The following is a 57,671-nucleotide window of genomic DNA, read 5'->3' on the forward strand; positions in this document are numbered from 1 at the left end:
CGTTCTCTGGTGGAGGCGGCCCTCCCCGGCTACCAGGTCGAAGGCGACCTCGGTAAGGGCGGATACGGCCTCGTGCTCGCCGGCCAACACCGGCTCATCGGCCGCAAGGTCGCCATCAAGATCCTGCTGGACACCTCGGACGACCCCGAGCTGCGCGCCCGCTTCCTCGCGGAGGCACGGGTGCTCGCCGAGCTGGACCACCCGCACATCGTGCGGGTCCACGACTACGTCGAGCACGAGGGCACCTGCCTGCTGGTGATGGAGCTGCTGCCCGGCGGCACCCTCAAGCAGCGCATCCAGGCCGGCAAGATCAATCAGGAGACCGTGTGCGCGGTCGGCATCGCGGCGGCCGCGGCGCTCACCACGGCGCACGCCGCCGACGTCCTGCACCGCGACGTCAAGCCGGACAACATCATGTTCGACGGCGCCGGCCTGCTCAAGGTGACCGACTTCGGCATCGCCAAGATCTTCGACGGCGCGGAGACGACCGCCAGCGCGATCCTCGGCACGCCGCGTTACATGGCGCCCGAGCAGATCCTCGGCGGCCGGCTGTTCCCCTCGACCGACCTGTACGCGCTGGCCGGCGTCCTCTACGAGATGCTCGCCGAGCGGCCGCTGTTCGGCCGCCCCATGGGCGTGCAGCCGCTGACCCACCACCATCTCAATGTCATGCCGGACCCGCTGACGATGGCGCCCCCGCAGGTCGCCGGGGTCATCATGCGCACCCTCGCCAAGGACCCGGCGGCCCGGCTCGGCGACGCCACCGAGTTCGCCCTGGAGCTCGCGAGGGCCAGCGTCGCCGCGTTCGGCCCGGCCTGGCTGACCCGGTCGGACGTCAAGATCCGCGTCGACGACGAGATCCGTGAGGCCGCGCTCGGTACCACCTCGACGCCCAGCTCGCGGTTCTCCGGGCCACCCGTCGGGCCGCCCCGCCCGGCCGGGCCGCAGACCCCGCTGCCGGGCACGCCGGGCTTCCCCGGCTACGGCCCGACCGGCCCGCCACGTCCCAACCAGCAGTTCCCCCCGCGGCCGGGCATGCCGACCGGTCCCGGCTACCAGCCGGGACCTGGCCGGCCCGTGCCGACGACCGGCCGGCCGTTCACCGGCACCGCGCCGGTGGGCACTCCCGGTGGCTGGTCTGCGCCGCCCGCCACACCGCAGCCGACGCCTCCGGGTCCGACCCCGCCCGCCGCCCCGCTACCGACCCCCGGGTACCGCCCGCCGGCCGCTGGCGGTTGGCCGCCCGGCGGGGCACCGCCGGTCCAGCCCCGGCCGCCCCAGCCCATGCCGCCGCGGCCGCCGCTGGTCCCGCAGCCGGTCCGGACGCCGCTTCCCACCCCGCACCGCGGCCAGCCCAGGAAGGGCCTGTTCGGGCTCTCGCTGCGGACCACCCTGATCACCGCGACGTTGCTCTTCGTGCTGATCGCCGGCCTGACGACCGCGATCGCCCTGGCCTTCAGCCGCGGTGGCGGAGGCGGTGGTAGTGGCGGCGACGGGGTGAACACGGCGCAGGAGCCGTACCCGGACCGGACCCGCGGGCTGCCGGCGACCGCCATCGCGTACTCGGGCCCGACGCTCACGGTCCCGAACCTCGCGCCGCTGCACCTGTTCATGGGGACAGACGGCTCGGTGTACGTCTCCAGCCTGGACACCAACATCGTCCACCGGATCAGCAAGGACGGCACCGTCACGCCGATCGCCGGCAACGGCACCGCGGGATTCAGCGGCGACGGCGGCCCGGCGACCTCGGCCGAGCTGAACGGACCCGGCACCGCCGTCGTCGACAAGAACGGCAACATCTACGTCCCGGACACCGCGAACAACCGGATCCGCAAGATCACCCCCGATGGCAAGATCACCACGGTGGTGGGCAACGGCACGGCCGGTTTCAGCGGTGACGGCGGTCCGGCCACCCAGGCCGAGATCAACAGCGTCGAGGGCATCGCCGTCGGCCCGGACGGCTCGCTCTACCTCGCGGACTACTCGAACGAGCGCATCCGCAAGGTGACGCCGGACGGCATCATCAGCACGATCGCGGGCACCGGCACGAAGGGCTACACCAGCACCCCGACCCCCGCCCTGTCGGCTCAGATCAGCGACCCGAACAGCGTCGTGATCGCGGACGACGGCACGATCTACATCGGCAACCTCGGCAGTGACTCCGTCCAGAAGATCGGCAAGGACGGCATCCTGAGCCCGTTCGCGGGCAACGGCAAGACCGGCCGTACCGGCGACGGCGGGGACGCCGCCAACGCCACCCTGTCGATTCCCGACCTGGCACTTGGCCCGGACGGCACGGTCTACATCTCCAACTACGGCAGCGACACCGTCCGCAAGGTCACCCCCGACGGAGTCATCACCACGATCGCCGGGACCGGCGCCGAGGGGAACACGGGCGACGGCGGTCCGGCGACGGCCGCGCAGCTGAAGAGCCCCAGCTCGGTGGTCGTCGACGCGAGCGGCGCGGTCTACATCGCCGACAACGGCAACAAGGAGATCCGCCGGGTCGACCCGAACGGCACGATCAGCCTGATCGCTCGCCAGGCGAGCTAGGCCCACGTCCCCCATCCGGCGCTAGGAGAGGCTCCCTGACCACGCCGACACCCGCGCCGGACCTGATCGCCGGCGCGCTTCCCGGGTACGAGATCGGTGCCGAGTTGGGCCGTGGCGGATTCGGGGCCGTCTACGCCGCCCGGCATCGGCTGATGGGCCGGGCCGTGGCCATCAAGGTGCTGCTCGACCCCGGCGCCGCGGCTGGCCCCGACCCCTTCGACGGGTCGGGCGGCTCTGGTGGCGACCTGCGGACCCGCTTCCTCGCGGAGGCGCGGGTCCTGGCCGAGCTCGACCACCCGCACATCGTGCGCGTCTACGACTACGTCGAGCACGCCGGCCTGTGCCTGCTCGTCATGGAGCAGCTCACGGGCGGCACCCTGCGGACCCGGATCGCGTCCACGCCACCGTCGCGCGCCGGCTCGGCGTGGACACCGTCCGACCAGCTGGCCCGGCCAGGGAACCTCGACCCGCGATCCTCCTGCGCGATCGGTCTGACGGCGGCGACCGCGCTGGCGGCGGCGCACCGGATCGGCGTGCTGCACCGGGACATCAAGCCCGACAACCTGCTGTTCGGCGCGGACGGGATGCCCCGGGTCGCCGACTTCGGCATCGCCAAGATCGTCGAATCGTCCACGGTGACCACGACCGGCCTGCTCGGCACGCCGCGTTACATGGCGCCCGAGCAGATCGAGGGCACCCGGCTCGGCCCTGGCACCGACCTCTACGCCCTCGGCGTCGTGCTCTACGAGTTGCTCTGCGGCCGGCCCGTGTTCGGCCGCGGGCTGACGGTGCCCGCGTTGCTGCACCACCACCTGTCCATCCCGCCGGACCCGATGCCCGAGGTCCCGGCACCGCTGGCGGCCGTGGTGCTGGCCGCGCTGGCCAAGAACCCGGCCGACCGGCCGGCAAGCGCCCACGACCTGGCCCTGATGCTGGCCGCTGGGGCGACGGCGGTGTTCGGCCCCGGCTGGCTCGCCGCCGCCGGCATCCCGGCCCGGCTGCCGGACGACGTGCTCACCGCCGCCGGCCACCGGCTTGGCGACCTGCTGCCAGGCATGACGCCCGGCTGGGCGCCGCCCGGGGTGTCCCCGACGCTCGCCGGACCGACGACGACCCCGCCGTACCCGATGCACACGCCGCGCCCGGGTGGCCCGTCGCCGACCGACCCGCCGCCGGGGCCGCCACTCACCCCGACCAGGGTCGCGCCGACGCCGCACGGCCGTCGCCGGCGACGCCCGCGACGACGGGGCCTCCTGATCGGCGCGGGCGTCACGCTGGTGGTGGTCCTGCTCGCCGTCGGCCTGGTGGTGGGCCTGACGGCCGGTGGCGGGGGCGACGCCAAGCCCGGCTACGCCGGCCAGCAGCTCACCCTCGACCGAGGCACGTTCTTCGACGCGCTGGCGCTTCGCCGGGACGGCACGGTCTACGTCGCCGTCTCCGACAGCGGTGTGGGCACCGGCGCCGTCTACGAGGTCACGGCCAGCGGAACGGTACGCGCGGTGGCCGGGGTCGGACCGGCGCCGGCGAGCTCGCCGACGACGACTCGGACGACGACGGCCACGACGCCACCCGCGACGACCAGCCCACCCCCTGTCCCCGCCGCCGGCGTGCCGGCCGCCCAGCTCGTGCTGAACGAGGTGCACGGGCTGGCGGTCGCCCCGGACGGCACCGTCTATGCCGCCGACCACGCGGCGGACCAGGTCTACCGGATCGCCCCGGACGGCAGGGCCTTCGTCTTCGCCGGGACGGCCCGCGGCGGCGGGGGCTTCACCGCCGACGCCGGGCTCGCGACGAGGGCGGCGCTGGACGGCCCGGCCGCGGCGGCGCTCGGGCCGGACGGCTCGGTCTACGTCGCCGAGGGCAGCCGGATCCGCAAGATCACCAAGGACGGCCTGATCTCCACCGTCGCCGGAGCGTACGGCCGCAGCAGCACGACGGTCATCGGGGACGGCGGACCGGCGACGAAGGCGTCGTTGCCGTCTCCGTCCGGCCTCGCCGTCACCGCGGACGGCTCGATCTACGTGGCCGACGACTACCTGGACACCATCCGCGAGATCACCCCTGACGGGACCATCCGGACCGTCGCGGGCACCTCAGGCAAGGACGGTGAGACCGGCGACGGCGGCCCGGCGGCGCGGGCGCTGCTGAGCGGGCCGACCGGTCTGGCCCTCGGCCCGGACGGCTCCCTCTACATCACCGACACGCACAACGCGAAGATCCGGCGCATCGACCCGAAGGGCGTCATGACGACGTTCGCCGGAACGGACTCCGGCGTGTCGACCGGCCTGGACGGCACCTCGGCCGGCGAGGCCGCCCTGACCGGTCTGTACGGGGTGGTCGTCGACCCGTCCGGCGCCGTGTACGCCACGCTCAACCAGGTCGGCACCCTGCTCCGGATCGACCCGGCGAACCACATCGTGCGCACGCTGCTGGCGCCCCCGGAGAAGTAGCAGCTCACGGCGTGGGTGTCCGCCGGCCGACAGCCCGGCGGCCGGGCGGTCACCGTGAACGGTCCTGACCTGGGACTTCACCCGCGTAGGGTCCGGACATGGGCGTCGTGACGGACCGTCGGACAGTGTTACGGGCCGGGCTGGCCATGCTCGGCGGCGCGGTCGGAACGGTCGCGGCCGGCTGCTCGCCGGGCCGGTCCCACGCGCCGACCGGCCCGGCGGCCTCCGGCTCGATCGCCTCCGCCAGCGGGACCCCGCTCGGCCCGGCCCAGAGCTGGGACGCGTTCGCCGGGCGGCTGGCCGGCCAGCTGGTCCGCCCCACGGATTCCGACTACGACCGGGCCAGGGCCCTGTTCGACCCGGCCTTCGACACCGTCCGCCCGCAGGGCATCGCGTACGCGGCGAACCCCGCGGACGTGGCCGAGGCGGTCCGGTTCGCGCGGGCGACCGGGGTGGGCCTGGCCGCCCGCTGCGGGGGCCACAGCTATGCCGGCTACTCGACGTCGGACGGTCTGGTCGTCGACGTCACTCGGATGAACCAGGTGAGCGTCGCCAGCAACGGCGTCGCGACCGTCGGCGGTGGCACCCGACTGATCAAGCTCTACACCGACCTGGCCGGCGCCGGCCGGTCGATGGCGGGAGGTTCCTGCCCCACGGTCGGCATCGCGGGGCTGACACTCGGCGGTGGGATCGGGGTGCTCGGCCGGCTCTACGGCCTGACCTGCGACCAGCTGACCGGCGCCGACGTCGTGCTGGCCTCCGGTGAGCGGCTCAGCGTCGACGAGAACCACGACGCGGACCTGTTCTGGGCGCTGCGCGGTGGTGGCGGCGGCAACGTCGGGATCGTCACGGCGTTCCGGTTCGCGACCCGCCCCGCCCGGTCACTCACGCTGTTCTCGGTGCGGTGGCCCTGGTCCGCCGCGGCCGACGTGATCACCGCGTGGCAGCAGTGGATCACCGGCAGGCTGGGGGTCATGCCGGACACGCTGTGGTCGACGGTCGTCGCCGGATCGGTGCCCGGCGGGTCGGCGCCGACGCTGCGGGTCAGCGGGGTGTTCGCCGGTGACCGGACCGGCCTCAACGGCCCCCTGGCCGACCTGCGCGCGGCACTGCGCTCGGTCGCGCCGGTCAGCACCACGATCGTGGACCACGACTACCTGACCGCGATGCGGCTCGAAGGCGGCTGCTCGGCGAGCGGCGACACCTGCGGCAGCACCGCGGGCATCAGCGCCGGCGCGCGCCGGCCCGGTCAGAAGGCCGCGTCGGCGATCCTGCTCAGCCCGATCGCCCCGGCCGGCGTCGACGTCCTGTCCCGTCAGGTCGAAGCGCGCCAGCGCGACCCGCTGGCCAAGGCGAGCGGCGGGATCATCCTGGACTCCTGGGGCGGCGCGATCAGCAAGGTCAGCCCGTCGGAGACGGCGTTCGTGCACCGGGACGCGATCGCCAGCGTCCAGTACTTCGCCAGCTACCCGGCGGGCGCGACGGCCGAGAACGTCCGGGCGGCCCACGGCTGGGTGCGGGACACCGCGGCCGCGGTCGCGCCCTACGTCTCCGACCAGGCCTACCAGAACTACATCGACCCGGATCTGGCGAACTGGGCGCAGGCCTACTACGGAGCGAACCTTCCGCGGTTGACGGCCATCAAGCGCCACTACGACCCGGACAACCTGTTCCGCTTCGCGCAGAGCATCCCCAGCTGACCTCACGGAGAGCGGGAAGCGCCCCGAGCAGGGAGTCGACGTCAACCGGCTCGAGGCGCCTGCCGTCAGTACAACGCGGAACGGTCCGAGATCGCTACCGTCGGCACCCGGTCGATCCGTGCCTGTGGGTTGTCCCACTCCCTCGGCCCGCGACACGCCGACGCGACTCGCACCATATGCGTTCAGTCGATCACACTAAGCGGCGAGTCAGCTTGCGGTGTGCACTGAGCGTAAGTACAAACTCGATGCTGGTGATGCAGCAAGGCCGGTCGAGGAGGCGGATGGCCGCCACCGCGCTGCCCGGGGGTGCCCCGGACGGCGCGGTGGCGGCCCGGACCGTCCGAACCGTTCGGCTTCGGGGGGCGTCGCCGGCTCCTCGTCGTCAGCCGACCGGTCGCCGGTCGCCAGGTCATTGAGAGGTCGGGCGTGAAGAAGATTCTGTGGCCATGGGGTTTCTGGATCTTCGTGACCTTCTACGTGGTGACCGCGCCCAGCGACGCGGCCAACTTCGTCCACACCGCGTTCGGCTGGCTCGGCAGCATGGCCGACGGTTTCTCCAGCTTCGTCAGCGACGCAACGGCTTGACGGCCGGAACGGGCGCGGAGCGCCCGGCCGGCCGTCAAGCCAGCTCGGGCGCTGAGCGCCCTCGCTTAGGTGAATCTGGGTTGGTGAGGATGACCGAGGTGGACACCTGTCCAGGGTCGGGATCTTGGTCGAGTTTCGCTTGGTCGGGATCTTGGCTTGGTTTCGCTTGAGCAGGAGACGGCTCGTAGCGGCTCGACCGGTCCGGCTGGTCAAGGTTTGATCGGGTTCGGATGGTCCAGGTTCGGACCGGTCCGGCCGGGCTAGGTCTTGGCGGCCAGAGGTCTGGTCACGGCCACGACGGTGGTCCAGGCTGAGATGTCGGACACGACCACGCCCCAGCGGGCGCCCTTCGCGTCGATCACCTGGCCGTCGCCGACGTACATGCCCACGTGGCCCGGCGCGGCGACCGTGCCGTCGCTGCCCGGGGTGAACAGCAGGTCTCCAGGCTGGATGTCGGCGCCGGAGACCTGCGGGCCGGCGGCCAACTGCTCGGTCGTCACCCGCGGCAGTTGTACGCCGATCGCCCGATAGGCGGCCTGCACCAGCGACGAGCAGTCCCACGTGTCCGGGCCGACCGAACCCCAGACGTAAGCCTTGCCGACCTGGGAGCGCATGAACGCGACCACCGGCCCGACCGCCTCGGCCGACACGACCGCCCCCGCCGCGAGGTCGTCACCGTACTCGCGGGCCTTCGCCAGGATCGTGCGGACGTAGTTGCGGGTCTCCGGGAACGGCGGGAGGCCGGAGAACGCCAGCACGGCGCCTGGGCCCGCGTTGTAGGCGGCCAGCATCTTCTCCTGGCCGGAGCCGGGCACCGCCGCCACCGAGGCCGCGACCGCGCAGTCGTACCGGGCCGCGGCCGGGATCGCGTCGGCCGGGTTCCACACGTCGCCGCCCCCGCCGTGGGTGGCCCAGGTGCCCGGCATGAACTGGGCGATGCCCATGGCCCCGACCGGCGACGAGGCCCGCGGGTTGAAGCCGGACTCCTGGTAGAGCTGCGCGGCCAGCAGCGCCGGGGTCACTTCGGGGCAGCCCGCGTTGTTCGCCGCCGAGACGATCAGGTCCAGGTACTCGGCCGGAATGCCCTTGGAGTTGACGATCGTGTGCGGCCCGTTGTTGTCGCTGCCGCCCAGGAACGGCCCGGCGATGAGCAGCACGACCAGGCAGATGAACAGCATCATGCCGCCGACCGCCACGAAGGTGCCGCCGCCGAGCCACATCATCCAGCGGCGCCCGCCCAGCCGCCCCCGTGCCACGTTCCGTTCGCCTCCTCTAGCGCCCGGGCGCGTCGCCGGCGCTGGCGGACAGGTCGGCGCCGGCGATCCGCCAGCGGCCTGTGGTGTCGCGCAACAGCGTCACCGTCGGAGTAGAGACGGTTTGGGTCGCCGTGGCGTTGTCGGTCGTGTACGCGCTGCGGGCGTTGAGCAGGTACACGACCCGGCCGGTTGCGGCGGTGTCGCCGAGCGGGGTCGCGGCGAGCACCGTCACCGTGGAGCGGGCGCCATGGGCGCGCAGGTCATCCCAGGCCGGACCGGCGCCCGCGTCCGGGGTCGGGGCGCCGGTTCCGGTGCCACTGGTCAGCTGGCCGAGGAAGTCGGGGGTGAAGCACTGGTCGGCCGCGGCACGCTGGACGCCGGCGCCGAGGCTGGCGTCGGTGCGCGCGTCGAAGGACTGCCACCGGGCGAAGCAGTAGGTGGCGACGGCGGCCGGGGCGGAGCCGTCCGGCGGCGTGGCCGCGTCCGGCGCGGCCGAAGCGGTGGCCAGCGGCGGGCCCGGTGCCTGACTCGCGCCGGGCGGCGGCCCCGTCGTGGCCGGAGACGCCGAGGGCGTCGGCTTCGACGTCGAGCCGCCAGGCAACGAGCAGCCAGCCCCCACCAGCGCCACCGCGGCGGCCGCGACCAGGATCTTCGGGGCCGGCCCGGTTCCCCGGCTCCACAGGCGCGCCAGGCACGCCGTCCGGACGGCGCCGGGCGCCGATTCCGTCGGCGGCGACGCCCCGACCCGAGCCGGCCCCGGGGTCACTCGCGGCCGTCCAGCCAGTCCCGGACCCGGCCACGGCGGACCCGCCACTGATGCCCGACCTTGCGGGCCGGAATGGCGCGCTCGGACAAGAGCCGCAGCACGGTGCTCTCGGACAGCCGCAGCCAGACGACCAGCTCGTCGACGGTCAGGACGTCGTCATCGTCCTGACGCTGGGGCGGCTCATGACGACCGGACGGGTCGAGCCGCCGTTTGGGCTCCAGGCGGTGGGGAGGCGGGACGGCCGATACGCCCTCGTGCGCCGTCGGGACACCCTCCTGCATAGCGGCTGCCCCTTTCGCGCGGGTCAGTCGGTCGCGGATTCCGCTTGCATGGTCGCGCGTCCCCTCATGAGCCCGGCAACGCCCCCGGTATCGGGGCGGCAACGACGTGGTCGACGCCCATCGATGGTGACGGACGGTGTACCACCCCAGGTAACCATGGTTAGGCTCTGTGGGAGCTTGTCATACTTCTACGTCCCGGGTTATCCGAATCTGGTGGCGGCCCGCCGCAAGTGACGGTAAGTAATCCCAACTGGGGCCAACCGGCCTGAACCAGCCAGGAGGGCGACGGCACGTGAGCAATGTGCCACCGACACCGTACGGCGACGAGGGCGACGCGCGGCCGGTATCCCTTATCGGCGCGCAGTTCTCCACGACTGGGCCGCTGGCCGACGAGGACGACGCTGACCCGCGCCTCGACCGGGACGACGACTCGCGCGCCAGCCGCAGCCGGCGCCACCGGCGGCGGCGCGCCGAGGATGCGGCCGCGCCCGAGGGCGACGAGGCGTTCCACCTCGACGACCGACCGACCGTCCCGCTGCCGCCTGCCCGCGACCCAAGACCGCACGTCGTCGCAGGCCGGCCCGCGGACACTGTCAGCGACCGTGCTCCCCGCCGTCCGGACCGGCTGACGGACAAGCAAGGGCCAGCAGGCCCGGACGCACCGGCCGGGCCTAGCCCGTCGCTTCAGGTCGATGGGCCCACCCAGCCCCTGCCACCCGCCAGCCACCCCGCGTCGCCTCACCCCGCGTCGCCTCACCCTGCGTCGCCTCACCCCGTGTCGCCACCGCCGGCCCAGCCGCCCGGCGCCGCCAGGCCGGCCCCCCAGCGCCCGGCGCCCGGCCCGTCCTCAGCCCGCCAGCCCCGCACCGGCTGGCTGCCGGCCACGCCGCACGCCGCCGCGCCGGGCGACCCAGCCGATCAGGACGACGAGCCCGCCACGCCGCCGATCGGCCGACGGATGCCCCCCAGGCCCCCGGCCGCACCGCCGCCGGTGCAGGCGCCGCCCAGCCGGTTCGGCGATCGGCCGCCGTCGGGCGCCGCCGCGGCGGCCCACCCGTCGCAGGTACCCGAGCCGCCAAAGCCGGCGGCACGCAGCCAGCCCGGCCGTCCGGCCGAGCCGCCGCCGCCCGCTCCGGGCCCGTGGACCATCCCGCCGCCTGTTCGGGCACGCCCGGCGGCCCAGCCGCCACAGCCCACAGAGCCGCCTGGGATCGCCGAGCCAGGCGCACCCGATCAGGCCGGCGCCTGGGCGTCGGCTCCGGCGCCCTCGACCGAGCCGGAGCGCTCGGACGAGCCGGCGCGCCCGACACCGCCGGTTACCCCGACCGGCACGGCCGTCGCCCGGCGGTTCGCACTGCCTGCCGTCACGGACGACGAGTGGGACTGGGACGACGGGGACGGCCTCGCGGACTGGGACGAGATCCCGCTGCGGGAGTCGTTGCCCGACCGGGCCGCGGTCGACCTCCCCGGCTCGTGGCGGATCGGGATCACCTCCGCCTTCCCTTACTCGGGGACGACGACCCTCGTCGGCATCCTCGGGCTCGTGCTGGCCGGCGCCCGCGGCGAATCGGTGCTCGCCATCGACCTGTGCCCAGCCGTCTGGCCCGACGAGGAGCCGGAGGAACCACGCGGAGATCCGCTGTGCCCGCGGGTCGGGTTGGCCGGCGATGTCACGGTCGCCGACGTGGCCCGCAGACGCGACAGCCCGGCCGCCGGTCTGCGCGCGCTCCTGCACGCCTCCGGCGACACCGCCCCGGCGCTGGAGGTCGTGCCGTTGAGCCGGAGCCAGGCGCCAGCCGCCGGTGGGGCCGCGGTGGTCCCGGCGGACGACACCGTGACGCCAGGGATGCTGCGCACCGCGCTTGGTCAGCTGACCCGCGCCTACCCATTGGTGTTGGTTGACGCTCCGGTCGCCGCGCCGCTGTCGCCGACCGCGCTGCGGGCCGCCGACCTCATCGTGGTCGTCAGCCTCGCCGCTCCGGCCGACCTGGACCGCACCGCCGCCGCGCTGCGCGATCCGGCCGCCCCGCTGCTTCCCGTCGACAAGGACGGCCGGCGACCTCCGGTGATCGTCGCGGTCGTCTCGCCGCGACGAGGCCGCTGGTCACCGCGCACTCGAGCGGCCGCCGGCCGGCTGGCCAGGCACGTGGACACCATCGTGCGGATTCCGTACGAAAGCCGACTGGACCCGAGCAAGCGTGCGCCAATACGCATCCCGAGACTGCGCGGGAGTACCCGTCGGTCGTATCTACGGCTCGGCGTGGCGGTGGTCGAGTCCTTGCTTCGACTGGCCGCCGAAGAAACGGTCAAGACACACGCAACGGCAGCCGACGCGACTCGGGGGAGCACTCCGGAAACGCTCCGGACGCCCGTCGTATGATTTGCCAGACCTGCGGTCCCCGGGCCGTAGTAGGGCGAAGTGCCCGCGGGAAGGGACTACGATGATCGTCGACGCCGCGTCCGCGCGGGCGACAGGACTGCTGCTCGCGTCGGTTCAGGTCAAGCCAGATGAGACGAAGGCACCAGGAATCAATGCGCTGAAGGACCTGGTCAACGGCCTGGCGGCCTATGCCATCATCGCCGCGGTGGCTGCCGTACTGCTCGGCGGCATCGCCTGGGCGCTCGGCGAACGGATGGGGCTCGACCGAGCCTCGTCCATGGGCAAGAGCGGGGTGCTCGCCGGGTTCGGCCTGGCATTCCTGGTCGGCGCGGCCGCCGCGTTCGTCAACTTCTTCCTCGCGACCGGCAGCACCGCCTCCTCGGGGACCAAGGCTGACAGCACCAACGGCATGCGCCCGCCGGCCATCGTCCGGACCGTGGACGATCCCGCCGTGGTCCATGACGAACCTTCCGCATCCTCCTGAGATGTTCTCCGGGTACCGGCGGGCCGGTATTGGGATGATGTCCCTGCCGTCAGGGAGGGGGAGTGCGTGTCGGACAGCCTCACAAGGTGGGCTACCAGGCGCCTTGCTCTGATATTCACGTTGACGATCGGCGTGTCGTTGACCCTGGGTATCCTCATCGGCCGCGAGGCCCTCGGCAAGTCGTCCGGCAGCCAGAACCGGGAGCGCAGCGCCCTGCCAACCGCCACCTCCCAGCCGACGCCACCGGCAACCGCCGTGACCGTGGTACCCTCGGCGACTTCTGACGGCGCCGACAATACCGCCGAACCCGCCGGCGCTCTGCCAGGCGCGCCGAGCCACGTCAACGAGTTCGGCATCCCCGTCGGCTACCCCCACACCGAACCCGGCGCCATCAGCGCCTGCGGCAACTACGTCTCGGCCTACAGCGACGTCCGCAACCGCGAACCAAGTCGCATCAGAGCCGTACTCGGTTCCATTGCGACCAGTAGCGCCAGCAAAACTATTAGCGATCAGATTATTAAAGCCGACGATGCCAACGCCAAAGCGGCGGGCGCAAATTCCATCTCCGACCCGGGATTGAATTTTAACCTAAGAGTGGTCGGATTCAGCGCGAAGGACTCCACAGCTAATTCGGCAACCGTATCGATCTGGTCTGTCGGCGGAATTGGAATGTATAGCAACACCGACATAACGGCGGCGCCACGTGAAGTGTGGGGCTCCGACGACTGCACAGTAACCTGGACGAATGGGGATTGGAAGCTTTCCGCGGCAACCGACGGCCCTGATGGTCCCGCGATCACCCAACGGCCAGGGGAAGATTTTCGTCGGTTTTTCTACATCGGGGGTCCCTCCGCATGACCATGATCCCGTCGCAATCACAGCCCCTCGCTATCGGGTTTGATCCGGTCGCGCCGCTGAAAAACGCCATCACCGGTACCGCGGATTCTTTTCTGAGTTCTATTGGGACTGCGTTCTGTAACATGGCGGCGGATCTTTCGTCGTCGGTGTTCAGCTTCGCGGCGCAGAAGACGGCCGTTGACCTGCGGGCCGACTACGTGGTGAAGAACTACAACATCGTCTTCGGCGTCTCGGTGCTGGTCGTCACCGGTCTGTTCCTGTGCGCCTGCATCATGGGCGCGGTGCGCGGCGACCCGCATATCTTCGCCAGGGCGGCCGCGGCTACCGGGACGGCGATTCTGGGCTCGTTCGTCGCGCTGACCCTGCTGCAGATGGTGCTCACCGCGTCCGACGGCCTGGCCGACGCATTCGGGGACGGGCAACCGCTTGGCGCGAGCTTGGTCGGACAGTTGAGGTCTCTGCCAGAACAGGGCAACTTCGCGCTGGACATGGTGCTGTCACTGCTGGTCGCGTTGTTCTCATTCGCCCTGTTCGTCGTGCTTTACATCCGTAAGGTCGCGATCATCGCCATGGCGGTGTTCATCCCGCTCTACCTGGCGGGCCAGCCGTCCATGTCGACCAGCGCCTGGATGAAGCGCGCCACCGAGTTCCTGATCGCGCTGATCTTCGCCAAGCCGGTGATCTACGCGATCTTCACACTGGGCGCGGGAATGGCCAGCGACAGCACCGGCTCGGCCGCCGACCAGACGCTGACGATTCTCGGCGGCGTGGTCGTGATGATCGCGGCCGTCTTCTCGCCGTTCCTTCTGGTGCAGTTGTTCGGCTTCGCCGACGTGCACCTGATGCGCGCGGTCGGCAGCGCGGGCCGGCGCGGCGCCGCCTCGTTCGGCCAGGGCGCCGGAGCCCTGCTCGGCTCCACCTCCCGCGACACGTTCCGCGGCATCGGTGCCCGGCTGCAGACCCGCAACCGCGGCGTCCTCGGGGACGCCATGCCGGCCGGCGTGTCGGCCGGCGGCGGCTCGGCCCGGCCGGCGGTCCGCGCCGGGCGGCCCGGGGCCGTCCGGACCGGCGGCAGCGTGCGTCCGGGGGTCGGCGGCCGTCCGCGCGTCGGCCGTCCCGCGATCGCGGCCAGCACGGGGGGTGGATCGGTCGGCGCGGGCACCAGCGCCGTGCGCGGCCGCACCGCGCTTCCCGCGCGGGCCGCGACGGCGCGGGTTCCGGCGCGCGTCAGCGCGCCGCGCGCAACGACCCAGGCCGCTGCCACGTCCCACAGTGCGGCACCCGCGGCCCGTGCGACCCCGGCCGCGCGCCCGCCGGTGGCACCGCCGACCCGGCCACGGGTACCCGGCGGAACCAGCCATGGCGGCGGCTGACCGTCACGCGCCCGCCGGGCACCGGCCGACGAGCGCGACAGTGCGCGTCCGGTCGGCCAGCCTCGCGGCAGCGGGGACGTCCCCGCGCCGCCCGGCGACCGGTCGCTCGCGCGCAGCGTTGGGCTGCCGGCGTTGCTCTTCTAGGACTGCGTTGGAATAGGGGTCATGGTCGCGGAACGCAGTTATCGGTTCGGCCCGCTGGAACGCGGCGGGATCCTGCTCGGCCTGCGCTGGCCACAGCTCGGCCTGCTGGTCGGGGTGATGGTCTGCGTCATCGGCGCGCTGCGGTCGCCGATATTGCTGGCGCCGGCCTGGCTGCTGGTCGCGGTGGCACTGGGTTTCGTGGCGTTCGTCCGGGTCGAGGACCGTAATCTCGACCAGTGGGTGCCGATTCTGTTCGGCTACACGATGCAGAAGGTGACGGGCGAGACAGTGTTCCGCGGCGGCGTGTTCCGGCTTGGGCCGGACGAGGACCAGATCACGAGGACGGTGCTGCCTGGACCCCTGGCCAGCCTCGTCATGCTGTCGGTGCCGGTCGGGAACGGCCGCTACGTGGCCGTCGTGAAGGACACCGGCAAGCAGACCTACACCGCGGTCCTGCAGGTGCAGGGCAGCCAGTTCGCCCTGTTGGAGTCCGGCGACCAGCAGGCCCGGGTGGATGCCTGGGGCGAGCTGCTCGCCGGCCTGACCTCCGGCGGCGGGCGACTGGCCCGGATCCAGTGGCTGGAGCGGACGCTGCCCGACTCGGGCGACCAGTTGCAGCGGCACTGGCGGGTCCGCGGGCACCACGACGACTCGTGGGCGGCGCAGGCCTACCAGGAAGTGATCGACGCGGCCGGGCCGGTGGCGCAGCGGCACGAGACCTTCCTGTCGTTCCAGCTGCGGGCCAGGGACGCCAGAAGGGCGATCCAACGGGCCGGTGGCGGGGACAGGGCCGCCTGCGCGGTGCTGCTCGGTGAGCTGCGCACGATGGAGGCCGCGCTCGCCAGGGCGTCCATCAGCACGGTGGGCTGGCTGCCGCCGCGAGCTCTCGCGGCCGTCATCCGCACCACCTATGACCCGTACTCGGTCGACATGATCGATGCCCGCGGTGGCGCGTCCACCGACCTGGCCGGCGGTCTGAAGGGCCTGCCGTCCGGGATCGACCCGGCCGTCGCCGGCCCGGTCCGCGCGGTCGCGGCCTGGGACCACTACCGCACCGACTCGGGCTTCCACACCACCTACTGGATCAACGGCTGGCCGCGGGTGCCGTCCCCGGCCGCCTTCCTCGCCCCGCTGCTGATGGAGACGACCTGCCGGCGCACGGTCTCGCTGGTGGTCGAGCCGCTGCCGGGCCGCAAGGCCGAGAAGGCGGTCAACCGCCGCCGGATGGCACACCTCGGCGAACAGCAGATGCGAGACAAGATCGGCAAGGTGACGACGCAGCGCGACGCCACCGAGGCGGACGAGGTGGAGCGGCGCGAGCAGGAGCTGGTCGCCGGCTTCGGCGCGTTCCGGTTCCACGGCTTCGTGACGGTCTCCGCGGACGACCTGGACAGTCTCGCGGACGCCTGCGGCGAGGCCGAGACGCTGGCCTCGCGCAGCCGTCTGGAGATGGTGCGCCTGGTGGGCGAGCAGGACCAGGGCTTCAACGTCGGTGCCCTCCCGCTCGCCGTGGGCGTCTCATGACCACGCAGGACCCGGCTGGCCGGGCGGCCGCCGGCAGCCCCGGCCGACACCTGGCGGTCAACGAGACCGAGACATGGCTGGCCGGCGACCCGGTCGGCGACGACAGTTACGACGGCTACGACGGCGGCGACTACGACGAGTACGCCGCCGACCCGGACGGTCAGGGCGGTCACGGCGTCGTCGCCCGCCAGGACGAACCGGTGGTCGACGGTTGGCCCGTGCCGGCCCCGCCCGCGCAGGTGCCGGTCCGCCCGCCGGACTACGACCCGGGCCGGGACGCCGGCGAGTACGTCGACGATCTCGGCGGCGGCCGCGGCCGGCGCGCCGGCCAGGCCGCCCGGGGTTCGGCCCGGTCCGGCCGCCGGGCGCAGAAGTCGGCCGCCGCGGCCGAACGGGCCGCGACGCGCCGCGCCGAGTCGTCACGGCGCCGGGGCGCCCAGCCGCCCCAGTTGCACGGCCCGTTCCACGGCCAGACGTTCCACAAGCTGCGCCTGCCCGCGCACATGGAGACGACGGCGCAGATCGCCGGGATCTACCCGTTCGTCGTCGACTCGGGCCTGGACGCACCGGGCATGTTCATCGGCCGGCACGTCTGGTCCGGTAACTCGTTCGTGTTCGACGTTTTCGAGCTCTACCGCCAGCAGGTCATCGAGAACCCGAACTTCGCGGTCTTCGGCGCGGTCGGCTCACGCAAGTCGTCGTTGCTGAAGACGTTGATGTCACGCGGCGCCGCGTTCGGCTACCAGGCCGCGGTCCCGTGCGACCCGAAGGGCGAGTACACCCGGCTGGCCCGGCGGCTCGGCTGCGAGCCGACCTACATCGGACCGGGCATGTCGACCCGGCTGAACCCCCTGGACGCGCCGCCCCGGCCGCGCGGCATCCATGACCACGACTGGGCCCGCGAGGTGAAGCGGGCCCGCTCGTCCCTGCTCGCGTCGCTGATCGAGACGGCCAAGGGCGTGCCGCTCACCCCGCCGGAGCACACCGCGATCGACCTGGCCCTCGACGTCGTCTCCCGGCAGATCACCGGCGCGACGACCGACCGCTGGGCGACGCCGCTGCTCGGCCAGGTCCTCGACGCGATGACCGAGCCGACCGAGGCGGACTGCACCGGCCTGCCGATGACCGCCGTCGAGCTGCGCGACGCCTCCCGGGACGCGACCCTCACGCTGCGCCGGCTCACCACCGGCGCCCTGGGCGGCCTGTTCGACGGGCCGACCACGTCGCCGCTGGACTTCGACAAGCCGATCGCGGTGCTGAACCTGGAGCGGGTCCAGGGCTCGGACGAGATGATCGCGCTGATCATGACCTGCGCGCAGGGCTGGATGGAGGCCGCGCTGATGCGCCAGGACGGCGTCCAGCGCTACGTGGTCTACGACGAGTGCTGGCGACTGATGCGGTTCGCCGGCCTGGTCCGGCGCCTGTCCGCCCAGCAGAAGCTGGCCCGCCAGTGGGGCTGCGCGAACGCGATCGTCGCCCACCGGATCTCCGACCTGCTCTCGGCGTCCCCGGACTCGGTCGAGATCGCCAAGGGCCTGCTGGCCGAGACGTCGACCCGCATCCTCTACAAGCAGGCGACCGACCAGGTGTCGGCCACCCAGGAGGCGCTCGGCCTGACCGACGTCGCCGCCGACCTGCTCCCCCGGCTCGACCCCGGCTTCGCGCTCTGGCTGATCGGCCAGCGGGCCTTCTACGTCGAGCACGTCGTCGGCGACATGGAGATCCCGGTCGTCCTCAACGGCTCGAAGATGCACGGCGAGGTGGACGACATCAACCTCACCCCCGAGGACCTCGACCCGCGTGAGCTGGACCCCCCGGGCATGGGCCCCGAGGACTTCGCCGGCGGCCACTGGGAGCCGGCGATCCTCGATGAGGCCGACGACGCCGAGCGCGAGGACGCCTTCGACGTCTCGGTCTACCGGGACGACGAGGAGCCCGACGGCACCGGAGTCCGCGTCCCGCCGGGTTATCAGAGCTATTGACGGTCGGGCAGACCCATGGTGGCCAACTGCGACGACCAAGGCGGGCGGGCCCGGCCATGAGGTATTGGTGGCCGGGCAAGGTGGCCGGCGTGCGCTGCCGCCGACGACGTCCTCGGCTCAGATGTCGCAACGGACTCATCGACGTGGCCGACCTTCTACTACTCTGGCCGCATGGACCACGAACGGCAGTCATGGGCGTCATCGGTAGCCGTGAGGGCCTCGATGCGTTCCAACCGATCTCGGGATACCAAACCCGAATTGGCCCTCCGTTCAGCCGTTCATCGACTTGGCCTTCGCTATCGGGTTAGCGCTCGCCCGCTTCCGGAGGTGCGACGCACAGGTGATCTGGTCTTCACTCGGACACGGGTTTTCGTGTTCCTCGACGGATGCTTCTGGCACGGGTGCCCCGAGCACCATACTGTCGCAAAGACGAATGCCGCCTTCTGGGCCAAGAAAGTCCGAGAGAACCGAGATCGGGATGCCCAGACCAACAGGCTGCTAAAAGATGCGGGATGGGTCGTCATCCCGTGTGGGAACACGAAGATGCACAAACGGCCGCAATTCACGTCGCGGAAGTAGTCCGATCGCAAAATTGAGCGGCTCGCCGACTTTTACCCAGCCGTAGCCTGGTAGCGCGCAGCAGCTTTGGCCTGAAGGGTGTTGTCTTCGCGCCAGCCCCTAAGATCCTTCATATACGAAACGTACGCAATCGGTGGCTCTCCGACCGTTCGATCACCGGTCGCGAACGCGCGTTCTCGGCCGGAGCCAAATTTGGCCACACTTCTGCGACACGAACCGGCGCCTACCTGGCACGACTGTCACGGGATGCTATAGTGTGCTGTTGCCGTATGGGTCCCGCGCAGTGAAGATTCGAGGTTGTCGTGGCGGATGCTTCTCTCCGTAGCTCGCGTATGCGCTCCGGACACGGGGCACTCCGAGCGATCGGCGCGACAAAAGATTCCGAACTGGTCAGCTCGGAATCAAAGCCGACGCTGATCGATCTCTTCTGTGGCGCCGGAGGGATGACGTTGGGATTCATGCAGGCAGGATTCCAGCCGATTCTGTCCATCGACCATGACCTTCCATCTATCGAGACGCATCGCGCAAACTTCCCTGGAATGTCGATCTGCACGGACATTCGCGACTTTGTTGATTTTCCTTCCGCAGATGTTGTCGTCGGAGGTCCCCCATGCCAGGGATTCAGTCGTCTGGGTAAGCAGGCCCGGAAGGAACGCCTGGAGAATTTCCTGTGGAAAGACTACATGCGTTGTGTCGCATCCTCGAAACCAAGCGTCTTTGTGATCGAGAATGTCCCCGAGTTCCTCAAAGATCCGGCGTTCCTCGGTGTCTCAGAGGAATCTGAAAAGCTTGGCTACAAGCTTACGGTGTCGGTCTTGAATGCGGCCGATTTCGGCGTTCCTCAGAGGCGGCAGAGGACGATTATGATCGGAAGCAGGATCGGGCCTCCAAGCCTTCCTCGGGCAACGCACCAAAAGCCCGGCGACCAGATGAATCTCTTCACCGAGCTGCCAACATGGAGAACGGTCCGGGATGCTATCGGAGACCTCCCTCTAGAGCCGACCAATGAGAATCTGCATAACTCCCGAAATGTCTCGAAGCTTTCCCTTGAAAGATACCGGCATGTTCCTCCCGGCGGTAACAGGAAGGATCTGCCGGAAGACCTTCAGCCAGATTGCTGGCGGTACAAGGACCCTCGTGGAGGCGGTAGCACCGATCTCATGGGAAGGCTGGAGTGGGACGCTCCCTCGCTGACCATAAGGACCCAGTTTCTAAAGCCTGAGAAGGGACGCTATCTACACCCCGCCGCAGACCGATCCATCACCGTACGGGAGGGAGCGCGCCTGCAGACATTTCCGGACGACTTCAAGTTCACCGGAAGCGTCTTTCAGACGGTAAAGCAAATTGGGAACGCCGTTCCTGTAGAGCTCGCTCGACAAGTCGCCCTCGAGGTTTTCCAGCACATGGCGTCAAATTGCTATGAATGGGGTAACCATCCTCTAGAGCAGGTCGGATAGGTCGCTGACGACTGCACTGGCCGTGACATTTCGAGCGTATGCCGTGGTCATAATCCTCTTAAGGTGCTCCCTGTCGAGGTGCAGAATCAGCACATCATCAAACTTTTCTGGATACGCAAATGGACAATCCGCACAGCTGGCCAGAGCGCATCCACCGCAGGCCTGCCTCTTCTTGAGATTGCAACGCGTGCAAAGCGTCTGAAGATTTTCTTCATCAGAATCCCCTCCGCGGTCCGCCGGAATCTTGTGATCGCACTGCGGAACGAGAGATCCACGCTCCGGGTCGGTTTTCATCCGACAAATCTGGCAGATCCAGTCGTCACGTCTGTAGACGGTCTCGCGGCTGCGTCTTGGTACCTCCCGTCTAATACGCTGCGGTCGCACGGGGCCGTCGGACCGACGGATGTACCAATCGTCATTGGCGCCTTCCGACTGGCGGCGACTCTCGATTTCCCAACCGTATTCACTGATAATCTTTCGTATGCGTCTAGCATAGTTGGAGCGCCCATACTTCGCTTCGAGATCTCGGCGATGTACCGGCGTATTCAATGGGAGTAGATCGATCAATTCCTTCAGATGAGGGGGGAGTGCGATGACTGGTCTGACCAATGGCTCCGGGATAGGAAACAACTCGTCGGTCATCGATAGGACTCTCTGTCGCAGGCGAGAATTTTAGAGCTTACCCGTCACCCCACAGGCGGGACCCACCCATGATAGCTTCCGGGACTGTGGCATGTGACCTCCGGTGCGCTCGGGCAGACAGTCACTCGGCGAGGACGCGGGAGTGTCAATCTCCGCCTAGCGGCGGCCCCTGATGGGCATAGCGCTTGTCGGTCGGCGCAGTTTTCGCTCAGAGGTACGGCGAGATGATCTTCCCATTGACTACCAGGTCGCCCTGTCGCGACGGACAAGGAACTCTTGTTCGCTGGCCGAGAAGATTTGCTTCATCTCGTCGCGAGGCCACAGCGCTTGCAACCCAAGTAGTCCGGCCCATGGCAAGGCCGTGAGCCCTGGCTGTCAGAGCTGCTCGCGGCGGCGCAGGCCCCGCAGCTTGGACAGCGCGGACCAGGTGGGCGGCGGACCGGCGACCTCGTAGGCGGGCAGCGCCCGCTGGGCGACGTCGACCAGCATCGCGACGTCCAGCGGGCGCAGGACCACCCCGGCGGACAGCACGTACTCGGCGACGCCGGCGGCCGGCAGCAGCAGCACGCCGTCGACGAGGGCGAGGCCGCCGGGCACGTCGGCCCGAGCGAACGCGAGCACCGTCTGTGCCTGCAACTGCCAGCCCTCGGGCAGCTCGGCGAGCAGCGCGGCGCTCACCTGCTCACCCGTCCAGGCGACCAGGCCGAGCCGGGCGCGCAACGGCGCCTTGCCGGCCCACACCCCGCCACCACTCGAACGGACCGGGCCACGGTGCGCGTCGGTCTCGATCACCCAGACCCCGGACGCCCCGATGATCAGGTGGTCGATGTTGCCGGCCGAGTCGGCGGTGGACCGGTCGTGCAGGACGGTGTAACCGGCCCGGTTCAGGCGGTCGAGGGCTCGGGCGGTACGCCGCTCGGCGCCCGCATCCCGCCGCCACGCCTCGATCTCAGGCGGAATCCGGAAGAACCGGACGGCCGCCACCACGAGAACGAGCAGCGCCGCGGCGACTCCTGAGCGCACCAGCACCGCCGCGGCCCCGTGCAGCGAGATCCCGATCAGCACGACGACGAGCGCGGCGCCGACGGCGGCCGAACCGGCGATGATCGCGGCCCTGACCCGCCTGTCGTCGCGTTCGGCGACGTACAGCGCCCGGCGCCGCCGGTACTCCGCCATGGCCGACCGGCCAGGAGCCGTCCGGTCCAGCCCCGCGCTCAACCGCCACCACCTTCCAGCACCACGTGCCACGATTCTGCCGCGAGGCGGTCACCACGTGCTATCGGCAGTTCTTGGTCCGATGACCAGCATTCCATCGAATCCTCACGGTAAGCCAAGGACAGCACACGTACTGCACACTGGTTGGCCAGCGGTCCCTCTTGACTCGATTCGCGGGCCTAGCGGTCACGCTCGGTCGACCGAAAAGCCAGGCTCCGCCGGTTTATCCGCCCCGATCCGGGTGTATCGAGCGGGGGGTGAGCGGCCCGCCCACCGGGCCGGGTACCTGGCCGATCGGCGGGCGGTCGCGCTCCCGCGCCCGACGTGGAAGGTTCCGAACCGCGCCCCGAACGCCAGCTCCCGCCCGTGTCAGCGCGGTGGGACCGGTCCCGGGAGGAATTCATGCCACCCCGTCCGATCTCGGCACCCTCCGCCGCCGCGGCGAACACCCGCCCGACGCTCACGCCGGCCCGCTCCCTGGCCGCACCCCCCGACGTGGCGACGAGGCCGGCCGCGCCGCCCAGGGCTCCCGCCGGCCGACCGACCGGGCCGCGTGGCCCGCGGCGACGGTCGCTCGCCGGTGTGACCGTGGACGACGTGCTGCGGTTCGCGGCCGGCTGCCTACCGGCCCGGCCGGGGCCGCGGTCCGTCGGCGTCGAGACGGAGTGGCTGGTCGTCGACCGGGCCGCGAACGACGCGCCGGTGCCGCCGGAGCGGACGTCCGCCGCGCTGGCGCCACTGCTCGCCACCCTCGGGTCCAACGGCTCGGCCGCGTCAGGAGAGCCAGCGGGAGCCGTGCCGGACGCCACCGGCGCCGTGCTGGCCGGCGGCAGCAGGCTCACGTTCGAGCCCGGCGGCCAGTTGGAGCTGTCCGGCGCGCCGCTGCCGCTGTCGGCCGCCCTGGACGCCGTGCGGGCGGATCTGGCCCAGGTTCGCGCGGCCCTCGCCGACGCCGGACTGGCCCTGGCCGGGCTCGGGCTCGACCCGTTGCGCCCGCCGACCCGCTGGCTCACCGACGACCGGTATGCCTCGATGGCCGGGTACTGGGCGGCCAGCGGCCATGACGCCGGCCGGATCATGATGTGCTCCAGCGCGTCCGTGCAGATCAACCTCGACGCGGGCGCCGACCCGCTCGACATCGTCCGGCGCTGGCGGCTGGCCCACCGGCTGCGTCCGGTGCTGGTCGCGATGTTCGCCGCGTCGCCGGCTCGCCTGGGCAGGTTGACCGGCTTCGGCTCGGCCCGGACCCGGATGTGGGAGTCGCTGGACCCGACCAGGACGGTCCAGGTCGGCCCGACGCAGGTGGCCGCGGCCGACCTGGCCGACCGGTGGGCGGAGTACCTGCTCTCGGCCCGCCTCATGATGATCGCCGTCGCGCCGGACACCGGCCGGGATGCCGGTGGCTCGGCCGGTCCGAGCTCCGCCACCGGGCCCGGCTCCCGGACCGGTCCGGGCCGTCAGCAGCGGCTGGTGGCCGTGCGGGACGGCACGACGTTCGGTGACTGGCTGCGGGGCGCCGGCCCGACGGACCGGCCGCCGCTCTACGACGACCTGGCGCTGCACGCGACCACGATCTTCCCGCCGGTCCGCCCGCGCGGCTGGCTGGAGATCCGCTACCTGGACGCCCAGCCGGGCGACGGCTGGCTGGTGCCCGTCGCGGTGACCACAGCGCTGCTCGACGACCCGGTCGCCTCCGCCGGCGCGCTGGCCGCCTGCCGCGAGGCCGACAAGGGCTGGCGGCAGGCCAGCGCGTTCGGCCTGCGTGACGACGCCCTGCGCCGGGCCGCGGTCAGCTGCGTCGACCTCGCGCTGGACGGCCTGGTCCGGCTCGGCGCCGACGAGAGCACCCGCGCGGCCGTGGCCCGGTTCCGGGACCGCTACCCGGCCCGCGGCCGTACCCCGCCGACGACCTGGCCGACCGGTTCACCCAGGTCGGCCCCGCCGGCCTGCTCCGCGACCAGTTCCGCTGAGGAGCGGCCGACCGGGCACGGAGATCGACACTGTCTGTCAAGTTTGCCCAAAATCTGTGCACATCCAGGGCCGAATCCGGCGGCCGGTGTTTAGCTGCTCATGGACGGACGGAGGGGCAGATGGCGGGATCAGCGGTGCCGGCACACCCCGGACCAACGACGGCCGAACCGGCGACGGCCGACGAAGGGACGGACCTCTCGGGCGGCCTTGCCGCCGGCGGGTCGCACCCGGCCCCCGTACCGGCCGGCCCAGCGGGATGGGCCGAGGCCCTCGAACGCAGCCGGCGCCGGACGCTGACGTACACGGATCTCGACGACGACCTGCTGATACGGCAGCACTCCCCCCTGATGTCGCCGCTGGTCTGGGACCTGGCGCACATCGGTAACTACGAGGAGCTCTGGCTGCTTCGGGCGCTGACCGGCGCGGACCCGCTCCTTCCGGGCATCGACGACCTGTACGACGCGTTCCGTCATCCGCGCGCCGACCGGCCGGCCCTCCCGCTGCTGCCCCCGGACCAGGCCCGCGGCTACATCGCCGACGTCCGCTCCCGCGTCCTCGACGCCATGGCGGCACTGGACTCCCGGTCTGTGGACTCCCGGCCCGCCGGCTGGGGCGGCCAACGGGACGACGTGGTCACGCGGCTGCTGTCGGGCGGGTTCGTCTACGGGATGGTCGTCCAGCACGAGCACCAGCACGACGAGACGCTGCTCGCCACGCTGCAGCTCGCCACCGCGGCGCGGGTCCAGCCACGCCCGGCGCGGGATCCTGTGGTCGACGAGGGCGTGGCGCTGCCGGCGGGACGACCGGTGAGCGGCGAGGTCCTCGTGCCCGCCGGGCCGTTCACGATGGGCACCAGCACCGACCCGTGGGCCTACGACAACGAGCGCCCAGCGCATCGCGTCGACGTACCGGCCTTCTGGATCGACCGGCTGCCCGTCTCGAACCGGGCCCAGCTGGCGTTCCTCGACGCCGGCGGCTACGACGACGAACGGCTCTGGTCGCCGGCCGGCTGGGCCTGGCGCTGCCGCGAACGGCTGGAGGCCCCGCTGTTCTGGCGGCGCGACGGCGCGGGCGGCTGGCTGCGCCGCCGGTTCGGCCGCGACGAGGCCCTGCCGCTCGACGAGCCGGTGCAGCATGTCTGCTGGTACGAGGCCGAGGCACACGCCCGTTGGGCCGGCCGGCGACTGCCCACCGAGACCGAGTGGGAGAAGGCCTGCGCGTTCGACCCGGCGTCCGGCCGGTCGCGCCGCTTCCCATGGGGCGACGACCCGCCGACGCCGCGCCACGCGAACCTCGGTCACCGCGCCGCCCGGCCGGCTCCGCTGGGCGCCTACCCGGACGGCGCCAGCGCGAGTGGCGTCGAACAAATGATCGGTGACGTCTGGGAGTGGACGTCGAGCGGCTTCACCGCCTACCCGGGCTTCGCCGCCTTCCCCTACCGGGAGTACAGCGAGGTCTTCTTCCGCGGCCCCGACGGCGTCGAGCGGGCTGACGCCGACCCGGACCAGCAGTTCCGGGGCTACCGGGTCCTGCGCGGCGGCTCCTGGGCCGCGGACCCGAGCGCCGCGCGGGCCACCTTCCGCAACTGGGACCACCCGATCCGCCGCCAGATCTTCGTCGGCTTCCGGCTGGCCAGGGACGCGGACTGACCCACGGCCGGACCCGGCCGAACCAGACCGAGTGAAGGGCCGACCGCATGTGCAGACACCTCGCCTGGCTCGGTGCCGACCGCACCCTCGCCGACCTGCTGCTGCGCCGTCCGTCCGGGCTGCTGCAGCAGTCGTGGGCGCCCAGGCAGCAACGGCACGGCCGGGTCAACGCTGACGGCTTCGGGGTCGGCTGGTACGTGCCGGCCCTGCGCCCGCAGCCCGCGCGCTACCGGCGGGCGGTGCCGATGTGGACCGACGCCTCGTTCGCCTCGTTCGCGGAGGTCGTCGCGTCGGGCTGCGTCCTGGCCGCGGTGCGCGACGCGACCGTGGGCATGCCGATCGAGGAGACCTCGACCGCGCCCTTCACCCATGGGCCGCTGCTGCTCAGCCACAACGGGCGGGTGAGCGTCGACGTCCTGCTCGCCCTGCTGGCCGGTCGGCCCGACGCCCCACCGCCGGACTCCCGGTGTGACTCGGCGCTGCTGGCCGCGCTGGTCTGGGAGCGGGCGCTCGCCGGGCTGACGCTGGCGGACGCGGTGGCCGAGGTGGTGACGACGGTCGGCGCGAAGGCGGCCGCGCGGGAGGCCAGCCGGGCGGCGGGCGACGCGGGCCAGCAGCCGCCCAGCCGGTTGAACGTGCTGGTCACCGACGGGCGGCAGATCGTCGCCACGACCTGGGACGACACCCTCTGGTACCGGGTCTCGTCGGCTGGCGTCCTGGTCGCGAGCGAGCCTGACGACGACGCTCCGATGGTCCGGGTGCCGGGCGGCGCCGAATCCGTCAGCGAAGGACGAGCGAGCGCCGAAAGCCACCCAGCCACTGAACTGCACCCAGGCAACGGAACGGACGTCTGGGTGGAAGTCCCGAACCACCGCCTGCTCGTAGCCGACACACGCAAAGTAACTGTAAGTAATTTGATCTCGCAGGACGGTTACTCTGGGTTCACTACCTGACGGAGGGCGTCCGTATGACTTCGAGGACACCGACATCGGGGGCGGACACCGTCCAGTCCCCGGACGCGGTCATCGCTGGCCAGGACCGGGCCGTACACGTCGCTGGCCAGGACCGGGCCGGGCACGTCTCTGACCAAGGGCGGGCCGGGCACACCACCGGCCAAGGACGGGCCGCGCGCACTCCGACCCCGGCCGATGTGGCCGCCCTGCTGAAGGCCCGCGGCGGTATGACGATCGAGCGGCACCTGACCGATGCGCAGCGGACCGCCGCGCTGGCGGCGGACGTCCGCCGCGGCCTGGCCGCCACGCCCAAGGAGCTCCCGCCGACCTGGTTCTACGACACCACCGGCAGCATGCTGTTCGGCAAGATCACCGAACTGCCGGAGTACTACCAGACCAGGGCCGAGCGGGCGATCCTCGCCACCCACGCGGCGCAGCTGGCCACCGAGCTCGAGACGGCGGTCCCCGGCGGCGTCGACTCGCTGGTGGAGCTGGGCTCGGGGACCTCCGAGAAGACCCGGACGCTGCTGGCGGCGCTCGCCGGCACCGGCCGGCTGCGGCGGTTCATCCCGTTCGACGTCGACGCGGAGGCACTCTCCCGCGCCGGCGCCGCTGCCCGGGCGAACCACCCGGGGCTCGCCGTGCACGCCGTCGTCGGGGACTTCCGCCAGCATCTGGGCCTGCTGCCCATCCAGCCGGCCGGCGGCACGCTCGTCGCGTTCCTCGGCGGCGCGATCGGCAACCTGCGCCCGCCCGAGCGGGCGGCGCTGCTCACCGAACTGCGGTCCGGTCTCGACCAGGCGAACGGGTCACGGGAGCACGGCGGCCGGGCCCAGGCACTGCTGCTCGGCACGGACCTGGTCAAGGAGCCGGCTCGGCTGGTCGCCGCCTACGACGACAGCGCCGGGGTCACCGCCGCGTTCAACCGCAACCTGCTCACCGTGCTCAACCGGGAGCTGGGCGCGGACTTCGACCTGCGCGGGTTCGCCCACGTCGCCCACTGGGACGCCGAGAACCGCTGGATCGAAATGCGGCTGCGCTCGGTCAAGGCGCAGACGGTGAAGGTGACGGCCCTCGACCTGACCGTCGAGTTCGCCGAGGGCGAGGAGATCCGCACCGAGATCAGCGCGAAGTTCGACCACGCCATGGTCGAACGGGAGCTCGCCGCCGCCGGCTGGCGGCTCGCGCAGTGGTGGGCGGACCCGGACGGCGACTTCGCCCTCTCCCTGGCCATCGCCGCCGCGTAGGCGCTGGGAAGCCGCAGAGCCCCCAGGAGACAGCCCAAGCCCGGCCCGCGACCACTGGTCGCGGGCCGGGCTTCGTCGGGGTGGGATGGCGCCGGTCTCAGCCGCCGAGCAGGCTGACGTCCCTGGCGGCGCCCGTCGCGGCCGACGTGGCCATCGCGGCATAAGCCCGCAGCGCCGCTGACACGGTGCGCTCACGGTTCACCGGCCGGTAGCCGTTACCCGCCTCCAGCTCGGCTCGGCGGCTGGCGAGCTCCGCTTCCGGCACCATCAGCTCGATCCGGCGGGCGGGGATGTCGATCTCGATCCGGTCACCGTCGCGGACCAGCGCGATCGTGCCGCCATGCGCCGCCTCCGGCGAGACATGCCCGATCGACAGGCCGGAGCTACCGCCGGAGAACCGCCCGTCGGTGATCAGCGCGCACTTCGGCCCGAGGCCGCGCCCCTTCAGGTACGCCGTCGGGTAGAGCATCTCCTGCATGCCCGGCCCGCCGCGCGGCCCCTCGTAGCGGACGACGACCACGTCTCCGGGCTTGACCCGGTTGCCGAGGATCGCCTCGACCGCTGCCTCCTGGCTCTCGACCACGACGGCCGGCCCGGCGAACACCCACTGGTCCTCCGGGACGCCGGCGGTCTTGACCACCGCGCCGTCGTCGGCCAGGTTGCCGTGCAGCACGGCGAGCCCGCCCTCGGCCGAGTAGGCGTGCTCGGCGGAGCGGATACAGCCGTCCACGGCGTCGGTGTCGAGCGTGTCCCAGCGGTTCGTCGAGCTGAACGGCTCGACGGTGCGCACCCCGCCCGGCGCGGCATGGAACAGCTCGACGGCGTCCGGCGCCGGGCTCGCGGAACGGATGTCCCACCGGTCCAGGAACTCGCGCAGGCTCGCCGAGTGCACGCTGTGCACCCCGCGGTCGAGCAGCCCGGCCCGGTCCAGCTCGCCGAGGATCGCCGGGATACCGCCGGCGCGGTGCACGTCCTCCATGTAGTACTTCGTCGAGCTCGGGGCCACCTTGCACAGGTTCGGCACCCGGCGGGAGATCTCGTCGATGTCGTGCAGGTCGACCGGTACCTCGGCCTCGACGGCGGCGGCGAGCAGGTGCAGCACCGTGTTCGTCGAGCCGCCCATCGCGACGTCGACGGCGAACGCGTTGCGGAACGCGGCGGCGCTCGCGATCGAGCGCGGCAGCACGCCCTCGTCGTCCTTCTCGTAGTACCGACGCGCGAGGTCGACGACGAGGCGCCCGGCCTCGACGAACAGCTCCTTGCGGGCCGCGGCGGTCGCCAGCGTCGAGCCGTTGCCCGGCAGGGCGAGGCCCAGCGCCTCGGTCAGGCAGTTCATCGAGTTCGCGGTGAACATGCCGGAGCAGGACCCACAGGTCGGGCAGGCGGACCGCTCGATGATCCCGAGGTCGGCGTCGGAGACGTCCGGGTTGACGGCGGCGCTCATCGCGTCGATCAGGTCGAGCCGGGAGCGCACGGTGCCGTTCTGGACGACCGCGTTGCCGGACTCCATCGCCCCGCCGGAGACGAACACGGTCGGGATGTTGAGGCGCAGCGCGGCCAGCAGCATGCCCGGCGTGATCTTGTCGCAGTTCGAGATGCAGACCAGTGCGTCCGCGCAGTGCGCGTTCACCATGTACTCGACGCTGTCGGCGATGATCTCCCGCGACGGCAGCGAGTACAGCATGCCGCCGTGGCCCATCGCGATGCCGTCGTCGACGGCGATCGTGTTGAACTCGCGGCCGACGCCGCCAGCGGCCGCGACCGAGTCCGCGACCAGCTTGCCCAGGTCCCTCAGGTGCACATGCCCGGGGACGAACTGGGTGAAGCTGTTGGCGATCGCCACGATCGGCTTGCCGAAGTCGTCCTCGGTCATCCCGGTCGCCCGCCAGAGCGCGCGGGCACCGGCCATGTTCCGGCCATGAGTGGTGGTACGGGAACGCAGTGCGGGCATCTTCGTAACCTCAGGACCTTCGACGGCGGTACGAACGCGAGGCGGGGCCCCACAGCGGGCGCGGGGTCGCGCGGGCCAGGTCGCCGCACTCGCGGGCGGACGCGCACCTGCCTCGGAGGGTTCACCGGCGCGAGGCCGCCAGTACGCGTGGGCACACGCCTCGGTTCGGCGGCGCACCGTTCACCAGCGTATCTGCTGCCCTGTTCAATCCCTGTGTCCGGCCTCACGCCGACCGCCGCCCCCGGCCTGGACCGGGCTCGCTGTCCTGTGCGCTGGTCGCCGGACGGCCGACTCTCCCGACCACTACGTAGGGCTCGACCTGCCGGTTCGCCGGTTGGGTCGGGAGGTCAACTCGGTTGCCACAGGCGGACGGTGTTGTCGCCCGCGGTGGCGAGTGTGTCGGACGTCGGGGAGAAGGCGAGCGCGCGGACGGTGCCGACGTGGCCGGTGGCCAGCTGCCCGAGAGGCTCCGGGCTCGTGAGGTCGTCGAGCGTCCACAGCTGGACGGCGGCGCCGATGCCGCCCGCGGCGGCCAGGGTGCGGCCGTCCGCGCTGAGGGCGACCGACCGGATCTGCCCGTTGCCCCTGCTGGTGACCTGAGCCAACGGGTACGGCCGGTCCGGCTTGTCGACGTCCCACAGATGGACGGCGCCGAAGCCGGCCCCCGCGACCAAGACCCGGCCATCCTGCGTGAACGCGAGCGCCTGCACATGCCAGCGGTGGCCGGCCAGCGGCGGGCCGACCGGGCGCGGGACCGTGGCGGTCAGGTCCCACAGCAGCGCGGTGTGATCGGTCCCGGCCGTCGCCAGCAGCCCGCCGTCGGGCGAGAACGCGACCGCGAGCACCTTCCCCTGATGGCCGCCCAGCGGCTGCCCGAACTGGCGCACCACGCCGCGGCCGGACGCCGCCGGGTCGCGCTCCCCCGGGTCCAGCTCCCACAGCCGGGCCGTCCCGTCGAGGCTCCCGGTCGCCAGGAACCGCCCAAGCGGTGAGAACGCCACCGCCGTCACCTGATCCGTGTGGCCGAGCCCGATCGCGGGCATTCGCGCGGACGGCCCGGTGGCCTCGACCGCCGGCTGCCGCCAGACGCGGACGGTGTGGTCGCTGCCCGCCGTGGCCAGCGCCGTCCCGTCCGGGGCGTAGGCGACGGCGAGCACGCGGCCCTCGTGGCCGCGCAGCGGCTCCCCCAGCGGGATCGCCACGTCGGGCCCGGGCGCCTCCTCGGCCAGCCGCCACCGTCGGACGGTGCCGTCCGCGCCGCCGGAGGCAAGCACCCCGCCTCCCGGCGCGAAGGCCACGGACTCGACGTGCCCCGTATGACCGGCCAGCGGCTCGCCGAGCGGCGTGGCGTTGACGGTGCCACCGGCGGCACCCCGCCGGCCGGCGAACAGCCGCCCCGATCTGCGCCGCGCCGTCACACCGGTAACCGGCTCCCCGTCGCGCCGGCGGGACGGCTCGTCCGACCGGTCGCCGTCGGCACGCAGGTGCGACGGGACGAACGTGGTCGCATCCCGGGTCGGCGGGTCGGTGGTCACGGCCCGCGGCGAGGGCGTCGCGGTTGGCGTGACGGGACCGCCGGCTGTCCCACGGGCGGGGCCCGCGGCTGGCCGCGACCGCGAGTCCTGGTCCGCCGGCGCGGTCGACCGGCCGCCCGCCGGGCCCATCAGGTCGCCGGGACCGGTCGGATCGCTGGGCGCAGTCGGATCGCCGGGCGCAGTCGCGCCATCAGCGGCAGTCGCACCGCCCAGGGCAGTCGCACCGCCCGGGGCAATCTGACCGCCCGGGGCAGCGGCACCACCGGGCGCAGCTAGGTTGCCGGGCGCAGCTGGATCGTCAAGGGCAGCCGGGCGGCCAGGGGCATTCTGGCCACCGGGGCCCGACGCGTCGTGGGTGCCGAGGGTGTCGTCGCCGAAGTCGCGAGCGATCTCGGCGGCGAGTGCCAGCGCCTCATCGAGGTCGCCGGCCGGAGCGGAATCGAGGACCGCCGCGGACGGCCCGTCCAGGCCGTCGAGGGGACGTGCACCGACGAGATGCAGCAGCAGTTCCTGCGCCGTGGGCCGGCGGTCCGGGTCCTTCGCCATCGCGCGGGCGACAAGCTGCCGAAGGCCCGGTTCGAGACCGGAGAGGTCAGGTTCGTCGTTGACGGCCCGGTAGAGGATGACAGGACTCGGACCTTCGCCATGCGGGAGCCGGCCGGTCGCGGCGAAGAGCAGGACGCCACCCCAGGCGTAGATGTCAGCCGGTGGGGCGACGACGGCGCCGAGGGCCTGTTCTGGCGCCATGAACGCGGGAGTTCCGACACCGGCATGAGTGAAGGTCGTCGTCGCGTCCAGTGCGCGGGCGATCCCGAAGTCGATGACCCGGGCTCCGGACGGCGAAAGCATGATGTTGCCGGGCTTCAGGTCTCGGTGGACCAGCCCGGCGGCATGGATCGCGGTCAGCGCCGAGGCGACCGCGACCGCCAGCCGCTCCACCTCGGCGCTGGACAGCGGCCCGTCCTGACGGACGGTCGCCGCCAGGGTGCGTCCCTCGATGTACTCGGTGACGAGGTAGGGCCGGCGGGACTCAACGTCCACATCCAGCACCTCGGCCGTGCAGAACCGGGCCACCCTCCGGGCCGCCGTCGCCTCCCGCCCGAAGCGCTCACGGAACTCGGGCTCCCGCGCCAGGTCGGGCCTGACCATCTTGACCGCTACCAACGGGCCGGTACCGTTCTCACCCGTCTTGCCGTCGTCCTGCGGGCTCTGGACCGCGGCCTCAGCCAGAAGGCCCGAGCCGTTCACCCCGGTCCGGCGGCCAAGGTAGACGGTGCCCATCCCGCCCTGACCCAGGCGACCCAGCAGAAGGTACGGGCCAAGCCGGGTCGGGTCGTCCTCGTCGAGCGGTTCCACCAGCTGGCTCCCGACCGCGCTGTCCCCGACGACCATGCTGGCTCCGGCCATCGCGCCGATGCCTCCGTCGCCCTCGATCTTCAGCACGAAGGATATTCGCCTCGGTCCGCGCGGTCGCCCAGGTTCGCGTACCAGTCCGTATGTAGACACATCGCTGATCGGTACGGGAGTTGCGGGCGGCCAGCGGAGGCCGCGGTCCAGGTGCCAGACTTGCGGCATGAGCGCTACCGGGCCGGCGGCGGGCGGCACCCCCGTCACGGAGATCGCAAGGTTTGACGTGAAACCAGGTACGGAGAGCGACTTCATCGTCGCTTACCGCACGGTTCGACACGAGATCGCCACCGCGCCAGGCTGCCGATCGATCCGGATGAGTCGCGGGGTCGAGTCGCCGAGCTCATTCGTGCTGATCGTCGAGTGGGCCAGCCTGGAGGCACATACCGAGGGCTTCCGCGGCTCCGAGGGCTTCGGGCGCTGGCGCGCGGCGATCGGTCCGTTCTTCGCAGGCACACCGTCGGTCGAGCACGTCGCCAGCGTCGAGGCCTCGGCGGAAGCCACGGCCGGCGCCGTCTGACGGCACGGACTTAAGCGACGGGGCCCGGCATGGGCGAGTTCTTCAAGCAGTTCTTCGGGTTCCTGGTGTTCTCGCCGTTGACCGCGGCAGTATTCGGCTTCGGCATCTGGATCCTGCCGGCGGTGTTCCTGCGAGACGTTGTCGCCCGGCTGCGGCTACGTTTCTTCCACTTCTTCGTCAGTGGTTACGTCTTCATCGCGATCATGACGATCTATTTGCTCGCCGCCGGTTCGCGGACGAAGACCGGCGACCGGCACCACCAGGCTGGACCGTTCGTCGGCATGCTCGCGTCGCTGGCGCTGGCCTGGTGGCTCAACCGACTGCTGCGTACCCGCTTCCCCCGGCGCAATCCGGGCGGAACCAACGGATCAGGAGTCGCGGCCGGCCAGCAACCGGGCTACCCCGGCGCGCACCAGCACGGCTACCCCGGGCCGAACCAGCCGGGCTACGGTCACCCCGCGTACCGCCCGCCGGGCTACGGTCAGCAGCCCGGTTACCCGCCTCATCCCGGCTATCCCGGCTACCCGGCCTATGGCCCGCCCCAACCCGCGCCGCCCGTCCAGCCGTCCAACCAACCGCCCGCGCACCCCGACGCCGACGGCATCCCCAACCAGCCACGCACCCCTGGCGTGCCCTGGGTCGTCCCCCCGCCCGCCGACCCCGCCCCTCCGACCACTCCGCCGGAGTAGTCACGAAGAACGATCACCGCACCCCGCGGAACGCGCACCGCAACCCGCGGAACGCGCACCGCAACCCGCGGAACGCGCACCGTCCCGCGGAACGCGGGCGGGACGGGCACCGCGGAACGCGGAACGCGCACCCGTGGAGCGCGGCACTGCCCGTGGTACGCGGGCGGGACGGGCACGGCTGACGTTCGCTGACGTGCACCACCCTGCATGCGCAGGCGCCACCCAACCCGTCCCGCCGTACCCCCGGAGCAATCGCGCGTCCAGAGCCCGGCGCCGCGGACGACCAGCCCGCTCGGCGGAACGCGGCCGACCCAACGACGGGCTCCCTGAATCCTGGAGACACGACGCGGGCACCGCCAACGATCTCCGCGTTCCGCGGAACGGTCGGCGCGCGGACGCCACGGAGGCCCAAGGCTTCGTCGGAACGTCAGCCAGCCGGCCAAACGATCTCCGCGTTCCGCGGAACGCCAGACGACCTCCTCGTTCCGCTGGAACGGGTGCCGCAGACGATCCTCGCGTTCCGCGGAACGCGGCCGAGCCCACCGACGGACTCACCCCGTCCGGTACGCGCTGCGCGCAGGCGCGGCGGATCGCCCGCTCCCTGGCGCAACTCGCCAGCCAACAGCGGTGACGATCTCCGCGTTCCGCGGAACGCGACCGAGCCACGAGCGAACTCACCGACTCCTGGGCCGATCTGCGCGCAGATGCGACAGATCGCCGCGTTCCCGGAACGCCCCGCCAGCCGACACCGATCACGATCTCCGCGTTCCGCGGAACGCGACCGAGCTGGCGTCGCCACGGCCCAGTCCGGCGACCGCCCACGCGCTACCGTCGCCCAGCCGACGCCGGTAACGATCTCCGCGTTCCGCGGAACGCGACCGAGCGACGAGTGCACTCACCGACTCCGGGCCGCCTGCACACGGAGGCGGCTGAGCTCCGCGTCGGCGGAACGCGACCGAGTCACAGTCGACTCTCCCTCCGGAGAACACGTTGCGCGGGCGCGGGACGATCTCCGCGTTCCGCGCGGAACGCGCCGCGCCGCGCCGCGCCGCAGCGGGCCGGGGCGGGGCGGGGCGGGCACGGCGGAGCGCCGCGCTGCGCGAGCGGCCGATGCTGACGCCGGGCCGGTTGGAGGACGGGCATCGATCAGGCAGCGTCTCGACCGACGAGGGTGGTGCGGTGCCAGCGGTCACTGTCGAGGCCCCAGCGGTCACCGTCGTGATCTCGGTGGCCGCGGTGATCTCGGTGGCCGCGGTCGCTGCGCGGCGGGGGTTTGGGGCGGGCCCGCGGGCCGGCCCGGGGCCCGTCAGGCCCGGGTGGTCGGGCGGTTCAGGGCGTACACGATCACGGGCTTGTCGAACAGGATGCCGTGACGGAGCACGGAGAAGCCCAGCCGCTGCGCGACGCGGTGGGAGGCGGCGTTCTCCGGGTGGATGTAGGCGGCCAGGTAGTTCTCGGTCAGGTGCTCGAAGGCCCAGTCGATGCAGGCCTGGGCCGCTTCGGTGGCGTAGCCGCGGCCCCACGCCTCGGCGCGCAGGGTCCAGGCCATCTCGACCTCACCGAACTCGTCCCAGAACTGCGGGCCGATCCGGCCGACGAACTCGCCGGTCGTCTTCAGGTGCACCGAGAACAGTCCGTGGCCCCGGTCCGCCCACTGTTTTTCAACTGTCTCCAGCCGGACCAGCGCCTGGTCGCGGGTGTAGGTGCCAACGAAGCGGTTGACCCGGTCGTCGGCATGCAGTGCCAGGAAGGCGTCGACATCCGCCAGCCGCAGCGGACGCAGCACCAACCGGTCCGTCTCGAGCACGGTGCAGACCTTTCGCCGTGGACCTCTCCTGGCGCCGGGCGGCGACCGTGACCGACGCGTTCAGCGTCGGCGACGCCACGGTATTACGCCCGGTGTCGCCGCTGTCCGGGCCGGCTGGACGCCTCTGTCAGGAACTCAGGCGGCGGTAGCGGGTGAAACGACGCACGCCCTCGGCGGCCGGGCGGCCGGAGCAGGGCCGCAGAACCTCCTCCAGGCGGGCCCGGGCCGCTGCCTGGTCGAGATGCAGGCCGATCGCGACCAAACCGTCGGGACCGTCGGAGGAAGGCCTTGCCGCGACGTGGATCTGCGGCCCGACGATGTTGACGACGAAACCGCGCGGGCCTCGCCCGGTGTCCACCGTCACGGTGCCCTTCAGGCGGTAGGCCCCCGCCGGCGGGTCCTCCAGCAGGTCGACCAGCGGACCGGGGTCAATGGGGCCGGTAGCCGGCACCGTCACCGCGTGGACGTGCCGGTGGGACTCCTCGCCCGGGTCCTGCCTGGCCGCGGCCGCGAAGGGGAGCTCGTCGACCGGGTCTTCCGTGGTGGCGGCGTCGAACACGAGTGCGGGGTCGACCCGCCCGTGGGTCGTGTCGACGAGGTGGGCGCGGGGGTTGGCCTCGCGTACCCGGGCGGCGATCCGGGCCACCGTCTCAGCCCGGACCTCGGTGGCGACACGGTCGGTCTTGTTGATCACGACGAGCGAGGCTGCCGAGAACCTGGCCGGCGGCGGCCCACCGCTGTCGACGGTGTCGAAGTAGGCGGCCGCGTCGATCACGTCGACCAGGCCGCCGGGGCGCGCGCGCCGCACGCCGCTGAACTGGATGAGCCGGGCCAGGGCCGGGGGGTCGGCGACGCCGCTGGCCTCCACGAGCACCGCGTCCAGCCGTAGCCGAGGCTGGGTGAGCTTCTCCAGCGCGTCGTCCAGGCCGTCCGTGTCCGGAACGCAGCACACACAGCCGCCCGTGATCGCGGCCGGCTCGTCCACCTGGCCGGTGATCAGGGCAGCGTCGACGTTGATCGCGCCAAAGTCGTTGACCACCACCCCGATGCGCGCCCCCGGCGCCCGGAGCAGGTGGTTGAGCACGGTGGTCTTGCCCGCGCCCAGGTACCCCGTGAGCGCGATCACCGGCACCCGTTGGCCCATCCGCCGCCTCCTCCCGCGCCAGCGCCAACCCCGCGCGGCGGTGCGGGACCGGCGAAGTGCCCGTACTTGACGAGAAGCCTAGTTGGCCATGTCGACAAAGCGGGAGTAATGCCCCTGAAAGGCAACGGTCACGGTGCCGGTCGGGCCGTTTCGGTGTTTTGCGATAATGAGGTCCGCCTCGCCGGCCCGCGCCGATTCCTTTTCGACGGTGTCCTCACGGTAGAGGAGGATGACGGCGTCGGCGTCCTGCTCAAGCGAGCCGGACTCACGGAGGTCCGAGACCTGCGGCCGCTTGTCCGCCCGCTGTTCCGACGCCCGGTTCAGCTGGGATATGGCGACGACCGGGATCTCCAGCTCCTTGGCGAGCAGCTTGAGCGACCGGGAGATCTCGCTGACCTCCTGTTGGCGGCTCTCCACCCGCTTCGGCGAGGACATCAGCTGAAGGTAGTCCAGAATGATCAGGCGCAGGTCGTTGCGTTGCCGCAGCCGGCGGGCCTTCGCCCGGATCTCCATCATGGTCAGGTTCGGGCTGTCGTCGATGAACAGCGGCGCCTCGGCCACCTCGCCCATCCGCCGAGCCAGGCGGGCCCAGTCCTCGTCGGTGAGCCGCCCGGTCCGGATGTTCTGCAGGGAGACCCGAGCCTCGGCGGAGAGCAGGCGCATGGTGATCTCCATGCGGCTCATCTCCAGCGAGAAGATGACCGACGCCATGCCATGCTTGATCGAGGCCGCCCGGGCGAAGTCCAGGCCCAGGGTCGACTTACCGACCGCGGGCCGAGCGGCGACGATCCAGAGCTGTCCGCCGTGCAGGCCGTTCGTCAGCTCATCAAGGTCGGCGAAGCCGGTGGGGACACCGGTGAGTGCACCCTCATGCCCGGCGATCGCCTCGATCTCCTCGAGCGCCGGATTGAGCAGGTCCCCGAGGGGGGCGTAGTCGTCGGTGCCCCGACGCTCGGTGACGTCGTAGACGGCGGCCTGGGCGCGGTCCACCAGAGCGTCGACGTCATGGGCCGGCCCGTAGGCGAGCTGGACGATCCGCGTGCCGGCCTCCGCGAGCCGGCGCAGTACGGCCTTCTCGGCGACGATATGGGCGTAGTAACCGGCGTTCGCCGCGGTCGGCACGCTGGAGATAAGGGTGTGCAGGTAGCCGGCGCCGCCGACCCGTTCCAGGAGCTCACGCCGGCCCAGCTCCGCGGCGACGCTCACCGTGTCGGCGGGCTCGCCGCGGCCGTAGAGGTCGCCGACGACCTCGAAGACGGTCGCGTGCGCCGGGCGATAGAAGTCGGTCGCCCGGAGAACCTCGACGACGTCCGCGATCGCGTCCTTCGACAGCAGCATGCCGCCGAGCACGCTCTGTTCGGCCGGGATGTCGTGCGGGGGCGTCCGGTCGAGCTCCAGCGGCTGACCGCCACCGCGCGAGATGTCGGTGACCGTCACCCGCCTCACCCCTGTCCTCGATCATCCCGCGCCGATGCCCGCACTGGCCGTCTCGGGCCGCCCCGACGCACCGAGCGGAGCTGCCGCCCGGACGTTCCGTTCAGCGGAGCCGCCCGGGCCTGTCGCCCGAGGAGGCCGCCCCGCCGTCCGCGCCGGCCGCCCGTTCGGACCGAGCCCGCTCAGACCGAGCCCGCTCAGACCGAGCCCGCTCAGACCGTCGCACAGCCCGAACCCAACTATCGAACAAATGTTCGAGGTAAGGCGGCCCGTTGTCAAGGAGACACCCACGAGGGACCGCGCACCGCCCGGGACGGCGAACGCACGTACGACCGAACGCCGACTTTAGGGGCTGGCAGGCACGCCCGGCAAAAAGTTATCCACAGACTTGTGTGGATAACCTGTGGGCAACGCCGGTAGTACCTGGGGAAAGACTCGGGACGACGACTGATGAGCTGTGGACGGCTAGGTCACGTTCCGTTCAAATTTCCCCGCTGGGCTGGTCATCTGCCCTCAGGCCCTGTGGACAGAGAAAAGTCCGCCGAAACCCGCGAACGAATCGTCTGCACGACGAACACAACCCATGCGTGGGCACTGGCGGCGGCCAATCGGGCCCGGAAACGGCACTGCCCGGTGCCTCGACAACCGCGCGAGACGGTTGTCGAGGCACCGGGCAGTGGTGGAGCGACGGCCGAGCGGGGCTCCGGGCCCGCTGACCCGAAGGCTGAGAACCCGACGGCCGAGAACCCGAAGGCTGGGGAACCCGGAGACCCGGACCCGGACCGTGAATCAGGCCGCGGAGACGCGGACCGTCACCTGGGCGGTCACCTCGGGGTGCAGGTGCACCGCGACGGTGTGCTGCCCGAGCGACTTGATCGGCGAGGTCAGCTGGACCTTGCGCTTGTCGAGCGCAGGGCCACCGGCCCGGGTGACCGCGTCCGTGACGTCGCCGGCCGTGATCGAGCCGAAGAGCCGGCCCTCCTTGCCCGCGCGGCTGACCAGCGTGACGCTCAGCGCCTTGAGCTGCTCGGCGATCTCCTGCGCGTGGCCGAGGTCGCGGACCTCGCGGGCCGAGCGGGCCCGCTTGATCTGGTCGACCTGACGCTCGACACCGCGAGTCGCCACGATCGCGAACTGCTTCGGAACGAGGTAGTTACGGCCGTAGCCGTCGGCGACCTCGACGATGTCGCCGGGGCTGCCGAGGCCGGGCACCTCGTGGGTGAGAACGAGCTTCATGTCGGCGTCACCCTCCTCAGCGAGCGGTCGAGGTGTAGGGCAGCAGCGCCATCTCGCGGCTGTTCTTCACCGCGATCGCGACGTCGCGCTGGTGCTGGCTGCAGTTGCCGGTCACACGGCGGGCACGGATCTTGCCACGGTCGGAGATGAACTTCCGCAGCAGCGACGTGTCCTTGTAGTCGATGTACTCGGTCTTGTCCTTGCAGAAAACGCAAACCTTCTTCTTGGGCTTGCGCACAGCCGCCTTGGCCATGTGTGCACTCCTAGGTTCAGACAAACGTCATGAGGGCGCGCAAGAGCGCGCAACGGGCGCCGCGCACCCGTGGACACCGTGGGTGGTGCCTAGAACGGGGGCTCGTCCGAGTAGCCGCCGGCCGACTGCGACCAGGGATCGTCGACGGCTCCACCGGAGTAGCCGCCACCGGACGAGGAGCCGCCCTGGCCTCCACCCCGGTAGCCGCCACCGCCGCCGGCACCACCAGCGCTGGCGCCGCCGGCACCACCGCTGGGGCCGCCACCGGAGTAGCCGCCACCGTCGAAGCCGCCGCCACCGCCCGGGCCGCCGCCGCGCGCGGCGCGAACGACCTTGGCGGTCGCGTACCGCAGCGAGGGGCCGATCTCATCGACGTCGAGCTCGATGACAGTGCGCTTCTCACCCTCGCGGGTCTCGAAGGTGCGCTGCTTGAGGCGGCCCTGGACGATCACCCGGGCGCCCTTCTGCAGCGACTCCGCGACGTGCTCGGCCGCCTGCCGCCAGATCGAGCAGCGAAGGAACAGCGCTTCGCCGTCCTTCCACTCGTTGGTGGCGCGGTCGAGCGTGCGCGGGGTCGACGCGACGGTGAAGCTCGCGACAGCCGCCCCGTTCGGGGTGAACCGCAGCTCCGGATCGCTGGTCAGGTTGCCGACAACCGTGATGACGGTCTCACCGGCCATGGCTTGTGCCCCCAGTCCCGCAAGGCCTGTGGTTGGCCTCGATTGACACGGTGTTAAGCGGCGACCGGCCGACGGGCGGCGCGCGGCTTCTTCGCTTCCGGCAGTCGGATGACCTTGGTGCGGATGACCGACTCGTTGAGCGTGAGCTGCCGGTCGAGCTCGGCGACCACGTCCGGCTCGGCGTGCAGATCGATGACGGCGTAGATGCCCTCGTGGCTCTTGCGGATCTCGTAGGCGAGCCGGCGCCGGCCCCAGACGTCGACCTTCTCGACCGCGCCGCCGCCGTTGCGGACGACGCTGAGGAACTGGTCGAGGGACGGGGAGACAGTGCGCTCTTCGAGATCGGGGTCGAGGATGACCATGAGCTCGTAATGACGTGCCAAGGCTGAACCCACCTCCTGTGGACTCGGCGGCCGCGGGACGTACCCGTGGCAGGAGGACGGTGCTGTACCGACGGACGAACCACTCGAACGAGCGGCTCCGCCGGCAGAGCAGACGCTCGGCACATCGTTGGCGGCCCAGCCGTAAGGCTGAGGTTCTGAAGCTGACGTCCTACAGCTGACGTCCTACCCCTGGAGCCACGAAGATGTGCCGACGACACCCGGTATAGGAGCGGGCGTCACGTCGCGTCGAGCTTACTCGACGTGTCGGACGATCTGACGCTCGCCGCCTTGGGGCCGCGCGGCGGAGTGCGCCGGGGACGAAGGCCCGTCCGTCGCGGCGTCGGCGCCAGGGTCGTCCGTCGGCCCGTGCCAGACCGTGCGCACCCAGCCGCACGCCGCCGCCAGCAGCCCGACCAGGGCCAACAGGATCAGCAGCCCGCGCACGTGCCGCCCCGGCGACGGGTCGACCAGCGCGACGACGATGACGACCACCACTGCGGCCGCGGCGGTCCCGGCGACCGGATAGGCCAACGCGTTGATCGCACGCTCGCGCTCGGTGAACTGGCGTCGGGGACCAGCGTCCCGCCGCGATCCCGCACCCGGCGGACTGGTGGCCTTCCAGCGGCGGGAGACGGCGCCGAGGCCGCCGCCCGGGCGCTCGGGCGCGACTGGCCCGACGTCGCGGGGCGCCGCGTCACCGGCCTCGATCCCGGCCCGATCGGCCGGAGCCGCCGGGGCGGGCCGTGGCTCGTGGGCCGGGGCACCGTCGGCCGGCGGGCCGGCTGGGTCGCCGTCCGTACTCATCGCCCCATCCTGGCCTACCAACGCGCCGATCACCTCCATTGGCGTCCTTGGTGTGGTGCTTCCGCGGTAGGCGCCGCTTCCGGTGGACCCGTACCGGGTGCCCAGGCTGGCCGGGCCCGACGACCAGCCCAACCGATCGTCACTGTGAGTTATCTTCCCGGCCGACGGGCGGTGACGGAGCGCGGACGGGGGACGGCCGTGGAGGTCTGGGACAGCTGGCCGTCGCAACACGAGCCTGAACCACCGCCCATGCCGTACCCGGCGATCGCCGCCGCGGCGCTGCTCGGTACCGGGATCGTCCTCGGCTTCGGCATGGTCATCCAGGGCGTCCTCGCACCACCCCACGCGCTACCGACCGTAGCCAACAGCCCGAGCAGCGCGCGCCCTCACGGCGGTCAGTCGACCCAGTGGCCCTGGGTGAAGGCGACAACGAACGCGGCCATGACCGGCCCGGAGAGCCAGAGGTAGGCCGGCGCAAGCCGCGGATACCGGCCGGCAAGCCGGGCCAGCAGCAGGTAGACCGGGAAGGCGACCAGCATCGTGCGCACCCCGGAGGCGTAGTAGTTGGTCGCGGCCATCAGCAGGGTCGCGGTGCCGACGAAGGTCGCCTCGGCCCACCGCCGGCCGCGCAGCAACAGGATCGTGACGACGACGCCCAGCACCACGGCGAGCAGCTCGGCCCGCCAGAACCAGGTGAACGTCGTGGATCCGTCCGGACCGGGGAAGGCCGAATGCCACGTCGCCCGCCAGCCGGACCACGGCCAGTCGGTCCAGCGGTGCCAGCCGGCCCGCATCGCCACCGTGTAGGCGTTCCACTCGCCCGTCTTGCCGTGCAGATACCACAGGAAGCCGAACACCGGCAGCGGCGGCAACGCCAGCGCGAACGCCGGCCGGGCGAGTACCGGCTGCCCGGCGGAGCGACGTTCGACCAGGTAGAGCACGACCAGCCCGCACCACAGCGGAATGCCCGTGATCCGGGTGCCGGTGGCTCCGGCCGCGAGCAGCCCGGCGACCCACCAGTGGCCGCGGCGGCCGGCCAGCCAGGCGGTGCTCGCGAAGGCCAGGAACAGCGCCTCGGAGTAGCCGGCGAACAGGAAGACCGCGTACGGGGCGAAGATCGCGGCGAGCACCGCCGCCCGGCCGGCCTCGGGGCCGTCCTCGTCCGCGGCGAGCCGCCAGATCGCAGCCATCGCCACCGCGCCGGCCAGGAAGACGACGATCAGCCCGGACGCGAGCCAGCTGCGGGTGAACAGGTGGACCAGCCGGATCGCGAGCGGGAAGGCTGGGAAGTCAACCTCGGTCTGATCGGCATAGTGCGGCGAGACGTAGCCGTAGCGCGCGACCTTGGTGAACAGGCCGACGTCCCAGCGGTCCCACAGGGCCAGGAACGTGGGCTGCCGGCCCAGCGCGCCCTCGACCGCGACCCGCGCGGCCGCGTACGACAGCACCGCGACCCCGACCCGGCTGGCGAACCAGACCGGCAGAGTGGCGCGCACCGCGGCCGGCAACCGCGCCCACCAGGTCCGGGCGGCCGAGACCGGCGGCCCCGGTTCGACCGATTCCCCCGGCGTGAGCAGCGATGTCACGGAGCGTCGGGATCCGTTCGGCGCGGCTTGAACAGCGCACCCGGCTCGCTCAGGCCGCCATCCCCGCCGGTCTCGCCGCCCCGGCCGGACGTTCCCGTCCCCGTCTGGGTCGCGCCAGTGTCACCGACCGCCTCGGCGCGTCGCCAGCGCCGGCCGAGCGACGGGAGCGGTCCCGTCTCGGCGTACTCAGGCACGGTCGGGCTGGGCTCGGGGGCCGGCGGCCGTTCGGACGGCGGCCGTTCGGACGGCGCGTAGTCGCGGCGCACGGCCCGGCCGCGGCCCACCGCGGCGTCCGCCGCCCCGTCGAGGACACCGCCGGCCGGGTCGTCCAGCCCGGAGGCCCGCACGACGTCCAGCTCCGGGCGCAGGATCTCGCGGACCACGAGGCCCGCGAGCACCACCAGCATCAGGTCGCGCAGTGCCACCGCGCCGACAAACCAGCCGCGCGCGACCCCGCGGCCGCCGGACGTGTCGTTGTAGATGAAGTGCATGAACCGCATGAACAGCAGGTAGGCCTCGGTCGCCTGCCAGACCAGGAACGCCCGCCACTTCGGCCGGGCGAGCGCGTACAGCGGGACCAGCCACAGCGTGTACTGCGGCGAGAACACCTTGTTGGTGACCAGAAACGCCACCACGAGCAGGAACAGCACCTGCGGCAGACGGGGCCGGCGCGGCGCGAACCAGCACAGCGCGCAGATCGCGGCGACGACCATGAGCAGCACCACCGCGGTCACCCAGTTGAGCACGTGCACCGGGACGCCGTGCTCACGGATCGCGGTCAGCACGAGTGGCGTCGCGATGACGATGACGAGCCACGTCCCACCGGCCACGGCTACCTGGACCCGCGGCGCGTCAAGCAGGCCTTGGGCCCGTTCCGGCTCCTCGGGCCCCGCCGCCCACCGCGCCCGTTCGGCGCGATATCGGACGAGGACGACCGCCCCCGCCAGCAGCAGCCCGCTCAGCAGGACGACCACCAGGTGCAGACCGGCGAACCAGCCTGGATCGTGCGCGCCGGAGAGCCATTGCAGGGCGAAGGCGACCGAGTCCCAGTCGGCGACCCGGGTCTCGTTCAGGTGGAAGAACTGTTCGACCGCGTTGCGCGAGCCGTCGGGGCCGTGGCCGCCGAGCAGACTCAGCCAGTCCCCGCCGGAGAAGAACGTCGGCAGGATGCCGTCCTGCACCTTCTGCGTGCCGACGAAATAGCCGGCGACCAGCCAGGTCGGCAACATGATCGCCACAATGGTCGCGGCGGTCGCTATCGCTGTGCGGGCGAAGGTACGCAGGTAACCGGTCCGCAGGCACAGCACGAACAGCCCGACGAGGAAGAAGATCGGGTAGAGCTTGGTACACACGCCCAACCCGAGCATCACCCCGGCGACCACCGGCATCCGTCGCGACCACGCGTAGATGGCCAGCGCCGCGAAGGCGACGGCGATGATGTCCCAGTTCGTCAGGAGATGCAGCACCATGGTCGGTGCCAGCGCGAACAGCGCCGCGTCCCAGATCCGCCTTCGTCCCGCGGTCAGCGCGGTCGCGACGACGGTGACGCAGGCCAGGCCGAGGAACAGGACCCAGGTCAGGTCGTAGAAGAGGGCGGACCGGCTGTCCATCGTGTAGTGATCGACGACCTGCTGCCCGTTGACCGTCTTGTAGACCGGGTGCTGGGTGGGAGCGAGCCGGGAGACCGCCCCGACGACCTCCATCGTCAGGCCGATCAGCGGCGGGTACTCGGTCGGGTAGTCCAGGTAGGGCGTCTTGCCGCCGGACAGGCCCTCCTGCGAGTAGAGCGCGACGACGTCCGAGTAACACATCCGGGTGTACTGGTACTCGTGCGCCCAGTTGCGGGTGTCCCGGCAGGTCGCCTTCTGGGTGTACCCGAGGCCGCAGACCACGATCGTCAACGCGAGCAGCACCCGCAGCGGCGTCCACCAGGTCGACGCGGGCAGCGCCGCGTGCCGCCCGGGCGGCCCGCCGACCAGCTCACTCGCGCCCCGGACGACAGGGTCCTCGTCGCTAGGGCTGACGGTGGCGTCCACGACGTCGGCCGCCGTCATCCCCGCCACCTCATCCGCACCCCACACTCATGCAACCCATTGTGGTACATGCCCGGGCCCGGCCAACCACGACGCATGCCCTCAGCGGGGCAGTCCGACGCTCCCATAGGTGTAGCGGATCGGTGGGGTGGGGCCGAAGAAGGCGGTCATGGCGACGATCAACGGCTCGTCGCTGAAGACGAGGATGTCGAGGCCGGTGAGGGTGGTCCTGCCAGCGCTGTCCCGGAACGCCCATTCGAGACGGGCGTTCCGGTGGTGGAGGTCGATGGCAGTGGTTCGGACCGGGCGGTAGCCGGGGTAGCCGCGTTGGACCTCGCCGATCAGGTCCGTGAACTGGTCGAGCCCGGTGGCCGCACCCAGCGGGCTGACGTACACCACGTCGGGGGCGCAGCAGTCGGCCAGGATCTTCCTGCGCCGGTCGGCATCGCGTTCGGTCCAGGCGGAAAGCCCCAGCGTGAGCAGTTCGACGATGGTGTCCGCGCCCGCGGGGTCGGCGCCGGCTCCGACGACGATGTCGTTACGGCCGACCGGGCTGCTCATGACGTGAACCGCCGGGCCGCCTCGGCGCGCTGAAGCTTGCCGGAGGGCGTCTTGGGGATCGAGCCGGCCGGCAGTACGTAGACCGCGACCGGCTGAATGCCGATCGTGGTGCGGACCCGGTCCGTGACGGCGCGGCGCACGGCGTCGGGGTCCGGAACGCGCGACTCGACGGCGACGGCGACGCCCTCGCCGAGGCCGCCCGGCCGGGGCACCGGGAACGCGACGGCGTTGCCGGCCCGGACACCGGGTGTCTGCCCGGCGGCGCGCTCCACGTCCTCGGGGTAGATGTTGCGGCCGCCGACGATGATCAGATCCTTCTTCCGGCCGCAGAGGACGAGCTCGCCGTCGACGAGGTAGCCCAGATCGCCGGTCCGCAGCCAGCCGTCGGCGAGACTCTCCTCCATACCCTCGTCCATGGGCTCGGCATCGTGGTAACCGCTGGTCACCGCCGGTCCGCGGACCTCGACCTCGCCGACCGTGCGGTCAGGCAGCTGCTGACGGCCCGCCGGACCCACAATCCGCAGGCTGGTCCGAGCGATGGGCGAGCCCAGCAGTGGCAGACGGCGGGTTGGCTCGCCTGGGCGCGGTGGAGCGGCGCGCCCTTCGCGGGCCAGCGTGTCCGCGTCGACCTCGTCGACGCGCAGGCCCCGCATCGGGGTGGGGACGGTGACGGCGAAGGTCGCTTCCGCCAGGCCGTAGCCGGGCAGGAAGGTCCGCGGGTCCAGGCCGTGGGGCGCGGCGGCGGTCAGGAACGTCTCGATGGCGTCCGGGTCGATCTGTTCACCGCCGGACATGGCGCCGGTGATGGTCGAGAGGTCGAGGCGAGGGCCGTAGGGCAGGAACCGCGCGGCCAGTGCGTAGGCGGACGTCGGCCCGACGATCGTCTGGACCTGGTGCTCGGCGGCGAGCTGGAGCCAGCTGGCCGGGTTGGCGAGGTAGTCGGTCGGGGAGGCGAGCAGCAGGTCGCACTGGCCGCAGGTCAGCATCGCCGCGAGGATCCCGATCAGGCCCATGTCGTGGGACAGCGGCAGCCAGGAGAGTGTCCGGCCGTGCTTCGCGCCGTGGTCGATCGCCTCGGCGAGGCCCTGGAGGTTCGCCGCGAGGTTGGCGTGGCTGACCCGGACGATCCTGGGCTCGCTGGTGGTACCGCTGGTCAGCTGCAGGATCGCGGGATCGTCATCGACCAGGGCCGGCCGCCGCCAGAGGCCGGCGGGCGCCTCGGCGAGCACCGAGTCGAGGGGACGGACCTGGTGGCCGGCCGAGGCCAGTGCCGAGCTGAGGTCTTCAAACGGTGATCCGACGAGGACCACCGGCTGCCCGAGCCGGTCGAGGTGTCGCTCGGTGGCGGCCAGGAAGGCCTCGATGTCCATCGTGCGGGCCGGCGTCGGCAGCACCGTCAGGCTCGCGCCCGCGAGCCACACCGCGGCGATCGCGGTCACCGCCGCCCGGGAGTTCAGGCTCAGCAGAGCCACCGACCGGCCCGGACCGGCGCCGGCCGCCTGCAGGCCGCCCGCGGCCCGCAGCGCGTCCGCGTGCAGGTCGCCCCAGGTCAGACGCTCGTCGCCGACGGGCGACAGGAAGGTGATCGTTCCCGGTTCCTTGCCGGCCCGTTCCATCGCATCCAGCAGGTAGACCACGTACGTGCCAGCCTTTCGTAAGAGGCGTGTGACCGCGCGGATTCGACGCCGGCGACTCAGTCAGCGGCAACTCGGTCAGCGGCGACCCTGGCCATCAGGCGCTCCAACAGCAGGCTGATCCGGGAGCAGGTCTCGAAGTTCCCGAAGTTCAGGTCGTTGCCCGCGATGGCGACGCCATACCGGTCGGTCAACGCCCCGACCAGCCGGACCAGCTCCAGTGAGTCGAGGACGCCCGTCGACAGCAGTGGCTCGTCAGCCGTCAGATCGACGTCCACGTCGACGAATCCCTCGGTTGTCAGCAGCTCACACAGCTCGTCCGCGTATCGCACTTTCTCCCCTTCGTTCTTTCGTCGGGTTACCAGCCGGCCGCCGGTTCCGAGGGTTCTGCCCTCGGAACCGGCGGCCGGGTCTCACGACCGTTCGACGTTCGGCTTCCTCACACGCCGAGAGACGCGTTGATGAGACCGGCGTCGGCACCGTGGCCGGCGGCGTCGGGATGGAAGCTGCCCGGTCCAGGGTTGGTGCTTCCGCTCCCCGTGCTGCTGTGCGGCACGAGCGAGTTGATCCACTCGTCGCCGTCATGGAAGGTGCAGGCGCCATGGTCAGGCGGCCCCGAGAAGGTGCTCACCGGGTTGACGAAGGTCGCCCCCACGCCGGCCTCCGAAACGGCCTGCGAGGTCACGCTGTCCAGCCTGTCGGCCATGTCCGCGAACCACTGGGCCAGGTCCGGGTTGATTGCGACAGTGCAGATATCCAGCCGAAGGCTGCCGGTCGTGACGATGTGCGGGTAGCCGAGCACAGTGATCTTCGCGTTCGGCGCCAGCGAATGGATCTGTTGGTACAGCGCGACGAGGCGCGGCTTGAGACCGTCGATGACGATCGGTTCCTGGACGGTCAGCGGTTGTGGGTCGACGGTTCCGTTGAAGGTGAGGTGAAAGTCGGACGCCATGCAGTTCGGGCCGTTCAACGGTAGCTGCGAAAAGGCACTCGACAGATTGTCCAACAAACATGCCTGCACGATCGTGCTGAAACGTGAGTCGTTCCCACCGATGCCTATCGTCACGTTGGTCGTGTTCTCGTCAAGCCAGTTCTGGTATAGCTGCGGGACCTCACCCTGATCGTAGTGCTGACCGTTGATATCGTTGATCACCGCTCCGCTGCAGGCGAGGAAATGAAACTCGTCGTCGCCCGGGTGCGCGGCCCGCAGCGCGTTGAACACGGTGTTCGAGTACGCCTGAGGACTGCGGTGGCAGGCGTCCCCGATGCCGTTCATCACCGGCCGGTCAGCGTTGCCGTAGTAGGGCTGGACGCCTTCCCCGGCCTGGTAGGAGTCGCCCAGGGCGACGTAGTCGACGGCGGGCTTCGACGACGGCGTGAAGGCGATCGCGTCCCACGCGAGGTCGACGGTGTGGTTCCAGTCGTTGTTGGTGACGTTCGTCAGATAGACGTAGGCGCCGGCGCTGAGCTGGTACGAGCCGAGATCGAACCATGAGTTCTGGTTCCAGCGCTGGTTGACGATCCGGTCCTTCGTCGTCGTACCGGTGTTGATGATGTAGTCGGCCTGCTGAGTGTCGGCCCCGTTGTCCGGGATGTGCACCCAGATCCGCTGCCAGCCGGTAACGCTGGATGGAGGCGTCCAGGTGCCGGTGACGCCGACGGAGTTCGAGGCCGAGGCCCGCGCGAGCGCGACGGTACGGGCGAAGTAGGTATGACCCATGTATCCGACGCCGAGCTGATGGGTGTCGATGGCTCCGAGCGGGTGGCCGGAGCTGTCGGTTCCGTAGGTGAGGGCGAAGGTCCCCGCCGACGAGGTCGTCGCGCAGCCGGCGAGATTCGTGGCGGAGCTCGACAGTTCGTCGACGATCACGGCCCCACCCGGTAGGGCGGTGGTTCCTGGCGTCTGCACGACTGGCGATGCGGCGGCGGAACACGACGCCGGGTACGGATCGGCGACCGCCGGCTCGCCGCCGCCGACGTCTCCCGCGGGATTCTCGGAGGCCAGATCCGGGCGGTCGACGGAGGTCCAGGTGACCGCCGTGTGCCACGCACAGTAGGAGCGGTCAGCGTTGTTGCAGTATCCGCCCGAGGTGTTCGTCTGGCTGCAGTTGTTCGCGGAGGTGCAGAAGAGGAAGTAGTTCTGCGGCAGGTTCAGGATGCCGCTCGCCGTGTACTTGAAGCCTCCGTTGATCAGGTCGAGCTGGGAGTTGGCGGCCCAGCCCAGGACCTTCTCCTGGTACGGCCACCGCGACGGGTGGGCGGCGTCGTCGTAGGTGACGCTGAGGAAGGGCTGCCGGTTCGGCGGGTAGTCGTTCTGGGCCGGGTTGTTTGTCCAGCCGAGGCCGAGCGAGTGGTAGTTGCTCGGCAGCGGGGCGGTGTGGATCCCGGTGTTGTAGGCCCAGATCGCGAAATACCAGTTCTCGATCTTGGTCGGGTCGCCGTTGTTGGCGAGGATTCCCATGCCGTACAGCTGGTTCCAGAAATCGGTGAGCATCTTGACGGCGGCGAGCTCGTTCACTTCGTAGTCGGTGGCGATCGCCAGCTTCACCGTGTCGCTCCACGGGCTGGTCGCCGTGCCCGTCATGCCCGAGGTGATCTGGCCGACGCCGTAGCCGCAGTCGGCGTTGGCAGGGTTGGCGCCGACGATGAGCGAGCCGTCGGAGCTGTAGGCGGTCCCGTAGTAGTTGGCGATGAGCGGGTCACTGGCGATGCCCGGCAAGGCGCGCCAGCTGGCCTGGCTGAAGTTGGACTCCTGAGCGAGCACGCCTTCGAGCACCTGGGTTGGGATGTGGCCCCCACTCGGGGCGCCCGCGAGGCTCGCGATCGGGATGAGCGACGCCGGCGTATAGGCCGGAAGGCCGTGCTTCTCCCAGTTCGCGGGCCGCTGAGTCGTCAGGCCGCCGGACACGGCACGGTAGGCGCTCCACTGGATCTGTGCGGGGGAGGGCTGGATGACCTGCATCGACGGGTCCAGCGGCGCGACCGCGCAGGGCGAGCCGGAACCGGCGGCTCCGCCACTCGGAAGGGTGTTCGGCTTGAGGGTGCCCGGCGCCAGGCTGGACGGCGCCGGGCTGGCGCTCGCCGCGGGGGCCTGATCCGCCGCGGCGGCGGTGACCTGCGTGGCCGTCGCCGCGCCGCCCGACCGGGACCGGTTCCTGATCGTGATGGCGCTGGTCGTCTTGGTCGGCGCGGTCCCGCCCGGCACGTCCTCCCCGTCGACGACGAGCCCGCCCTCCAGGGACAGGTCCGCCGGCTGCGTGTCGGTGCCGAGAACATCGATCGGGTTGCCACCGGCGACCCGGCTCGGCCGACCGACGAGGTGGTTCTTTCCGCCTCGGCCCTGCCAGAGAGCCATGTTGCGCAGCGGTCCGTCGGCCAGCTCGGCGACCTTGCCGTTGCTGCCCCGACGGAACGCCTTCGAGGTCGTCGGGCCCGTCACGGCGAGGTAGTCGAGCCCGTCACTGGAACTCGGGCGCAGATCGAACACCGCGCCGGGCGCGGTCGCGAGGGTCGACGTGCCACCGTTGGCGGCGACCGAGATCACCCTGGAACCGTCGGCCGCGGCGACACCCTTCGCCGTCGGCACGGCCGACGCGACCCGACCGGTGACGGTCCGGCGGTCGCGGATCTTGCTGCCCGCGGCGTCGACCCTGATCAGCTCGGTGTTGGCGTGGTCGGTGCCTGTGTTACGGCTGAAGACGACATCCGTGCCGGTGCCGCAACCGGGTGAGTAGTACTTGAGCCCGACTCTGACCGGCAGAACCCACCGGCTACCGGTCCTGAGGTCGACGATCGCGCCGAACGCACCTTCGTCCCTCAGCGTCTCGTCGTCTGCCATGCCGATCGGCGCGAAGGTAACCGCCATGTAGCGGCCGTCACCCGTCACGCAATGGAACTCGGTCCACATCGGGGTGTCCCAGCCCTGGACCGAGAGGTTCGTCAGCTCCCGCCAGCCGCCGACGGTGGCGGAGTTCGGCACCAGGACGTTCACCCCGTCAGGAGTTCCGACCGCCAGCGCCGCGACGTCCCCGGCCGGCACTGGCACGTGGCCACCGGCGCCGGGCTGGGGCGCGCCCGTCGACGCGGCCCCGCCCGTCCCGCCGGCAGGCGTCGCGCTGGCGGGCCCCGACCCCCCGCCTGGCGAGGCCGCCACCGCGAGGGCGGTGCCGGTGAGGCCCGGGAGGCCGCTCGACATCGCCAGCGCCAGACAGATCACGATCACGATGGTCTCTGCGAAAAGAAGCGGGTACCTACGCGTTCGAGGCAAGGCTCTTCCTCTGCTCCGATCAGGCATCTGGACGACAAGGAGTCGCGCCGCGGCGCGCGAAAGGCGGTAGTCCGTGTCGTTGACCACTGGCGCCGAGAAGCGAGGACGACCACAGAATCGTCCGCACGCCGGCTAACGGCGGCTGCCTTATGGGCAGGACCCCTGGACGCCGAATACGGGCGCAAGAAAAGCCGCGCGCGATCTCCTGAAAGGGTCCGCCACGAGGTTCAGCGCCTGTGCTGTCGAGCGGGTGAGACGTGCGTTGGATTGATCACGCAGGCACGCACGGACCTGTCACGACCTCCCGACCAGAGCCTGGAGCCGTGTGCAAATTGCGACAAACTCACATGAGGCAGAACTATGCGCACCCGGACCATCGCTGTCAACCAGTCGCCAACATCGCCGACTGCTACTTTCTGTGGTCGGGTCCGTCTCGCGGTGGGCCGCTCACGCCGCAGGCGCCTGAGCAGGGACCTTGCGACCAAGACGCTCACCGACTGTGATTCACGACCGGTTGGCGCTCACAATCAGCTACTTGATGCGCCGCTAGCTCGCTAACGGTGGCCCGCAGCCAGCTACCGTGCGTCATAAACCCAGGCAGATCGCGCCCGGAACGTGCGCCGGAAACTGATCAGGAGAAAATTGCAGATACGGCTTGCGCCCGACCCGGTGACCGCTGCTATGTTGCGTCCTGCTGCCCCTACCTCAGCCCACGGATGGACGCACCCTGTTCCGGGAACCCGCGCCCGGACTCTGAAAGAGGCCACCGTCGGTGGGTCTGTTTCAGGATGCGTTCCGCCTGCTCTCGCGTTGGAGCGTCCGTGCTCAGTGAACTGCAATACAACGTCATCCAGGATCTTTTAGCGAAGGTCCTGGATGTCGACCCCTCTATGGTCACACCGTCCACCCATCTCCGCGACGAGCTCTGCCTCGACTCGCTACAGCAGGTGGAACTGCAGGCCTGGCTCGCCGCCCGTGGGGTCGATCTCGCCGCGTTGCCGCCGGGCGGGCCGCAGACCGTCGGCGACGTACAGGCCCTCGTCGATGCCGTCGATGCCGTCGACGCCGCCCACGACGGGGGCCAGGCCCGGCAGGCGGCGTCGCTTCCAGGCCCAGCGTCCGGGCCCGCTCATCCGGTCCTGCACAGCGCACAGCTGGCGCTGCGTCCGGTCAGCCCCGAGTACGTGCCGTTCCTTTACGACCTGGCCACCCGTGAGGAGGTCGGCTGGCGCTGGCGGTTCCGCGGCGCGATCCCGGACATCGAGACGTTCCAGGCAGGGCTGCGGCAAGGCGCGCTGAGCCAGTTCGTGGTCGTCGTCGCCCCGAACGGCGAACCGGTCGGCACTGTGTCCTGTTACAACGCGGACCTGCATCGCGGCATCGCCTTCCTCGCCGCGGCCTTCGTCCCTGAGCACGTCGCCGGCGGAGTACCGATGACCGCCGTCGGGATGTTCCTGCGCTATCTGTTCCAGGTCTGGGACCTGCGAAAGATCTACATGGAGGTGCCGGACTTCAACTACACGCAGATCGCCAGCGGCGCCGGGAAGTACTTCGAGGTAGAAGGACATCTCCGGGAGCACAGCTACTACGACGGACGCTACTGGGACGAGTACATGCTGGCGATCTACCGGCGTCACGTCGTGGATCCCCGGCCACGGCCCTGATGCGACTCAGGACAGTCGGGCCGGGTCGACGCTGACCGGCGCGGAGCCTGTCGTCACCGACTTCGTAGCGAGCGGTGCCGGTCCGACCACAGGGATACACTTTCACCTCAACGGCCTGTAGCTCCCACGAGCGACGGCGACGGGGGTTCTTGCGCCCATGACACCCACCTCGAGGTGGAGCCAGGTCCGGACCGTCTTCTCGGTCGTCGTGGGTCCGCTCGCGAGCTTCTTCCTCACGGTGTACCTGCTGAAGTGGGCGGCGAAGCTCGACCGTCACTACATCGCCGACTGGGGCGGCCAGGTTGAGATCCGCACCCACGCCGGCCTGTTTGTGAAGATGGGCCTGCTGGGCGCACTGCCAGCGTGGGCAGGCGCGACGGCCGCGACCCGCGGAAAACGATGGGTCGGCATCCTGATCGGTCTCGGATGTTTCGCCGCCGGCTGCATCGGCGAGGCGGTCGTCACATATTTCTACAAACCCTGGTTCACCTTCTAGGCGTTCCCGCGTGGCCTGGCGACACGACCACGTCTAGACGTCGATGAGCGCGGCCGCCCACGGGCTCGGCATCGAGAACAGCCTCCGGGCACCTTCGAGCGCGCTCGCTGGAGCAGGTTTCGGGTGTTTCACGTCCAACCACCTTCGTATTCCGCCCGGCGAGGCATGGTCCCGTCCGCGCGCTTCAGCGTCGGACGTCGCAGGAAAACCGCCGAAGAAGGGAAATGACTTGAACCGAAGAAATCTGGCCACCGGAGCCGTGCTCACGGCCCTGCTCCCCGTGGCGACAGCCGTCACCGGCTGGTCAAGCACAGCACAGGCGACGACCGCGGACGACTGCGGCTCCGACCTCAAGACGCTCTACCACACAAACATGACCTACTGGTACACCGACACCAACGGGAAAGAACAGCAGGTCACGAGCGACGTCGCCGGGTGGGTCGAGCTACGGAAGAGCCACTGCGGGGTGAAGGCATACGTCTCGCTGACCGGTGGCACCCACTTCACCGGCGGGGAGCTCACCGGACGAGTTTTCAGCTCGCCCGACGGCGGCGACGGCGCGAGCAACATCGACGAACAGATCTGCGGGTTGGACGGCGCCGTCCCAGGCGCCTGGTGCGCAACCGGTTTCATTTCCCCTGACGGTGTCTTCAGCCGGGCGGTGGGAAGGGTGGAGAACAACTACCCCGTCACTCACGGATACGCGGGGGAAACGCCGAGGTACTAGTGGGTCCGGACGCGTCGCCGCGACAGCCCTCGCTGCTCCCTCCCTTGGTAGAAGGATTTCCCAGCCGTCGGATGGCCGTCCGCCGGATCTTCGGGGGCGGTCCAGCCGGCATCCGCACGCACACGGGCGTCATCTCCATGAAGAACCCGCACGAAGGGACTGGAACGTGAATCGAAAAAGGCTGGCCACCAGCGCCGTGCTCACGGCCTTGGTTCCCGCGGCCACCGCGATCACCAGTTGGTCCAGCACTGCGCAGGCGACGACGACTGACTGCAGTGACGGATTGAAGACCCTGTACCACACGAACCTGACCTACTGGTACACCGACAGCAACGGCAAGACCCAGTACGACACGAACGACGTCGCGGGTTGGGTCGAACTCCGCAAGAGCAGCTGTGGCGTCAAGGCGTACGTCTCACTCACCGGCGGATCACACTTCCACGGCGGCGAGCTGACTGGCAGAGTAGCGAATTCTGCGGACGGCAGCGATGGCGCTAGCAACGTCTATGGAGACGTCTGCGGAATGGACGGCGCCACCACCGGCAGTTGGTGCGCCACGGGCTTCATCCCGTACACCGGCCTCCTGAACTGGGCGACCGGGAGCCTGGAGAACGACTACCCGGCGACTCACGGGTATTACCATCGGACTCCGCTGTACTAGAACCCGGAGCCCGACAGAAGATCACGCAAACGGGCCTGGCGGGGCTTCACCCGCCAGGCCCGTTCCACGTCGCGCTTACCTCAGGACGCTAACCGGATGAAATCCCAAGGAGCCCGGATTTTCGGCTCGTGGGCGTCGGTGCTGGTGTCGGCGTCGGTGGTCTGCCACCCCCGCCGCCGGAGCCGTTGCCGTTCCCACCGCCACTGGTACTGCTCGTGGTGCCGTGGCTCTGGTTGATACCCCAGCTGGCGAGCGGGTTCCACGGGGTGTTCGAGGGCTGGTCGAAGAGGTTGCCCGGGTCGGACGTCGTGGTGGGCGTCGGGCTCGGCGTGTCGGTCGGGGTGAAGTTCTGGATCGTCCCGCCGTAGACCGGCGGCGGGAACTGCTTGACCGGCTGGTCCTTGAGCGCGGCGGTCATGAACTTGTTCCAGATCTTCGCCGGAAGCCCACCGCCGTAGACCTTGCCGCCGGGCGCGGTCGGGATACCGGTCAGGGCCTCGCCAGGAAGAGGTACCGGTGGATTCTTGGTGTTGTCCATCTTCGCCTGGTCCCGGAACATGTCCACGCAGGCTGTCAGCTGCCCGGGGGTGAAGCCACAGAACCAGGCGCTCTGGTAGTCCTGCACCGTGCCGGTCTTGCCCGCGGACGGCCTCCCGGTCAGCGCCGAACTCGCGGCCGTCCCCTTGGGCTTGAGCACCGACTGGAGCGCGTAGCTGGCGTCGGCGACCACACCGGACTCCAGCACCTTCTTCGCCTCCGGCTGCCCCTGGTAGATCAGGTGGCTCGAGCCGTTCAGCACCTTGTCGACGATGTGTGGAGTCGTCCGGTACCCACCGCTGGCGACCGTGTTGTAGACGGACGCCATCTGGATGGGATGGATGTAGTCCTCACCAAGCGTGATACCCGCCTGCTCGGCGAGGTCATCCGAGATTCCGAGGTTCTTCGCCATCGCGACGACCTTCGAGACGCCCAGGCCGGGGCCGCCGATGTTGAAGCCCAGCGGCACGTAGACCGTGTTCAACGACTGGCCGGTCGCGTCGATCAGGTTCGCGGACGCCGTGCGGGCGTCGCCCTCGTCATTGTGAATGATGTAGTTGTTGCCGTTTGTCCCAGGCAGCTTCTGCGGGTCGGACGCGTCGAACGTCGAGTTCAGGTTGTAGCCGTTCGACAGCGCGGTCAACAGGGTGACTGTCTTGAACGTCGATCCGGACGGAATCGTCTGGTAGGAGATGTTGTCCGTATAAGAACTGTAGTTCGGGTCGGGACTTTGCGGATTCTTCCCGTATTGGGAGCCGCCGTACCAGGCCAGCACCTTCCCGGTCGCCGGGTCAAGCGCCACGAGTCCGGTTTTCAGGTTCGTGATCGGGTTCGGGTAGACGGGCCCGATGACACTGTTCACCGCGGCGACGGCGGCCTGTTGGCGACCGGCGTCGATCGTCGTGGTGATTCTCAGTCCGCCGGTTTCTATCTGTTGCTCCGAGATCCCGTGGTCTTTCAGCTCGGCGATCACCTCGTCCTGGATGTACCTGTTCTGCACATCGGTCGTGCTCGACGAGCTGGTTGTCACGGGCTTCACCGCCGCCAGCGGGTAGTCCGGCACCGACGTCAGCCACTTTTCGGAGATCATCGTGTTGATGACCTCCTTCCACCGCGTCTTCGACGCGTCCAGATGGACTGTCGGGTCGAGGTAGTTCGGCTGGCGGATCAGGCCGGCGAGGACCGCGCCCTGCGCGGCCGTCAACTGGCTCGGCGGAATACCGAAATACGCCTCGGACGCGGCGTCGATGCCGTAGGAGTTCCGGCCGAAGTAGATCGTGTTGAGATAGAACTCCAGGATCTGGTCCTTGGAGTACTTGTGTGACAGCTTGACCGAGATCACGATCTCCTTGATCTTCCGGGAGAACGTGCGGTCCTGCGTCAGGTAGGCGTTCTTGACGTACTGCTGCGTGATCGTCGAGGCACCCTGCTGCACGCTGCCGCTCTTCACGTTGACCAGCATGGCGCGGGCGATGCCGCGGTAGGAGATACCCGGCTCGTTGTAGAAGTTCTTGTCCTCGGCGGCGAGCACGGCCTGCTGCGCCGGCTTGGACACCTCCGACAACGCGACATTGTGGCGGTTGACACCCTGCGTGCGGGCGAGTTCGGTGTTC

At 70.9% G+C, this 57,671-nt stretch carries 44 protein-coding genes (1 of these 44 only partly in view); 22 read left to right on the plus strand and 22 right to left on the minus strand.

Annotation, left to right across the window (positions count from 1 at the left end):
* Nucleotides 1-9: 9 nt before the first annotated feature.
* From FRAEUI1C_RS35405 to FRAEUI1C_RS40620, 4 genes are all read left to right on the plus strand, one after another.
* The gene (locus FRAEUI1C_RS35405) at nt 10-2,553 is read left to right on the plus strand and encodes a serine/threonine-protein kinase (protein ID WP_013428211.1); all 2,544 of its coding nucleotides are present in this window, start codon (nt 10-12) and stop codon (nt 2,551-2,553) included.
* 104 nt (nt 2,554-2,657) lie between these two features.
* Nucleotides 2,658-5,003: a serine/threonine-protein kinase gene (locus FRAEUI1C_RS35410; RefSeq protein ID WP_232425237.1), complete on the plus strand. Its 2,346-nt coding sequence runs from the start codon at nt 2,658-2,660 to the stop codon at nt 5,001-5,003.
* Nucleotides 5,004-5,101: 98 nt separating this feature from the next.
* On the plus strand, nt 5,102-6,703 hold the full coding sequence (locus FRAEUI1C_RS35415; protein WP_013428213.1) for an FAD-binding oxidoreductase: 1,602 nt from the start codon (nt 5,102-5,104) through the stop codon (nt 6,701-6,703).
* A 426-nt stretch (nt 6,704-7,129) separates the two neighbouring features.
* The gene (locus tag FRAEUI1C_RS40620) at nt 7,130-7,288 is read left to right on the plus strand and encodes a hypothetical protein (protein WP_013428214.1); all 159 of its coding nucleotides are present in this window, start codon (nt 7,130-7,132) and stop codon (nt 7,286-7,288) included.
* A gap of 260 nt (nt 7,289-7,548) precedes the next feature.
* Here FRAEUI1C_RS40620 and FRAEUI1C_RS35425 read toward each other — a convergent pair whose 3' ends face one another.
* From FRAEUI1C_RS35425 to FRAEUI1C_RS37055, 3 genes are read right to left on the minus strand one after another with little or no spacing between them, the layout of a single operon-like run.
* Nucleotides 7,549-8,544: a bifunctional lytic transglycosylase/C40 family peptidase gene (locus FRAEUI1C_RS35425; RefSeq protein ID WP_013428215.1), complete on the minus strand. Its 996-nt coding sequence runs from the start codon at nt 8,542-8,544 to the stop codon at nt 7,549-7,551.
* A gap of 16 nt (nt 8,545-8,560) precedes the next feature.
* On the minus strand, nt 8,561-9,310 hold the full coding sequence (locus FRAEUI1C_RS35430; protein ID WP_013428216.1) for a hypothetical protein: 750 nt from the start codon (nt 9,308-9,310) through the stop codon (nt 8,561-8,563).
* Nucleotides 9,307-9,591 (minus strand): helix-turn-helix domain-containing protein, encoded by a 285-nt coding sequence (locus FRAEUI1C_RS37055; protein ID WP_013428217.1) that lies wholly within the window; start codon nt 9,589-9,591, stop codon nt 9,307-9,309. Before FRAEUI1C_RS37055 ends, FRAEUI1C_RS35430 begins: the two co-directional genes overlap by 4 nt.
* A gap of 775 nt (nt 9,592-10,366) precedes the next feature.
* On the opposite strand from FRAEUI1C_RS37055, the gene FRAEUI1C_RS35440 reads away from it, so the two are divergent.
* The 8 genes from FRAEUI1C_RS35440 (at nt 10,367) to FRAEUI1C_RS37920 (ending at nt 20,372) form a co-directional block, all read left to right on the plus strand.
* Nucleotides 10,367-11,971, plus strand: coding sequence for a hypothetical protein (locus tag FRAEUI1C_RS35440; protein WP_157735227.1), 1,605 nt, complete (start codon nt 10,367-10,369; stop codon nt 11,969-11,971).
* 61 nt (nt 11,972-12,032) lie between these two features.
* Complete coding sequence (locus FRAEUI1C_RS35445) at nt 12,033-12,455, plus strand: DUF6112 family protein (RefSeq protein WP_013428219.1); 423 nt, start codon at nt 12,033-12,035, stop codon at nt 12,453-12,455.
* Nucleotides 12,456-12,575: 120 nt separating this feature from the next.
* On the plus strand, nt 12,576-13,313 hold the full coding sequence (locus tag FRAEUI1C_RS37910) for a DUF8175 domain-containg protein (protein WP_232425238.1): 738 nt from the start codon (nt 12,576-12,578) through the stop codon (nt 13,311-13,313).
* Nucleotides 13,310-14,686, plus strand: a complete 1,377-nt coding sequence (locus tag FRAEUI1C_RS35450; RefSeq protein WP_013428221.1) for a hypothetical protein — start codon at nt 13,310-13,312, stop codon at nt 14,684-14,686. The genes FRAEUI1C_RS37910 and FRAEUI1C_RS35450 overlap by 4 nt, the downstream gene beginning before the upstream one ends.
* A gap of 165 nt (nt 14,687-14,851) precedes the next feature.
* Nucleotides 14,852-16,354: an SCO6880 family protein gene (locus FRAEUI1C_RS35455; protein WP_013428222.1), complete on the plus strand. Its 1,503-nt coding sequence runs from the start codon at nt 14,852-14,854 to the stop codon at nt 16,352-16,354.
* Nucleotides 16,351-18,336 carry a putative type IV secretion/conjugal transfer ATPase gene (locus FRAEUI1C_RS35460; RefSeq protein ID WP_013428223.1) on the plus strand — a complete coding sequence of 662 codons (1,986 nt, stop codon included), beginning with the start codon at nt 16,351-16,353 and terminating at the stop codon, nt 18,334-18,336. The genes FRAEUI1C_RS35455 and FRAEUI1C_RS35460 overlap by 4 nt, the downstream gene beginning before the upstream one ends.
* Before the next feature lie 222 nt (nt 18,337-18,558).
* Complete coding sequence (locus tag FRAEUI1C_RS37915) at nt 18,559-18,915, plus strand: very short patch repair endonuclease (RefSeq protein ID WP_232425583.1); 357 nt, start codon at nt 18,559-18,561, stop codon at nt 18,913-18,915.
* A gap of 332 nt (nt 18,916-19,247) precedes the next feature.
* Nucleotides 19,248-20,372 (plus strand): DNA cytosine methyltransferase, encoded by a 1,125-nt coding sequence (locus FRAEUI1C_RS37920; RefSeq protein WP_157735229.1) that lies wholly within the window; start codon nt 19,248-19,250, stop codon nt 20,370-20,372.
* Here the strand turns inward: FRAEUI1C_RS37920 and FRAEUI1C_RS38845 are convergent.
* Nucleotides 20,355-21,014, minus strand: a complete 660-nt coding sequence (locus FRAEUI1C_RS38845; protein ID WP_013428225.1) for an HNH endonuclease — start codon at nt 21,012-21,014, stop codon at nt 20,355-20,357. The two genes, FRAEUI1C_RS37920 and FRAEUI1C_RS38845, sit on opposite strands and share 18 nt — an antisense overlap.
* A gap of 375 nt (nt 21,015-21,389) precedes the next feature.
* Nucleotides 21,390-22,190: a nuclease-related domain-containing protein gene (locus FRAEUI1C_RS35480; RefSeq protein WP_013428226.1), complete on the minus strand. Its 801-nt coding sequence runs from the start codon at nt 22,188-22,190 to the stop codon at nt 21,390-21,392.
* Nucleotides 22,191-22,631: 441 nt separating this feature from the next.
* Here FRAEUI1C_RS35480 and egtA point away from each other — a divergent pair, with 441 nt between their 5' ends.
* From egtA to egtD, 4 genes are read left to right on the plus strand one after another with little or no spacing between them, the layout of a single operon-like run.
* The gene (gene egtA / locus FRAEUI1C_RS35485; RefSeq protein ID WP_013428227.1) at nt 22,632-24,293 is read left to right on the plus strand and encodes an ergothioneine biosynthesis glutamate--cysteine ligase EgtA; all 1,662 of its coding nucleotides are present in this window, start codon (nt 22,632-22,634) and stop codon (nt 24,291-24,293) included.
* A gap of 26 nt (nt 24,294-24,319) precedes the next feature.
* Nucleotides 24,320-25,849 (plus strand): ergothioneine biosynthesis protein EgtB, encoded by a 1,530-nt coding sequence (egtB, locus tag FRAEUI1C_RS35490; protein WP_013428228.1) that lies wholly within the window; start codon nt 24,320-24,322, stop codon nt 25,847-25,849.
* A 47-nt stretch (nt 25,850-25,896) separates the two neighbouring features.
* On the plus strand, nt 25,897-26,802 hold the full coding sequence (gene egtC, locus FRAEUI1C_RS35495; RefSeq protein WP_013428229.1) for an ergothioneine biosynthesis protein EgtC: 906 nt from the start codon (nt 25,897-25,899) through the stop codon (nt 26,800-26,802).
* 14 nt (nt 26,803-26,816) lie between these two features.
* Complete coding sequence (gene egtD, locus FRAEUI1C_RS35500; RefSeq protein WP_013428230.1) at nt 26,817-28,049, plus strand: L-histidine N(alpha)-methyltransferase; 1,233 nt, start codon at nt 26,817-26,819, stop codon at nt 28,047-28,049.
* A gap of 97 nt (nt 28,050-28,146) precedes the next feature.
* On the opposite strand, the gene ilvD is transcribed toward egtD, so the two are convergent.
* Together ilvD and FRAEUI1C_RS35510 are read right to left on the minus strand one after the other, a co-directional pair.
* Nucleotides 28,147-30,000: a dihydroxy-acid dehydratase gene (gene ilvD, locus FRAEUI1C_RS35505; protein WP_013428231.1), complete on the minus strand. Its 1,854-nt coding sequence runs from the start codon at nt 29,998-30,000 to the stop codon at nt 28,147-28,149.
* A 347-nt stretch (nt 30,001-30,347) separates the two neighbouring features.
* Nucleotides 30,348-32,978 carry a WD40 repeat domain-containing serine/threonine protein kinase gene (locus FRAEUI1C_RS35510; RefSeq protein ID WP_013428232.1) on the minus strand — a complete coding sequence of 877 codons (2,631 nt, stop codon included), beginning with the start codon at nt 32,976-32,978 and terminating at the stop codon, nt 30,348-30,350.
* Between the two features lie 130 nt (nt 32,979-33,108).
* Between FRAEUI1C_RS35510 and FRAEUI1C_RS35515 the strand changes: the two genes are divergently transcribed.
* Together FRAEUI1C_RS35515 and FRAEUI1C_RS35520 are read left to right on the plus strand one after the other, a co-directional pair.
* Nucleotides 33,109-33,462 carry an antibiotic biosynthesis monooxygenase family protein gene (locus FRAEUI1C_RS35515; protein WP_013428233.1) on the plus strand — a complete coding sequence of 118 codons (354 nt, stop codon included), beginning with the start codon at nt 33,109-33,111 and terminating at the stop codon, nt 33,460-33,462.
* A 29-nt stretch (nt 33,463-33,491) separates the two neighbouring features.
* A complete protein-coding gene (locus FRAEUI1C_RS35520) occupies nt 33,492-34,151 on the plus strand; it encodes a hypothetical protein (RefSeq protein ID WP_013428234.1) in 660 nt (219 codons plus the stop codon).
* Between the two features lie 1,306 nt (nt 34,152-35,457).
* Here FRAEUI1C_RS35520 and FRAEUI1C_RS35525 read toward each other — a convergent pair.
* The 14 genes from FRAEUI1C_RS35525 to FRAEUI1C_RS35590 form a co-directional block, all read right to left on the minus strand.
* Nucleotides 35,458-35,958, minus strand: coding sequence for a GNAT family N-acetyltransferase (locus FRAEUI1C_RS35525; protein ID WP_013428235.1), 501 nt, complete (start codon nt 35,956-35,958; stop codon nt 35,458-35,460).
* Between the two features lie 127 nt (nt 35,959-36,085).
* Nucleotides 36,086-37,102, minus strand: a complete 1,017-nt coding sequence (locus tag FRAEUI1C_RS35530) for a CobW family GTP-binding protein (protein WP_013428236.1) — start codon at nt 37,100-37,102, stop codon at nt 36,086-36,088.
* Nucleotides 37,103-37,180: 78 nt separating this feature from the next.
* Entirely contained in the window at nt 37,181-38,539 is a 1,359-nt protein-coding gene (gene dnaB, locus FRAEUI1C_RS35535) for a replicative DNA helicase (protein ID WP_041259852.1), read from the minus strand.
* 786 nt (nt 38,540-39,325) lie between these two features.
* Entirely contained in the window at nt 39,326-39,772 is a 447-nt protein-coding gene (gene rplI, locus FRAEUI1C_RS35540; protein ID WP_013428238.1) for a 50S ribosomal protein L9, read from the minus strand.
* Between the two features lie 16 nt (nt 39,773-39,788).
* Nucleotides 39,789-40,025 (minus strand): 30S ribosomal protein S18, encoded by a 237-nt coding sequence (gene rpsR, locus FRAEUI1C_RS35545; protein WP_007516941.1) that lies wholly within the window; start codon nt 40,023-40,025, stop codon nt 39,789-39,791.
* Between the two features lie 89 nt (nt 40,026-40,114).
* Nucleotides 40,115-40,705: a single-stranded DNA-binding protein gene (locus FRAEUI1C_RS35550; protein WP_013428239.1), complete on the minus strand. Its 591-nt coding sequence runs from the start codon at nt 40,703-40,705 to the stop codon at nt 40,115-40,117.
* A 53-nt stretch (nt 40,706-40,758) separates the two neighbouring features.
* Nucleotides 40,759-41,088 carry a 30S ribosomal protein S6 gene (gene rpsF, locus FRAEUI1C_RS35555; protein ID WP_255355191.1) on the minus strand — a complete coding sequence of 110 codons (330 nt, stop codon included), beginning with the start codon at nt 41,086-41,088 and terminating at the stop codon, nt 40,759-40,761.
* A gap of 252 nt (nt 41,089-41,340) precedes the next feature.
* On the minus strand, nt 41,341-41,892 hold the full coding sequence (locus FRAEUI1C_RS35560; protein ID WP_157735231.1) for a hypothetical protein: 552 nt from the start codon (nt 41,890-41,892) through the stop codon (nt 41,341-41,343).
* Between the two features lie 395 nt (nt 41,893-42,287).
* A complete protein-coding gene (locus FRAEUI1C_RS35565; protein ID WP_013428242.1) occupies nt 42,288-43,478 on the minus strand; it encodes a glycosyltransferase family protein in 1,191 nt (396 codons plus the stop codon).
* Entirely contained in the window at nt 43,475-45,532 is a 2,058-nt protein-coding gene (locus FRAEUI1C_RS35570) for a glycosyltransferase family 87 protein (RefSeq protein ID WP_013428243.1), read from the minus strand. Before FRAEUI1C_RS35570 ends, FRAEUI1C_RS35565 begins: the two co-directional genes overlap by 4 nt.
* Nucleotides 45,533-45,613: 81 nt before the next feature.
* Complete coding sequence (locus FRAEUI1C_RS35575) at nt 45,614-46,072, minus strand: nuclear transport factor 2 family protein (protein ID WP_013428244.1); 459 nt, start codon at nt 46,070-46,072, stop codon at nt 45,614-45,616.
* Nucleotides 46,069-47,709 carry a long-chain-fatty-acid--CoA ligase gene (locus FRAEUI1C_RS35580; RefSeq protein WP_013428245.1) on the minus strand — a complete coding sequence of 547 codons (1,641 nt, stop codon included), beginning with the start codon at nt 47,707-47,709 and terminating at the stop codon, nt 46,069-46,071. The genes FRAEUI1C_RS35575 and FRAEUI1C_RS35580 overlap by 4 nt, the downstream gene beginning before the upstream one ends.
* Before the next feature lie 56 nt (nt 47,710-47,765).
* Nucleotides 47,766-48,038: a phosphopantetheine-binding protein gene (locus FRAEUI1C_RS35585; RefSeq protein ID WP_013428246.1), complete on the minus strand. Its 273-nt coding sequence runs from the start codon at nt 48,036-48,038 to the stop codon at nt 47,766-47,768.
* Between the two features lie 107 nt (nt 48,039-48,145).
* The gene (locus FRAEUI1C_RS35590) at nt 48,146-51,922 is read right to left on the minus strand and encodes a GDSL-type esterase/lipase family protein (RefSeq protein ID WP_157735233.1); all 3,777 of its coding nucleotides are present in this window, start codon (nt 51,920-51,922) and stop codon (nt 48,146-48,148) included.
* Nucleotides 51,923-52,761: 839 nt separating this feature from the next.
* Here FRAEUI1C_RS35590 and FRAEUI1C_RS35595 point away from each other — a divergent pair.
* The 4 genes from FRAEUI1C_RS35595 to FRAEUI1C_RS35610 all read left to right on the plus strand — a co-directional run bounded on the left by FRAEUI1C_RS35595 (nt 52,762) and on the right by FRAEUI1C_RS35610 (nt 55,521).
* Entirely contained in the window at nt 52,762-53,637 is an 876-nt protein-coding gene (locus FRAEUI1C_RS35595) for a phosphopantetheine-binding protein (protein ID WP_269724384.1), read from the plus strand.
* A gap of 157 nt (nt 53,638-53,794) precedes the next feature.
* Nucleotides 53,795-54,133 (plus strand): hypothetical protein, encoded by a 339-nt coding sequence (locus FRAEUI1C_RS35600; RefSeq protein ID WP_013428249.1) that lies wholly within the window; start codon nt 53,795-53,797, stop codon nt 54,131-54,133.
* 259 nt (nt 54,134-54,392) lie between these two features.
* Nucleotides 54,393-54,860, plus strand: coding sequence for a hypothetical protein (locus FRAEUI1C_RS35605; RefSeq protein WP_041259854.1), 468 nt, complete (start codon nt 54,393-54,395; stop codon nt 54,858-54,860).
* Between the two features lie 166 nt (nt 54,861-55,026).
* On the plus strand, nt 55,027-55,521 hold the full coding sequence (locus FRAEUI1C_RS35610; RefSeq protein WP_013428251.1) for a hypothetical protein: 495 nt from the start codon (nt 55,027-55,029) through the stop codon (nt 55,519-55,521).
* Nucleotides 55,522-55,609: 88 nt separating this feature from the next.
* Here the strand turns inward: FRAEUI1C_RS35610 and FRAEUI1C_RS35615 are convergent, their stop codons facing one another.
* Nucleotides 55,610-57,671: the 3' portion of a transglycosylase domain-containing protein gene (locus FRAEUI1C_RS35615; RefSeq protein WP_013428252.1), read on the minus strand. It continues 488 nt past the right edge of the window; only the last 2,062 of its 2,550 coding nucleotides appear in the window; its start codon lies beyond the right edge, outside the window; it ends in the stop codon at nt 55,610-55,612.

The sequence above is a fragment of the Pseudofrankia inefficax genome (assembly GCF_000166135.1).
Taxonomy (GTDB): Bacteria; Actinomycetota; Actinomycetes; order Frankiales; family Frankiaceae; genus Pseudofrankia; species Pseudofrankia inefficax.

Coding starts and splice junctions, on each gene's coding strand:
- FRAEUI1C_RS37055 (WP_013428217.1), bottom strand. CDS start 9,591: ATGCAGGAGGGTGTCCCGACGGCGCACGAGGGCGTATCGGCCGTCCCG.
- egtC (WP_013428229.1), top strand. CDS start 25,897: ATGTGCAGACACCTCGCCTGGCTCGGTGCCGACCGCACCCTCGCCGAC.
- FRAEUI1C_RS35530 (WP_013428236.1), bottom strand. CDS start 37,102: ATGGGCCAACGGGTGCCGGTGATCGCGCTCACGGGGTACCTGGGCGCG.
- FRAEUI1C_RS37915 (WP_232425583.1), top strand. CDS start 18,559: ATGCGTTCCAACCGATCTCGGGATACCAAACCCGAATTGGCCCTCCGT.
- FRAEUI1C_RS35600 (WP_013428249.1), top strand. CDS start 53,795: ATGACACCCACCTCGAGGTGGAGCCAGGTCCGGACCGTCTTCTCGGTC.
- FRAEUI1C_RS35515 (WP_013428233.1), top strand. CDS start 33,109: ATGAGCGCTACCGGGCCGGCGGCGGGCGGCACCCCCGTCACGGAGATC.
- FRAEUI1C_RS35550 (WP_013428239.1), bottom strand. CDS start 40,705: ATGGCCGGTGAGACCGTCATCACGGTTGTCGGCAACCTGACCAGCGAT.
- FRAEUI1C_RS35480 (WP_013428226.1), bottom strand. CDS start 22,190: ATGGCGGAGTACCGGCGGCGCCGGGCGCTGTACGTCGCCGAACGCGAC.
- FRAEUI1C_RS35460 (WP_013428223.1), top strand. CDS start 16,351: ATGACCACGCAGGACCCGGCTGGCCGGGCGGCCGCCGGCAGCCCCGGC.
- egtA (WP_013428227.1), top strand. CDS start 22,632: ATGCCACCCCGTCCGATCTCGGCACCCTCCGCCGCCGCGGCGAACACC.
- FRAEUI1C_RS35520 (WP_013428234.1), top strand. CDS start 33,492: ATGGGCGAGTTCTTCAAGCAGTTCTTCGGGTTCCTGGTGTTCTCGCCG.
- FRAEUI1C_RS35415 (WP_013428213.1), top strand. CDS start 5,102: ATGGGCGTCGTGACGGACCGTCGGACAGTGTTACGGGCCGGGCTGGCC.
- FRAEUI1C_RS37920 (WP_157735229.1), top strand. CDS start 19,248: ATGCGCTCCGGACACGGGGCACTCCGAGCGATCGGCGCGACAAAAGAT.
- FRAEUI1C_RS35570 (WP_013428243.1), bottom strand. CDS start 45,532: ATGACGGCGGCCGACGTCGTGGACGCCACCGTCAGCCCTAGCGACGAG.
- FRAEUI1C_RS35445 (WP_013428219.1), top strand. CDS start 12,033: ATGATCGTCGACGCCGCGTCCGCGCGGGCGACAGGACTGCTGCTCGCG.
- ilvD (WP_013428231.1), bottom strand. CDS start 30,000: ATGCCCGCACTGCGTTCCCGTACCACCACTCATGGCCGGAACATGGCC.
- rpsR (WP_007516941.1), bottom strand. CDS start 40,025: ATGGCCAAGGCGGCTGTGCGCAAGCCCAAGAAGAAGGTTTGCGTTTTC.
- FRAEUI1C_RS38845 (WP_013428225.1), bottom strand. CDS start 21,014: ATGACCGACGAGTTGTTTCCTATCCCGGAGCCATTGGTCAGACCAGTC.
- FRAEUI1C_RS35455 (WP_013428222.1), top strand. CDS start 14,852: ATGGTCGCGGAACGCAGTTATCGGTTCGGCCCGCTGGAACGCGGCGGG.
- FRAEUI1C_RS35595 (WP_269724384.1), top strand. CDS start 52,762: ATGCGTTCCGCCTGCTCTCGCGTTGGAGCGTCCGTGCTCAGTGAACTG.
- egtD (WP_013428230.1), top strand. CDS start 26,817: ATGACTTCGAGGACACCGACATCGGGGGCGGACACCGTCCAGTCCCCG.
- FRAEUI1C_RS35575 (WP_013428244.1), bottom strand. CDS start 46,072: ATGAGCAGCCCGGTCGGCCGTAACGACATCGTCGTCGGAGCCGGCGCC.
- FRAEUI1C_RS35450 (WP_013428221.1), top strand. CDS start 13,310: ATGACCATGATCCCGTCGCAATCACAGCCCCTCGCTATCGGGTTTGAT.
- FRAEUI1C_RS35560 (WP_157735231.1), bottom strand. CDS start 41,892: ATGAGTACGGACGGCGACCCAGCCGGCCCGCCGGCCGACGGTGCCCCG.
- egtB (WP_013428228.1), top strand. CDS start 24,320: ATGGCGGGATCAGCGGTGCCGGCACACCCCGGACCAACGACGGCCGAA.
- rplI (WP_013428238.1), bottom strand. CDS start 39,772: ATGAAGCTCGTTCTCACCCACGAGGTGCCCGGCCTCGGCAGCCCCGGC.